The sequence below is a fragment of the Paenibacillus sp. V4I5 genome (genome assembly GCF_030817255.1).
Lineage (GTDB): Bacteria > Bacillota > Bacilli > Paenibacillales > NBRC-103111 > Paenibacillus_E.
The window spans coordinates 3,229,484-3,287,154 of record NZ_JAUSZB010000002.1 but is presented as its reverse complement, the minus strand read 5'-3'; the positions used below and the strand labels follow the sequence as shown (position 1 = coordinate 3,287,154).

45 protein-coding genes, 1 pseudogene, 1 riboswitch and 1 other annotated feature (2 of these 48 running past the window's edge) are annotated in these 57,671 nt (G+C 45.6%); of the genes and pseudogenes, 41 read left to right on the top strand and 5 right to left on the bottom strand.

What is annotated here, in order from left to right:
* The 32 genes from QFZ78_RS16865 to QFZ78_RS16710 form a co-directional block, all read left to right on the top strand.
* Positions 1 to 2,192, top strand: partial view of an endonuclease MutS2 gene (locus tag QFZ78_RS16865; protein ID WP_307549254.1) — the 3' portion only. The gene continues 169 nt to the left of window position 1, outside the view; only the last 2,192 of its 2,361 coding nucleotides appear in the window; its start codon lies beyond the left edge, outside the window; it ends in the stop codon at positions 2,190 to 2,192.
* Between the two features lie 141 nt (positions 2,193 to 2,333).
* On the top strand, positions 2,334 to 3,014 hold the full coding sequence (locus QFZ78_RS16860) for a PspA/IM30 family protein (RefSeq protein ID WP_057304793.1): 681 nt from the start codon (positions 2,334 to 2,336) through the stop codon (positions 3,012 to 3,014).
* A 79-nt stretch (positions 3,015 to 3,093) separates the two neighbouring features.
* Positions 3,094 to 3,513, top strand: a complete 420-nt coding sequence (locus QFZ78_RS16855) for a DUF350 domain-containing protein (protein WP_307549251.1) — start codon at positions 3,094 to 3,096, stop codon at positions 3,511 to 3,513.
* A 138-nt stretch (positions 3,514 to 3,651) separates the two neighbouring features.
* Positions 3,652 to 4,152, top strand: coding sequence for a hypothetical protein (locus tag QFZ78_RS16850; protein WP_307549250.1), 501 nt, complete (start codon positions 3,652 to 3,654; stop codon positions 4,150 to 4,152).
* Positions 4,153 to 4,270: 118 nt separating this feature from the next.
* A complete protein-coding gene (locus QFZ78_RS16845) occupies positions 4,271 to 5,584 on the top strand; it encodes an MFS transporter (protein ID WP_307549247.1) in 1,314 nt (437 codons plus the stop codon).
* Between the two features lie 83 nt (positions 5,585 to 5,667).
* On the top strand, positions 5,668 to 6,579 hold the full coding sequence (cysK, locus tag QFZ78_RS16840) for a cysteine synthase A (protein WP_307555732.1): 912 nt from the start codon (positions 5,668 to 5,670) through the stop codon (positions 6,577 to 6,579).
* Positions 6,580 to 6,746: 167 nt separating this feature from the next.
* Positions 6,747 to 7,043 carry a hypothetical protein gene (locus QFZ78_RS16835; RefSeq protein WP_307549246.1) on the top strand — a complete coding sequence of 99 codons (297 nt, stop codon included), beginning with the start codon at positions 6,747 to 6,749 and terminating at the stop codon, positions 7,041 to 7,043.
* 184 nt (positions 7,044 to 7,227) lie between these two features.
* Complete coding sequence (locus QFZ78_RS16830) at positions 7,228 to 7,719, top strand: Lrp/AsnC family transcriptional regulator (protein WP_171690787.1); 492 nt, start codon at positions 7,228 to 7,230, stop codon at positions 7,717 to 7,719.
* 15 nt (positions 7,720 to 7,734) lie between these two features.
* Positions 7,735 to 8,940 carry an aminotransferase class I/II-fold pyridoxal phosphate-dependent enzyme gene (locus QFZ78_RS16825; RefSeq protein WP_307549243.1) on the top strand — a complete coding sequence of 402 codons (1,206 nt, stop codon included), beginning with the start codon at positions 7,735 to 7,737 and terminating at the stop codon, positions 8,938 to 8,940.
* 68 nt (positions 8,941 to 9,008) lie between these two features.
* A complete protein-coding gene (locus tag QFZ78_RS16820) occupies positions 9,009 to 9,275 on the top strand; it encodes an aspartyl-phosphate phosphatase Spo0E family protein (protein WP_307549242.1) in 267 nt (88 codons plus the stop codon).
* A 61-nt stretch (positions 9,276 to 9,336) separates the two neighbouring features.
* A complete protein-coding gene (locus QFZ78_RS16815; protein ID WP_307549240.1) occupies positions 9,337 to 9,864 on the top strand; it encodes a type 2 periplasmic-binding domain-containing protein in 528 nt (175 codons plus the stop codon).
* A 32-nt stretch (positions 9,865 to 9,896) separates the two neighbouring features.
* A riboswitch (cobalamin riboswitch) is annotated at positions 9,897 to 10,050 on the top strand.
* A gap of 152 nt (positions 10,051 to 10,202) precedes the next feature.
* Complete coding sequence (locus tag QFZ78_RS16810; protein WP_307549239.1) at positions 10,203 to 11,213, top strand: ABC transporter substrate-binding protein; 1,011 nt, start codon at positions 10,203 to 10,205, stop codon at positions 11,211 to 11,213.
* Between the two features lies 1 nt (position 11,214).
* Positions 11,215 to 12,252 (top strand): FecCD family ABC transporter permease, encoded by a 1,038-nt coding sequence (locus QFZ78_RS16805; protein ID WP_307549237.1) that lies wholly within the window; start codon positions 11,215 to 11,217, stop codon positions 12,250 to 12,252.
* A gap of 5 nt (positions 12,253 to 12,257) precedes the next feature.
* The gene (locus QFZ78_RS16800) at positions 12,258 to 13,034 is read left to right on the top strand and encodes an ABC transporter ATP-binding protein (protein ID WP_307549235.1); all 777 of its coding nucleotides are present in this window, start codon (positions 12,258 to 12,260) and stop codon (positions 13,032 to 13,034) included.
* 24 nt (positions 13,035 to 13,058) lie between these two features.
* The gene (cobT, locus tag QFZ78_RS16795) at positions 13,059 to 14,132 is read left to right on the top strand and encodes a nicotinate-nucleotide--dimethylbenzimidazole phosphoribosyltransferase (protein WP_307549233.1); all 1,074 of its coding nucleotides are present in this window, start codon (positions 13,059 to 13,061) and stop codon (positions 14,130 to 14,132) included.
* A 67-nt stretch (positions 14,133 to 14,199) separates the two neighbouring features.
* Positions 14,200 to 14,760, top strand: coding sequence for a bifunctional adenosylcobinamide kinase/adenosylcobinamide-phosphate guanylyltransferase (gene cobU / locus QFZ78_RS16790; RefSeq protein WP_307549232.1), 561 nt, complete (start codon positions 14,200 to 14,202; stop codon positions 14,758 to 14,760).
* Between the two features lie 32 nt (positions 14,761 to 14,792).
* Positions 14,793 to 15,785, top strand: a complete 993-nt coding sequence (cbiB, locus tag QFZ78_RS16785; protein WP_307555730.1) for an adenosylcobinamide-phosphate synthase CbiB — start codon at positions 14,793 to 14,795, stop codon at positions 15,783 to 15,785.
* Positions 15,758 to 16,606, top strand: a complete 849-nt coding sequence (gene cobS, locus QFZ78_RS16780; RefSeq protein WP_307549230.1) for an adenosylcobinamide-GDP ribazoletransferase — start codon at positions 15,758 to 15,760, stop codon at positions 16,604 to 16,606. Before cbiB ends, cobS begins: the two co-directional genes overlap by 28 nt.
* Before the next feature lie 289 nt (positions 16,607 to 16,895).
* Positions 16,896 to 18,005: a threonine-phosphate decarboxylase CobD gene (cobD, locus tag QFZ78_RS16775; protein ID WP_307549229.1), complete on the top strand. Its 1,110-nt coding sequence runs from the start codon at positions 16,896 to 16,898 to the stop codon at positions 18,003 to 18,005.
* On the top strand, positions 17,995 to 19,599 hold the full coding sequence (locus QFZ78_RS16770; RefSeq protein WP_307549227.1) for a cobyric acid synthase: 1,605 nt from the start codon (positions 17,995 to 17,997) through the stop codon (positions 19,597 to 19,599). The genes cobD and QFZ78_RS16770 overlap by 11 nt, the downstream gene beginning before the upstream one ends.
* A 1-nt stretch (position 19,600) precedes the next feature.
* A complete protein-coding gene (locus QFZ78_RS16765) occupies positions 19,601 to 20,170 on the top strand; it encodes a cob(I)yrinic acid a,c-diamide adenosyltransferase (RefSeq protein WP_057304810.1) in 570 nt (189 codons plus the stop codon).
* On the top strand, positions 20,167 to 21,108 hold the full coding sequence (locus tag QFZ78_RS16760; RefSeq protein ID WP_307549225.1) for an RluA family pseudouridine synthase: 942 nt from the start codon (positions 20,167 to 20,169) through the stop codon (positions 21,106 to 21,108). The genes QFZ78_RS16765 and QFZ78_RS16760 overlap by 4 nt, the downstream gene beginning before the upstream one ends.
* A 128-nt stretch (positions 21,109 to 21,236) precedes the next feature.
* A complete protein-coding gene (locus QFZ78_RS16755) occupies positions 21,237 to 21,602 on the top strand; it encodes an arsenate reductase family protein (protein ID WP_373459994.1) in 366 nt (121 codons plus the stop codon).
* Positions 21,577 to 22,707 carry a site-2 protease family protein gene (locus QFZ78_RS16750; RefSeq protein ID WP_307549224.1) on the top strand — a complete coding sequence of 377 codons (1,131 nt, stop codon included), beginning with the start codon at positions 21,577 to 21,579 and terminating at the stop codon, positions 22,705 to 22,707. The genes QFZ78_RS16755 and QFZ78_RS16750 overlap by 26 nt, the downstream gene beginning before the upstream one ends.
* 66 nt (positions 22,708 to 22,773) lie before the next feature.
* Positions 22,774 to 23,949, top strand: a complete 1,176-nt coding sequence (locus QFZ78_RS16745) for an aminotransferase class I/II-fold pyridoxal phosphate-dependent enzyme (protein WP_307549223.1) — start codon at positions 22,774 to 22,776, stop codon at positions 23,947 to 23,949.
* Positions 23,950 to 24,040: 91 nt separating this feature from the next.
* On the top strand, positions 24,041 to 25,195 hold the full coding sequence (locus tag QFZ78_RS16740) for a DNA sulfur modification protein DndB (RefSeq protein WP_307549221.1): 1,155 nt from the start codon (positions 24,041 to 24,043) through the stop codon (positions 25,193 to 25,195).
* Positions 25,195 to 26,379 carry a DNA sulfur modification protein DndB gene (locus QFZ78_RS16735; protein WP_307549219.1) on the top strand — a complete coding sequence of 395 codons (1,185 nt, stop codon included), beginning with the start codon at positions 25,195 to 25,197 and terminating at the stop codon, positions 26,377 to 26,379. The genes QFZ78_RS16740 and QFZ78_RS16735 overlap by 1 nt, the downstream gene beginning before the upstream one ends.
* 121 nt (positions 26,380 to 26,500) lie before the next feature.
* A complete protein-coding gene (locus tag QFZ78_RS16730; protein WP_029194101.1) occupies positions 26,501 to 26,728 on the top strand; it encodes a DUF7667 family protein in 228 nt (75 codons plus the stop codon).
* Between the two features lie 84 nt (positions 26,729 to 26,812).
* On the top strand, positions 26,813 to 29,980 hold the full coding sequence (locus QFZ78_RS16725; RefSeq protein ID WP_307549216.1) for a glycosyltransferase family 39 protein: 3,168 nt from the start codon (positions 26,813 to 26,815) through the stop codon (positions 29,978 to 29,980).
* A 61-nt stretch (positions 29,981 to 30,041) separates the two neighbouring features.
* Positions 30,042 to 30,257, top strand: a complete 216-nt coding sequence (locus QFZ78_RS16720) for an NAD(P)H-dependent oxidoreductase (RefSeq protein WP_373459995.1) — start codon at positions 30,042 to 30,044, stop codon at positions 30,255 to 30,257.
* Positions 30,258 to 30,471: 214 nt separating this feature from the next.
* A complete protein-coding gene (locus QFZ78_RS16715; RefSeq protein ID WP_307549214.1) occupies positions 30,472 to 31,374 on the top strand; it encodes a 5'-3' exonuclease in 903 nt (300 codons plus the stop codon).
* 247 nt (positions 31,375 to 31,621) lie between these two features.
* On the top strand, positions 31,622 to 36,616 hold the full coding sequence (locus QFZ78_RS16710; protein WP_307549212.1) for an S-layer homology domain-containing protein: 4,995 nt from the start codon (positions 31,622 to 31,624) through the stop codon (positions 36,614 to 36,616).
* 189 nt (positions 36,617 to 36,805) lie between these two features.
* On the opposite strand, the gene QFZ78_RS16705 is transcribed toward QFZ78_RS16710, so the two are convergent.
* Complete coding sequence (locus QFZ78_RS16705) at positions 36,806 to 37,642, bottom strand: helix-turn-helix domain-containing protein (protein ID WP_307549210.1); 837 nt, start codon at positions 37,640 to 37,642, stop codon at positions 36,806 to 36,808.
* 176 nt (positions 37,643 to 37,818) lie between these two features.
* Here QFZ78_RS16705 and QFZ78_RS16700 point away from each other — a divergent pair, with 176 nt between their 5' ends.
* The 6 genes from QFZ78_RS16700 to QFZ78_RS16675 all read left to right on the top strand — a co-directional run bounded on the left by QFZ78_RS16700 (position 37,819) and on the right by QFZ78_RS16675 (position 50,037).
* The gene (locus QFZ78_RS16700; protein ID WP_307549208.1) at positions 37,819 to 39,294 is read left to right on the top strand and encodes a tagaturonate epimerase family protein; all 1,476 of its coding nucleotides are present in this window, start codon (positions 37,819 to 37,821) and stop codon (positions 39,292 to 39,294) included.
* A gap of 125 nt (positions 39,295 to 39,419) precedes the next feature.
* Entirely contained in the window at positions 39,420 to 40,829 is a 1,410-nt protein-coding gene (locus QFZ78_RS16695; protein WP_307549206.1) for an extracellular solute-binding protein, read from the top strand.
* Between the two features lie 188 nt (positions 40,830 to 41,017).
* Positions 41,018 to 42,079, top strand: coding sequence for an SGNH/GDSL hydrolase family protein (locus QFZ78_RS16690; RefSeq protein WP_307549204.1), 1,062 nt, complete (start codon positions 41,018 to 41,020; stop codon positions 42,077 to 42,079).
* Between the two features lie 12 nt (positions 42,080 to 42,091).
* Entirely contained in the window at positions 42,092 to 42,652 is a 561-nt protein-coding gene (locus QFZ78_RS16685) for a type 2 periplasmic-binding domain-containing protein (RefSeq protein WP_307549202.1), read from the top strand.
* Between the two features lie 25 nt (positions 42,653 to 42,677).
* A complete protein-coding gene (locus QFZ78_RS16680; protein ID WP_307549200.1) occupies positions 42,678 to 43,652 on the top strand; it encodes an extracellular solute-binding protein in 975 nt (324 codons plus the stop codon).
* A 22-nt stretch (positions 43,653 to 43,674) separates the two neighbouring features.
* Positions 43,675 to 50,037 (top strand): S-layer homology domain-containing protein, encoded by a 6,363-nt coding sequence (locus tag QFZ78_RS16675; protein ID WP_307549197.1) that lies wholly within the window; start codon positions 43,675 to 43,677, stop codon positions 50,035 to 50,037.
* Between the two features lie 124 nt (positions 50,038 to 50,161).
* Here the strand turns inward: QFZ78_RS16675 and QFZ78_RS16670 are convergent, their stop codons facing one another.
* A complete protein-coding gene (locus QFZ78_RS16670) occupies positions 50,162 to 51,064 on the bottom strand; it encodes a helix-turn-helix transcriptional regulator (protein ID WP_307549196.1) in 903 nt (300 codons plus the stop codon).
* A gap of 166 nt (positions 51,065 to 51,230) precedes the next feature.
* On the opposite strand from QFZ78_RS16670, the pseudogene QFZ78_RS16665 reads away from it, so the two are divergent.
* Positions 51,231 to 53,364, top strand: a pseudogene (locus tag QFZ78_RS16665) (glycoside hydrolase family 52 protein).
* A 428-nt stretch (positions 53,365 to 53,792) separates the two neighbouring features.
* Here the strand turns inward: QFZ78_RS16665 and QFZ78_RS16660 are convergent.
* Both QFZ78_RS16660 and QFZ78_RS16655 read right to left on the bottom strand, forming a co-directional pair.
* On the bottom strand, positions 53,793 to 54,098 hold the full coding sequence (locus tag QFZ78_RS16660; RefSeq protein WP_307549194.1) for a hypothetical protein: 306 nt from the start codon (positions 54,096 to 54,098) through the stop codon (positions 53,793 to 53,795).
* A 56-nt stretch (positions 54,099 to 54,154) separates the two neighbouring features.
* On the bottom strand, positions 54,155 to 54,448 hold the full coding sequence (locus tag QFZ78_RS16655; protein WP_171646239.1) for a DUF3055 domain-containing protein: 294 nt from the start codon (positions 54,446 to 54,448) through the stop codon (positions 54,155 to 54,157).
* 200 nt (positions 54,449 to 54,648) lie between these two features.
* Here QFZ78_RS16655 and QFZ78_RS16650 point away from each other — a divergent pair, with 200 nt between their 5' ends.
* Both QFZ78_RS16650 and tyrS read left to right on the top strand, forming a co-directional pair.
* Positions 54,649 to 55,662 carry an HRDC domain-containing protein gene (locus tag QFZ78_RS16650; RefSeq protein WP_307549190.1) on the top strand — a complete coding sequence of 338 codons (1,014 nt, stop codon included), beginning with the start codon at positions 54,649 to 54,651 and terminating at the stop codon, positions 55,660 to 55,662.
* 56 nt (positions 55,663 to 55,718) lie between these two features.
* Positions 55,719 to 55,987 (top strand) — a binding site (T-box leader).
* Between the two features lie 53 nt (positions 55,988 to 56,040).
* On the top strand, positions 56,041 to 57,300 hold the full coding sequence (gene tyrS, locus QFZ78_RS16645) for a tyrosine--tRNA ligase (RefSeq protein ID WP_373461038.1): 1,260 nt from the start codon (positions 56,041 to 56,043) through the stop codon (positions 57,298 to 57,300).
* 75 nt (positions 57,301 to 57,375) lie between these two features.
* On the opposite strand, the gene corA is transcribed toward tyrS, so the two are convergent.
* A protein-coding gene (gene corA / locus QFZ78_RS16640) for a magnesium/cobalt transporter CorA (RefSeq protein ID WP_307549188.1) crosses the window boundary here: on the bottom strand, positions 57,376 to 57,671 show its final stretch. It continues 640 nt past the right edge of the window; only the last 296 of its 936 coding nucleotides appear in the window; its start codon lies off the right edge, out of view; it ends in the stop codon at positions 57,376 to 57,378.

Genomic DNA, 57,671 nt, shown 5'->3' with positions numbered 1-57,671 from the left:
AACGATTGAAAGGGAATGCCCCTTTTGGTGGGATTCGTGATATTAGATCTTCCTTGCACCGGGTTAGAATTGGCGGGATGTTAAACCCTACGGAGCTGCTTGATATTTCGACGACGATGTTCGGTACACGCAGGTTAAAGCGATTTGTTCTCGCGGTTCACGAAGAATACGCGATTCCGATGCTCAAAGGGCAGGTTGAATTACTCACAGAAAATAAGCCATTAGAGGATAAAATTAATAGCTGTATTGATGAAAATGCTGTTGTTGTTGACGGTGCGAGCCCTGAACTGGGACGTGTGCGAAGTGAACTGCGCACAGGTGAAGGAAGAGTCCGCGAGAGGTTAGAACAAATGCTTCGCAATTCATCTGTTCAGAAAATGTTACAGGACGTATTGATCACTATTCGTAACGACCGTTTTGTAATCCCCGTTAAATCGGAATATCGATCCAGCTTTGGCGGAATGATTCATGATCAGTCAGCATCGGGTGCGACGCTATATATTGAGCCAGATGCTATTGTTCAATTAAATAACAAAATTCGTGAGTTAAAGTTTAAGGAAGAAGTTGAGATTGAGAAGATTTTACGCGCACTTACTGAGCTTGTTGCCGAACAAGTGGATTTGCTTGTGCTGGATGTTGATCAATTGGCAGAGCTTGATTTTACTTTTGCTAAAGCTGGTCTAGCTAGGGAACTGAAAGCAACAATGCCTAGATTAAATGATCGAGGCTTTATTAAAATAAAGCGAGGCCGGCATCCGCTTATCGCGGCTGATTCCGTTGTACCGCTTGATTTGGAGTTGGGCAATGATTTCTCACAAATCATTGTGACGGGGCCTAATACAGGTGGTAAAACAGTTTCCCTCAAAACAGTAGGACTCCTTAGCTTAATGGCAATGTCAGGGTTGTTTGTACCAGCTGAGGAAGGCAGTCAGTTATGTGTTTTCGATGCAATTTATGCGGATATTGGCGATGAGCAGAGCATCGAGCAGAATTTAAGTACGTTTTCGAGTCATATGACGAATATTATAAGTATTTTGAGGGATATGACACCAAAAAGTTTGGTTTTGCTTGATGAACTTGGAGCAGGTACCGATCCTGCTGAAGGTTCTGCTTTAGCGATCTCCATTTTGGATTATATTCATCAAATTGGTTGCCGAATCATTGCAACGACACACTATTCGGAGTTAAAGGCTTATGCCTATCAAAAGCAAGGCACCATTAATGCAAGTATGGAATTTGATATACAAACACTAAGTCCGACTTACCGCTTATTAGTAGGTGTTCCTGGTCGAAGTAATGCGTTTGCTATTGCAGAGCGTCTTGGCTTATCAAAGCGCATTATTGAGCATGCACGAACACAGGTTGGCGAGGAGGATAAGCGCGTCGAATCAATGATCGCGTCGCTTGAGGAGAACCGCCTAATTGCAGAAGCTGAGCGCCAAAGTGCTGAAAGGATGCGTCGAGAGGCGGAAGAGATGCGCCTAACGTTAGAGACTCAGCAGGCCAAGTTCGACGAGCAGCGCGATAAGCTGCTCGAGAAGGCCGAGCGCGACGCGCGTGAGGCTGTCGCCAAGGCGCGCCGCGAGGCAGATGAAATCATCGCCGAGCTGCGGCGCATGGCGCAGGAGGAAGCCGGTGGGGTCAAGGATCACCGGTTGGTAGAAGCGAAGCGCCGCCTTGATCAGGCGGCGCCGGAGCTGCGCGAAAAGCAAGTTCGCGCGGCGAAGAAGCGGCCAGAGAGAATTGAGGCCGGGGATGAAGTGCGTGTCGTGACCCTGGGTCAGAAGGGTCACGTCATAGAGATTGTTAGCGCCACAGAAGCAACGGTGCAGTTGGGAATTATGAAGATGAAGGTCGATTTGTCGAATCTCGAAAAGATCGGCAGCACAGCTCAGAAAAAGCCAGCTCATCAGGTGGCTACAACGGTCAAAAGAACACGAGATGATAACATTCGGATGGAACTGGATATGCGCGGTCTCAATATGGAGGATGCCTTGATTGAGGCTGATCGATTCCTGGATGAATCTTTCTTGGGCAATTTGGGTCAAGTGTACTTAATTCATGGTAAAGGAACAGGTGTGCTGCGTACTGGCATGCAGGAATACTTGCGCCGTCATAAGCATGTGAAGAGCTACCGCATGGGGAATTATAATGAAGGCGGAGCAGGAGTTACAATCGTCGAATTGAAATAACTTTTTAAATTTTTCATCTTTTTGAAACTCATTCTATGGGACTGCGTATGAATATGTGTAAGCACCGGTGATTAAAAAATTAGCATTCGCAATACACAAATTTTAAAATACATGTTTATAAACCTTAGGAGGAATTCAAAGATGGGAATTTTTAAAAGACTTCGCGATATGACAATGGCTTCGGTAAATGACTTGCTGGACAAAGCAGAAGATCCTATTAAGATGTTAAATCAGTTTCTTCGTGATATGGAAGAAGATATCATGGAAGCTGAGGCTGCAGTAGCTAAGCAGATCGCAATTGAGAAGAAATTCAAGCTTCAGTTTGAAGAATCCGAAGAGATGGTTACTAAACGTACTGAGCAAGCTATGAAAGCTCTTGAATCAGGCAATGAAGACCTGGCTCGCCGCGCGTTGGAAGACAAGAAAGAGCACCAAGGACGTTACGATGAATTGAAACGCCAATATGATCTTGCGAAAACGAATGCTGACCAACTTCGCAGTCAATTGACCGAAATGAAAGACGAGTTCAACAAAATGAAGAACAAGAAGGATTTGTTGATTGCTCGTGCTGAAACAGCAAAAGCTCAAAAACAAATCAACCAAGCGATGTCTGGTTTTGGTACAGACAATGCAGCTAAAGGTTTTGACCGTATGAGCGAGAAAGTGCTTCAAATGGAAGCTGAAGCGCAAGCAAGCGGTGAAATCCGTGCTAAAAACCGCAGCTTAGATGATGAGCTTGACAAACTTGGTGGAAGCAGCAGCGGAATTGATGACGAATTAGCGGCTATGAGAGCAAAGCTTGCTGAAAAAAAACAATCCTAATGTTATACTAATAGTACCTGCTAGAGACTGAGTCAAACTCAGTCTCTTCTATCTTTCGTGAAGGAAGGCAGGAGACGATATGAATGAAGAGGTGGATGTATTGCTAAGTAACCCGTATTTATCGACGCTTGCCTTTTTTGCAGTTGCTGTGATCGCGCTTGTTGTATTTCTAACGATTTTTGAAATGGTCACCAAATATGATGACTGGGCTGAGATCAAAAAAGGCAACTTATCTGTAGCGATGGCAACAGGCGGGAAGATTTTTGGGATTTGTAATCTGTTCCGATTCGCTATCCTCAACAATGACACGATGATTAATTCCCTCATCTGGGCAGGGTACGGATTCTTACTATTGCTGGTTGCCTATTTCATTTTTGAATTCTTGACACCTTATTTCAAAATCGATGAAGAAATCAAAAAAGATAATCGCGCTGTAGGTTTCTTGTCCTTGACGCTGTCTGTCTCTCTTTCCTACGTGGTCGGAGCTTGTGTAACTTAGAATCATACATAATCTTGGAGGCTTGAACAATGAAATACCTGTGGGGCACTTTGTTTGCCATCGCGTTTGTATTTATGGCGGCAGGGGTTTATTATTTATTGAAATATGCATGAATGCATTAGGTTGGAGGATTACGTAATGAGTACCAATGAAGAAATAGTTTGTCCATGGTGCCAAACAGAAATCGTTTGGGATCCGGAGATTGGACCAGAGGACGAATGTCCACACTGTTTTAATGAACTGAACGATTATAGGAGCATTGATTTAAAGGTAAAACAAACAGGTCAACCGCTCCGCTTTGATGAACAAGAATATGCCGATTCGGATGAAGATTTATCATTGGCTTGGGATGATTCGGATGAACCTCTTGATAAATACGGAGAAAAAGTTCAGCATATTACGGACGAACAAGAAGAGGCACCCGAATGCTCTAGCTGTCATGAGCTGATGTTGTTTGCAGGTACCGAGGTCACGAGTGGCACTTCTTTCACGCCAGTTATTCCCAAAACGTTAGGAAGTGCTTTCCTAACAGGTCCCTTTACTTCGAATGTCTTTGTGTGCCCATCTTGCTTTAAGGTGGAGAAAATCTTATCTGATACAGATCGACTGCTCATGGTGGAACGTATTAAATCGGAGTAGCGGTGAAACCGAGTCCTTTATGGATTCGGTTTTTTTATATGTCCTGCCTCATATTTTTACTCGATTGGGGAAGCTTAACAAGAGCTATTTCGATCTGTGGGGAAAGGTGAGGAGGAGTATGCAAAAGGATCAGAGTAAGTCGTTTGTTAAACAAGGTAGTGCAAAGGAAGGCACTAAAACCAATTATTTTGAAGACCGTGGAAGTGGAGCCGTCGAAGTCAAGAGTTCACAGAAAAAAGGCAGGCTTGATGCTCAGGCGATTCTTTTACTGATCGTTCATTCGTTATTTGGCAGTGCAAATGCCTTGTCGGGAACTTTCGTTGGTGTGTATTTGTGGAAGGCCAAAAATGACTACGCTTTAATCGGTTGGTTTACGTTAACCACGCATTTGACAATGGCGGTTACCTTCTGGTTAGCAGGGAAATGGGTAAAGGAACACAATAAAATGAACTGCTTACGGCTCGGTGTAGCATTTTCCGCGGGCTTTTATATGCTGGTATTATGGCTTGGAGCAAGCAGCATTCACTATTTTGTTTGGTTAGGAATGGTTCAGGGAATTTCAGCTGGGTTATTCTGGGTTGCTTTTAATGTTGTTTATTTTGAAGTGACGGACCCCGATAATCGAGATAGGTTCAATGGCTGGGTTGGGCTATTGGGTTCAGGCGCAGGCATAGTCGCACCATGGATATCCGGTTTACTCATCGTGAGTTTGGGAGATGGTGCTGGGTATCGATTAATCTTTTCCATCTCGTTAGGTATCTTTTTGCTAGGCGTGGTTATCAGTTTCTTTTTGAAAAAAAGAAAAGTACAAGGTACTTACGAATGGTTGTTTCCCTTTCGTTGTCTAAGGCAAGCTGAAACACCTTGGAAGCGCGTATGCTTAGCCTTGGTATTTCAAGGAGTTCGAGAAGGTGTCTTTGGTTTCATGATTGGACTTCTCGTCTATATATCCACATCAAGTGAAGCGAGCTTAGGGAGTTTCGTATTGATTACTTCTGCGGTATCCTTAGTGAGTTTCTGGGCGGTGGGACGATTTATAAAGCCACGTTTTCGTAAAATCAGTATGCTGATTGGTGCAACTATGATCGTAGCCGTTATTATTCCTTTTTTCTGGAAAATGGGGTATAGCACTTTACTTATTTTCGGCATAGGAGCTTCGCTCTTCTTTCCGATGTATTCGGTACCTATGGTGTCGGCAGTATTCGATCTTATTGGTTCAAATGAAGCCAGTGCTAAGCAGCGGGAGGAGTACATTGTACTTCGTGAGCTTTCCCTCAATATGGGGCGTGTGTGCGGTGTGCTCTTATTCATTTGTGTCATTTCGTGGAGTAAGGCGCCGCTTGTGATAAATGTACTGCTATTGCTCATTGGCAGCTCATCGTTGGTCAGTTGGTACTTTATGAGGAAGCAGTTAACGGTAATAAGAACTTGACATCTTTCGCGCTTCCCGATAAAAATGTGGGTATAGATTGTTTTATTGGGAAGAGGAGGGGGTAACCCTTGACACATAAAAAAATGGTGAATAGCATCACAGAGCTGATTGGTGATACACCGGCCGTGCGGATTAAACGATTGGTAGGTCCGAATGATGCGGAGCTCTACGTGAAGCTTGAATACTTTAATCCAAGCGGCAGTGTAAAAGACCGCGCTGCGTTTAATTTAATCGAACAGGCGGAGAAAGATGGACTGCTTCGTCCTGGCGCTACGATTATCGAGCCGACTAGCGGTAATACTGGCATTGGACTTGCCATGAATGCGGCTGCCAGAGGCTACAAGGCCATTCTAATCATGCCGGACAACATGACCAAAGAACGGATTACACTGCTCAAGGCCTATGGCGCAGAGGTCGTACTCACTCCCGCCGCGCTGCGGATGCCGGGTGCGATTGAGAAAGCCAAGGAACTGCGGGATCAGATACCTGGCAGTTATATCCCGCAGCAGTTCGAGAATCCGGCGAATCCAAGTATTCATCGGACGACAACAGCTCCGGAAATTCTGGAGCAAATGGATGGGCGTCTGGATGCTTTCGTAGCAACTTCAGGCACGGGAGGAACGATCACTGGAACGGGCGAGGTGCTCCGGGAGAAGCTGCCGGATATCCAGATCTATGTGGTGGAGCCGAAGGGTTCACCGGTTCTGTCGGGAGGAAGTCCAGGTCCGCATAAACTCGTTGGTACGAGTCCAGGCTTCGTACCGGCTATTCTGAACACAAACGTGTACGATGAGATCGTGCAGGTAACTGACGAAGATGCGATTCGAACCATGAAAGATCTGGCCAGCAAGGAAGGCATACTTGTAGGACCTTCGGCCGGAGCCTCGGTGTGGACAGGTATACAGGTAGCTAGTAAGCTAGGAGCGGGCAAGAGAGTGCTCTGTATTGCACCGGATACAGGCGAAAGATATTTGAGTATGGACATTTTTGATTGATTCATGAATAAGTTAGCACATATAAAATCGGCCCACCGGATCCAAATGATTCGGATGGGCCATTCTTCATTGTTTTATTAAAAAATAATGAAAGTATGTTGAATAAAAATGCAAAATTGAGTATAATTATAAGTGTGATAAGGTTTGAAATGAAGGGTGGAAATACTGTGAAACTAGCCTATATTAATGCGCTTCCTGAAGAAGGTCAATTCCAGGAATTTATACAGACATATACAGAAGAATGCATAACATTTGGAACTCAAGCGATTGTGAATTGGAACGATTTTCAATCGGAGCACGTTATCTCAGTTTATGATGAGAATAAGCTTGTCGGAATCGGTTGTATGGCGGGAGAATGTCATGTCCATGTGCGTCCAACGTATGAGCATCGTGAAATTGAAAGCATGATGAACAAATTGCTGCAATCCGAATCGAAGGTTAGTTTGGTTCACGGGCAATCCTGATGATGACTGGTAGGCAGAGGGCTACTCGGGAGATCCCGGTGGCCTTTTTCTTATTTGTGGGGCGGAAATTTCGATTATACAAAAATATTCCGCACTAAAACAAGCTCAGTAATTGAATTAGGACAGCAATTCATTGTAAGATTAAAGGATGAACGAATCAGATTTCAGAAAGGTAGGTTTAACCATGGATGCTTTGAAGCTTAATATTCTCGAACTACTGAAAGAAGATGCCCGCAGGAGTGCGGACCTGATCGCCACAATGCTTGGTACGGCGGAGGCCGAGGTTGCACGAGCGATAAGCGAGATGGAAGCGGATAAGGTCATCGTCAAATACGCAACAGTAGTCAACTGGAGCAAAGTGGATGACGAAAAGGTTACCGCCCTGATTGAAGTGCAAATTACGCCGGAACGCGGACACGGGTTCGATGCCATCGCGGAACGGATCTATTTATATCCAGAAGTCAAATCGGTTTATCTCATGTCTGGCGCCTATGATTTGCTTGTCGAAATTGAGGGCAGTTCCCTCAAACAAGTCGCTTCTTTCGTGTCCAACAAGCTTTCGCCGATTGATCGCGTGCTTTCAACAAAGACGAATTTTATATTAAAAAAATACAAACAAGACGGCATTATATTCGAGGATCAGGAAGACGATCACCGGATGCTCGTTTCGCCGTAAAGAAGAGGGAACGCCATGATCAAAGATGAGATAACGATCCAGCAGAACAAAGTAAAATCGATGCAGGACTACCTCGCTCCTGCCGTACGTGAAATGAAGCCTTCAGGTATTCGGAAGTTTTTTGATTTGGTTAGTAACAGCAAGGAAGATATTATTTCTCTTGGTGTAGGGGAACCGGATTTCTCAACACCTTGGCATGTTCGTGAAGCAGCTGTTCATTCCTTGGAACGCGGTAGAACGAAATACACGCCAAACTCAGGTATTCCTGAGCTTCGTGAAGCGATTGCCGATTACCTTCATACGTCCTTTAAAGTGAAATATGAGCCATCGAATGAAGTCCTTGTTACGGTTGGCGGCAGTGAAGCGATTGACTTAGCTCTCCGAGCTTTGATAACGCCGGGCGACGAGATTCTTATACCGGAACCTTGTTATATTTCGTATTCCCCAATCACGAGCATAAGCGGCGGCGTAGCTGTTGGGATCGAGACCTTCGCGAAGGACCAGTTCAAGCTGACTGAGAAAGCGCTTCGCGATGCGATTACGCCACGCTCCAAAATATTAATTCTCTGCTATCCTAGCAATCCAACAGGCGGTATTATGACCTATGAGGATTGGCTTCCGATAGCCAAAGTCATTGAAGAGAACGATCTTATTGTCATTTCCGATGAAATATATGCAGAGCTGACTTATGGTCAGAAGCACGTGAGCTTCGCAGCAATTCCTGGCATGAAAGACCGGACAATCTTGGTTAGCGGTTTCTCCAAAGCTTTTGCCATGACAGGCTGGCGGATGGGATATGCCTGCGGTCACCAGGAGCTGATTTCCGCGATGACCAAAATTCATCAATATACTGTGATGTGCGCACCCGTCATGGGGCAGGTAGCCGCTCACGAGGCGTTGACGAATGGCTTGGAAGAGAAGGATCGGATGATCGAGTCCTATAACCAGCGCAGACGTCTGATCGTAAAAGGGTTCCGAGATATTGGTCTCGAATGCCATGAGCCGCAAGGCGCTTTCTATGCATTTCCAAGTATTGTTGCTACAGGATTAACATCAGAAGAGTTTGCACAGCGGCTTTTATTTGAGTCAAAGGTTGCTGCCGTGCCTGGAGATGTGTTTGGTTTAGGTGGAGAAGGCTTCTTACGTTGTTCATACGCCTATAGTGTTTCTCAACTAAATGAAGCATTAGAGAGAATTGGAAATTTTATGAGAAAACTGTAATGAATAACGTAAATAAATATGTTCATTATTGATGAAAACTGGTATTCTTATAGTAAGGAGGGATGAGCATGGCTTTTATGGAATATCAACTATCAACCTATCAAAAACATTTTCAAATTCGTGAACAGGATTTCGGACAAAGTTGGTTGACCAAGCGTGCAAAGAAGCAAAACTCCCTTACCTTATTAGAAGAAGAGATTCATTCTCTACGACGCAGGTTAGAAAAGATGGTTTTTGATGGCGAAGAAATGACATCGGATTCCGTCGTTGAATTGAGCACAATCCTAGACCAAAAAATAAATGAATATATGCATAATGGGAAAAAAAGTCGGTGAAAACCGACTTTTCTCGCGACTATCGATGGATGCAGATAACAAACGGAGGTACGCTTACAACATGAAAGTGAAATGGCTGTTAGTTATGATGATGGGGCTTATGGTGATTCTAACGGGTTGCGGCGGGCCGAAGCCGGATGTATCTATATTTATAATGGGCTCTAATGGTTTTCCAAGTGAAGCGGGGGACAAGCTGGAGAGTTCCTTGAAGTCCAAGGTGGGCGAAGTTCCTACAGTCAAAATTAATACGTCGCCTATATTCTCGATGGAAAAAATGATTGTAGAGCTGGCTGCAGGAGGCAATGGCATCTTCATTCTTGCGGAAGATCAATTCAAATCACTTAGTAATCAAGCGGGTTTCGTTTCTTTGGATGATACGATCAATCCGGAAGATTATCCGGATGGTGTTATTCAAATAGCTGAAGAAGGCAAGCCTGCAGAAAAGCATCTTTATGGTATTCCTCTTGCAGGAAACAAATGGATGAAAGAACAAGGTTTTGAAGGAAAAGGCTTGGTGGCTTTTATTCCTCAAAATGCTCCAAAGTTGAACGAGTCGAAACAAGTGCTCAAAGTAATTGCACAAAAGTAACAAGAAGTCTATAATCGACAAATAGATTGATAGTAAAATATGCAGCCATAGGTGTTGGTTAAGCTCATTAAGAAGAGATTGCCACTTAAAAGGGAAGCCGGTTAAAGTCCGGCACGGTCCCGCCACTGTAATCCAGGCATGAGTTGCCGGGAGAGTCAGGATACCTGCCCATGGTGCCGTTTACGACATCCTTCGAGGAAAAGGATCGCGTTAAATCAGGAAGCAACCTTAGGGTTGCTGAGCACCGCGATTTATCGTCCCCTTTGTTCCTTCGAGAACAAAGGGGCTTTTTTGTTAGGGTCAATCGAAATAAATAGTTCAGAAAGAGGTTTTGTCAGATGAAAAGGAATTCAGTAAAAAAAGCACTTATTCTTACGTTAGCTCTAGTAACAGCAATCAGTCTCGCAGCTTGCGGCAAAAAGGAAACGGAAATGTCTGATCCATCTAAGCTTGGCGGGGAGGGAACGAAAGCTCCTGCTGCAACTTCGGCACCAGCAGCAGCCAAAAAGACGGTCTATCCATTGAAGATAAAGGATGCTACGGGTAAGGAGTTTACTTTTGATAAGGCGCCTGAACGTATTGCATCCGTGTCTCCGGCAGAGACTGAAGCCCTTTTTGCAATTGGGCTTGAGGCTAATATTGTTGGTGTATCTGATTTCGATGATTATCCAGAAGCGGCCAAAACGAAACCGAAGCTTGGCAGTATAACGAAGCCTAACCAAGAAGCAGTTATTGCAGCCAATGCGAATGTCTTGTTCACAGGAGTTTCAATGAAACCCGATACGGTAGAAAAGTTGCGCGCTTTAAATATTAACGTGTTTAAAGTGGAGCCGAAAACCTTGGATGATGCCATTGCGAACATTCAAACCTACGGATTGATTACAGATCATCAGGAGCAAGCGGAAAAAGTGGTTGCTAAGATGAAATCGGATCGTCAAAAGGTTGTTAATGCAGTGAAAGACGTCAAGCAAGAGAACAAGAAAAAGGTATACATTGAATTTGCCCCGGGATGGACAGTGGGCAGTGGCGAATACATGGATGAATTGATCAAGCTTTCTGGCGGGATTAACGTCGCAGGAGACGGAAAAGGCTGGTATCAAATCAGCGAAGAGAAAATCATTCAACAAAACCCAGGTGTAATTTTGTTCGCCAATGGGGTCGTCGATAGTAAAAGCAAGAAACCACTTGATGAAATTATCCGTACGCGAAGCGGTTGGGATGCCATTGATGCCGTGAAGAACAAACAGGTGATTGGCCTCGACCAGAACATGTTGAGCCGTCCAGGTCCAAGACTGACCGATGGATTGCTTGAAATGGCGAAAGGCATTTATCCCGAACTGGTGAAATAAAATGAAAAGAAAATTAATGCTATGGGGAGGAGTAGGGGTTATACTCCTTCTTCTTTCTATTATGGCGAGCTTGTCGCTGGGAACCGCTAATCTCCCGGTTTTGCAAATTGCCAGTATTCTCGCCAAGCACATTCCTTGGCTGGGAGATCACATCGATGCAACCTGGCCGCAGTCGTCGGAACAAATCATTAATAAAGTGCGATTTCCCCGTGTATTACTGGGGATTCTTGTAGGGGCCTCACTTTCCATTGCAGGGGCAGCTTTTCAAGGTGTGCTGCGTAATCCACTTGCTGATCCTTATGCACTCGGTGTATCCTCGGGTGCTTCTGTTGGAGCCGCATTTTTAATCTATTTTGGACTGCAAGTAGCGTGGTTTGGGCAGTGGTCGATTCCTATTGTTGCCTTTGTGACGGGACTTATTTCTTTATTTCTGGTTCTTAAGCTTGCCCAGATCGAAGGGAAGCTGAAGATGGAGACGCTTATTTTATCAGGCGTGGTCATGCAGGCCTTTCTAGGGGCAATCGTATCATTCATGGTGTCTATTTCCAATCAAGTCATTAATGAAATTATTTTCTGGCTAATGGGCAGCTTGGCCATGCGAGGTTGGTCGTATACCTATATCATCTCACCCTATTTAATTATCGGTTTTGTCGTGCTGCTTAGCTATGCAAGGTCGTTAAATTTACTGGCTCTTGGTGAGCGGCAGGCGTCACATCTTGGTGTGAATGTGGAGCGGACGAAGCTGATTGTGCTTATAGTAGCAACTTTCATAACGGCTGCAGCGGTATCTGTTGCTGGTGTTATTGGCTTTGTAGGACTCATCGTACCGCATTTGGTGCGACTATTGGTAGGTCCGGATTATCGGTTGATTATTCCTTTATCCGCCATTGGCGGGGGGATTTATGTCCTCTGGGCAGATACACTTGCCCGTACCCTGCTGAGTCCAACTGAAATTCCACTTGGGGTCATCACGGCATTTCTGGGCGCACCATTTTTTGCTTATTTGCTCCACAAGGATAAGAAAACGTTAAGAGGTTGATCAAGATGATTAAAGTGGAGCACCTTTCCCAAAGCTTTAAGGAACAGCAAGTGCTTGAGAACATCAGCTTTGAGATCAAGCAGGGTGAATTTTTTGGTATTATTGGGCCAAACGGCAGCGGTAAGTCAACGTTACTTCGTCTAATATCAGGGATTGATCCTGTTAAAAACGGAAGTGTTGACCTGGGTGGCCGGTTAGTATCCTCCTATTCACGAAAAGAGCTGGCTAGATGGCTTGCTGTCCTCCAGCAGGATGCACTGCCTCCAGTAGGCTTCACGGTCCGTGAAGTGGTGGAAATGGGCCGATATCCTTTTCAGAATTGGCTTGGTGAGGAGTCTGCTGATGCAGAAGGTTTAATTGATAGGATTGTCCGGAAGCTGCACTTGGAACCGCTGATTGATCGAACAATCGAGCGCCTCAGCGGCGGTGAACGTCAGCGGGTCGCTCTTGCTAAAGTGATGGCGCAGCAGCCGCAGCTGCTTATGCTGGATGAACCAACAACGTTCTTGGATATCGGATATCAAGTACAGATGATGGACTACATCAAGGAATGGCAGCGAGAATCCGAGTTGACGGTTGTAGCTGTCCTGCATGACTTGAATTTGGCTGCACAGTACTGCACGCGATTAATGGTTATACATAATGGCGAACTTTCAGCGATAGGAACACCTGATGAAATCATTACCAGCGAATTAATCAGCGAAGTGTATGGAACTGAACCGATTGTCCTGCAACACCCCGTTAACGATGCGCCGCAAATTTTATTACAGCCAGGAAAATAGATGAGCTATCGGAGGGTCACAATCATGAATAAGATGCAAGAGATTATAGATAGCATTAAGCCTGTTTACCAAGATGTAATGAACCAAGCGAATGAGCATTTAAATCAGTTGACGAAACCACAGGGAAGCCTCGGGAAACTGGAAGATATTGCACGTCAGGTTGCCGGAATTACGGGCGAAGTGATGCCGATTTTCGATAAAAAAGCGGTCATCGTAATGGCCGGGGATCACGGCGTATGTGAAGAAGGGATTAGTGCATATCCGGCGGAAGTAACGCCTCAAATGGTGCTTAATTTCCTTTATGGCGGGGCTGCAGTCAATGTACTTGCAAGACATGCCGACGCTGAAGTTGTCTGTGTCGATATGGGGGTAAATGCTGATCTGGAGCATCCTAATCTCGTCTCTCGCAAAGTAAGAAAAGGGACGCGTAATATGTCGCGTGAAGCAGCATTAACGCTGGATGAGACTGTCCAAGCCATACAAGCTGGTATAGAAGTTGTGGACGAGTTGGTGGAAAAGGGCTACCGGCTCTTTGCTATGGGAGAGATGGGGATTGGTAATACAACGGCCAGCGCCGCGATTCTGTGTGCTTTGACGGGCTTGGATGCGAGTATAGCTGTTGGCCGCGGAACAGGCATTGACGATAGCAAATGGTTGCATAAAGTGTCCGTTGTGAATAAGGCGCTGGATGTGAATGGGCTTCGTGTGAATGAGGTGAACAGATCAAGCGCTGAGTATGCGCTCGATGTGTTAATGAAGGTCGGCGGATTGGAGATCGCCGGACTTGTTGGTGTGATTCTCGGCGCAGCGAAGAATCGCTGTCCGGTCGTCGTCGACGGATTCATCTCGTCGGCAGCTGCGCTTGTGGCGAGCCGATTAGCACCGCTAACCGCGTCCTACATGCTCGCCTCGCACTTATCGCAGGAGCAGGGGCATGCGAAGCTGCTCGAAGCGGTTGGCCTCGCAGCGATGCTGCAGATGGATATGCGGCTGGGCGAAGGAACAGGCGCGGTGCTTGTCTTTAACTTGATCGATGCCGCAGGCAAGATCATGAAAGAAATGGCGACATTCGAAAGCGCAGGCGTGTCGCGGGGTTAGCCGTATAGGGGCATGCCGTTAAAAGGTAAGCTTATACAGTAAGCATCGATAAGGAGGCGAAGGCGCCATGGCAGTTTTGGTTACGGGCGGCGCGCGCAGCGGTAAGAGTTCCTTCGCGGAGAAGCTTGCCATGCATGGCAGCGAGCGAGGGATTTATATCGCTACTTCCCACATCTACGATGAGGAAATGAAGGAGCGGGTTGAGCTGCATCAGCAGATGAGGCTTGCCTCCGGGTATCCATGGGATACCCGGGAGGAGCCTTTCCAACTGCGGGAATTACTGCTCCGTTTGCAGGAGAGCGGGGAGGATGCTGTGGTCTTGGTCGACTGTTTGACTCTTTGGCTGTCCAACTGGTTGCTCCATCATGAGGGAGAAGTAGATGCTTCTGCTCAGGTAATGAAACACATAGACGAGCTTGTAGAAGCAGTGTCCTCCTACCGTGGACACCTCATCTTGGTTACGAATGAAGTAGGTGACGGCATTGTGCCGGAATACCCGCTTGGCCGTAGTTTTCGTGATCTGGCAGGACGAATGAATCAACGACTAGCTGAGGTGTGTGAGCAGGTATTCCTTGTCACGGTGGGTATCCCCATGGAGCTAAAAAGCAGAGCTTATCGACTGGAATAGAATAAGTCTTTAGGCATGGAACGGTGATCAATATGTGGATATATTCTTGGCAGGAAATCGTTAGTATGACGGCTGCTTCCATTGCGCTGGACTGGCTGATTGGTGATCCGAAGTGGCCGACACATCCGGTTATTCTCATTGGACGCTTCATTCGCTGGGTAGAAGGCAAGTTACATAAAGGAAAAGAGACGTCGGTTAAATCATCGTCTGGATGGCTGCGAACTAAGGGTGTCATGCTTACTGTTTCTACTGTAGTGCTTAGCTTTAGCGTGATGCTGCTGCTTATTCTTGCTGCTCGCTCGATACATGAGTGGCTCGGATACTTGCTCTCTACGTGGTTCATTTCCACAACGATAGCTATTAAAGGATTAAAGGATGCCGCTTATCTAGTTTACAATCCGCTGCGTACAGGGAATCTCACAGATGCTCGCAAGTACACGGGCTACATCGTAGGCCGCGATACGGATGAGCTCGGCGAGGAAGAACTGACGCGCGCGGTCGTGGAGACCGTGGCGGAGAACATCGTCGACGCGGTCATCGCGCCCTTGTTCTATGCGCTGATCGGCGGTGCACCGCTCGCGATGCTGTACCGGGCATCGAATACGCTGGATTCGATGGTCGGTTACCGAAATGACAGATACCGTCATTTCGGCTGGGCGTCGGCCCGCTGGGACGACGTGATGAACTGGATCCCGGCTCGGCTGACCGGCCTCCTGTTAATCCTCGTCGCCCTGCTGCAGCCGGGCCTCTCGGCGAAGCGCGCAGCGGCAGCGATTCGCCGCTTCGCGCACCTGCACCCCAGCCCGAATAGCGGAATTCCGGAGTCGGCGGTAGCCGGGGCACTCGGAATTGAGCTGGGCGGGCTGAACGTCTATGGCGGCGCTGCGAGTGAGCGCGCTCGCCTGGGCTGGCCGCTGCGGGAGCTAGCGCAGCAGGATATTGTCTACGCCGTGAGAATGCTCTACGGCGTCAGCTTTGTAGTGATGGGAGGATTGCTGTGCATACTACTCGTACTGTTTTACTAGACTGGCTGCGTGCTTGCATAGCAGCCTTTCAGTTTCTAACCCGTTTGCCGATTCCTGTGCAAATTGACTATACAGACCGAGTATTCCAAAGAAGCGTGATATTTTATCCGCTAGCGGGATTCGTCATCGGTCTTCTTTTACTCCTAGCAGGCGAAGGGTTAAGCCTCGTCCTTCCTGCGATGCCCGCAGGCGTACTGCTGCTTGGGTTCTGGGTTGTCTTAACAGGCGGCCTGCACTTAGACGGACTAATGGATACCGCGGATGGTATTCTTAGTCACAGACCCCGTGAGCAAATGCTAGAAATCATGAAAGACAGCCGCGTAGGCGCCATGGGTGTCATCGTTTGTGTTCTCCACCTGCTCCTCAAATTTTCGCTTCTTTACACCTTACTAGGTACTGGTGGAATGGGTCGTGTATGCTTCTTACTTGCCATCGTTCCCATCTGGAGTCGTTGGTTTATGGTTGCAGCAATTCAAGGGTGGCTCTATGCACGGCGAGACTCAGGATTAGGGAGTTTTTTTCGCGGAGTTACCAAATGGCATGTGATTATGTCTGCATTAGTAGCCCTCTTTACTACTACGCTTATAGTCGCTTTGTTTTCAACATGGCTAGCTGATTCTCATGTGATAACTTTCTCTTTAACCTATGGTATAACTATCATTTTTAGCTTTGCTATAGGCACGATTTTAACAGGTTGGATTTTGGCCACGTATATAAGCCGTAAATTAGGCGGTTTAACCGGAGATACATATGGTGCTTTGAATGAACTCCTCGAAACGCTACTTTTGTTGGGCATAACCATTTTCGTAACAGATTTGTGAGTGTAAATAGTCTAAAGTGGTGGTTACCAATGTTGTACTTTCTACAACAATTCACACGCCTAAAGGCTATTTTCCAAGGTGAAGTTGCAGTTTGTACAACAATTCGAACCCATTTGTCGCGAAATGGCCTGTATAGGGCCAGATTGTTGTACACTATGCAACAACGAAGGGAGAAAGGTGCGATCTAGACCGCAATTGTTGCACTTTCTACAACATATTCAACCAAGAATAGGATTCATTTATTCAGTGTTTGTCCAATGTTTCCAACTCAGAGAAAGGAGTGAATATCATGCTAGAACGCTATGGACATGGAGGCGACCTTTGGACGGCAGAAGAAGCCTTTGGCCGTCCAAAGGAGCAATTCTTGGATTTCAGCTCGAATATGAATCCGTTAGGTCCTCCTTCGGTTGTTAAGCATATTCTCAGAGACGAGTGGCGTGATATGGTCAAATATCCCGACCCCGCCGTGCGTGAACTTAGAAACAAGCTATCGTTGAAATATGATATCGGAGTGGAATGCATACTAGTTGGCAACGGAGCAGCGGAGCTGATTGACCTGATCGCGCGAGTGTTAAAGCCCTCTGTAACAGGATTAGCGAGGCCCTCTTTTAGCGAGTATGAAGAAGCGATCCATAAATCAGGTGGCGGTATTTACAACATCTCTCTGTCGCACATGCACAATTTTGAATTGCAGCAGCAAGATATCGAAGCCTCTTATTCGGCTGTGGATTTGTTCTTTCTAGGGCATCCGAATAATCCAACAGGAAAGCTGGTCCCTCGTCAAGTGTTGGACATGCTTATGCAGAGTAACCGTAGATTGGTGCTTGATGAAGCCTTCATGGATTTTGTACCGAATGAACAGGAACACACTTTACTCAAGCTTGCTTCCACGAGTCAGCAGCTTTTCGTCATCCGCTCGATGACGAAATTTTATTCCATCCCGGGTATACGCTTAGGCTTTATGGTGGCTCACCCTGATCTGATTCGGCAAATTCAACATCTTCAGGTGCAGTGGAGCGTAAACTATTTAGCGCAGCGCATCGGAACTGCTGTGCTTGATGATTTGGATTTTGAGCAGTCCAGCTGGCAGTGGCTGCAAGAAGAGAAGCCATGGCTCACTCAGCAGCTCGAGCAATTGGGTCTTGAGGTCGTGGCTAGTGATGTGAATTTTTTGCTTTTTTCGTTTCCTGAGCGGATGGGTATCGATGTGAAGATGGCGCAGAAGCATTTGGGGCACCAAGGGATATTAATCCGAGATGCGTCTTTATTTGAAGGTCTCAATAAACGCTATTGCCGGGTTGCGGTACGTCTTCGCGAAGACAACGAACGGTTAATATCTGGGTTACGTCACATGTTGGCAGAATTCATGCAGAACCGGGGGCAAGCTGATGACGAATAAGACTATGCAAGCTGCAACATTGATGGTCCAGGGCACAGCTTCCGACGTGGGGAAAAGCATTTTAACAGCAGCACTGTGCCGCATTCTAGTTCAAGACGGCTGGCAAACGGCACCATTTAAGTCGCAAAATATGTCTCTTAATTCTTATGTTACCTTTGATGGCAAAGAGATTGGCCGAGCACAAGGAGTTCAGGCGGATGCCTGTCGTATTTTAGCCACAACGGATATGAATCCGATCCTGCTTAAGCCGAAGCAAGACATGGTTGCTCAGGTTGTTGTTCACGGTAAACCGTACTCTGATTTAGATGCAAGGACGTATAGAGAGTCCTATTTGCCGCAGGCTGAAGTGATCGTGAAGGAAGCTTTAATCCGGCTGCGCAGTCAATATGATGTAGTGGTGCTAGAGGGGGCGGGAAGTCCAGCTGAGGTTAATCTGAAGGACCGCGATATTGTAAATATGCGGCTGGCGGGTTGGGCGGACGCTCCTGTGCTTCTTGTTGCTGATATTGATCGTGGAGGCGTATTTGCATCCATCGTAGGCACTTTGGAGATCTTGACACCGGAGGAAAGAGACCGTGTTAAGGGCTTTATTATTAATAAGTTTCGTGGAGATGTTAGTCTGCTGAAACCGGGCTTGGATTGGCTAGAGGAGAGGACGGGGAAACCGGTTCTTGGGGTTATTCCTTATCTGCCGCAGTTAGGCATTGAGGATGAGGACTCAGCGTCACTAGATTCTAAGCGCATGCAGAGTAAACGGAATGAGAGCTCTCAAGGGAAACAGGCAGATCAGCTGGATATCGCGGTTATTCGCTTGCCTCGTCTCTCAAATTTTACGGATTTCGATCCCCTGCAAGAGGAGAAAGATGTCTATTTCCGCTATATTACCCACCTATCCGAATGGGGTGAACCGGATGTCGTTTTGCTCCCAGGCAGCAAGAATACCATGGACGATTTACGGTATTTGAACGAATCTGGTCTGGCAGAGCGAGTGAAGGTTTTCGCGCAATCAGAGAATGGTTGGGTCGCTGGTATTTGTGCAGGCTATCAGATGCTAGGCGCCAAGCTGCTTGATCCAAATGGCTACGAATCAGATCATCCTGAGCTAGAGGGACTAGGGCTTTTACCAACGGAGACTGTCTTTACTTCCGATAAACGGACCGTTCAAGTTCAGGGAAGCAGCACACTTTTTGCTGAAAATAGCTCTGGAATTGCCATTGATGGCTATGAAATCCACATGGGGCGGACGCGTTATTTGCAAGAAATGGCAACGCCTTTCCAGATTAAGGCTCTTACCAGCTTCGATGATGAAAGCTCTGATAATGTGCTGCACGGAGACGGGGCAGCTGCGGATCATGGGCGTGTTTGGGGGACGTATTTACACGGGATTTTACATAATGATGACTTCCGCAGTGCCTGGTTAAATCGTATTCGCAAGCATAAAGGATTATCCCTAATCGAGGGTGGCCTTCGTTTTAAAGAACGTCGAGAAGCTGCTTTCGATAGATTGGCTGACCACGTTAGATGTCACTTGGATATGAATCGTGTTTATGAGATGATGGATATATCAAAGCCTTGGAAAAGGGAGGATGTTTAAAATGAAAATTTATACTCGAACTGGCGATGCGGGGCAAACAGGCGTAATCGGTGGCCGTGTGGATAAAGATGATGATCGTGTTGAGGCTTATGGCACAACGGATGAACTGAATTGTTATGTGGGTCAGGCGATGAGCTTTATGGATCCTGAGAAGTACCCCGATTTACTCCCGGATTTGCTGCAGGTGCAGCATGAGTTGTTTGATTGCGGTTCAGACCTCGCTCTCTTGAAGCAAGAGCTGCGCCCTTATAAAGTAACCGCAGAAATGGTCGATATGCTGGAGACTTGGATTGATAAATACGATGCCGAAACACCGGATATTACACGATTCATTTTGCCGGGCGGAGGTACTGTATCATCCACACTTCATGTTTGCCGTACCGTATGCCGTAGAGCAGAACGCAGGGTGGTAACGCTTGCGCGAACACAAGCAATTAATCCAGAAGTGCGCAGATACTTGAACCGACTGTCCGATTTGTTCTTCACCATTGCCCGCACTGCGAATCACCGTGAAGGTATTACAGATGTGGAGTATGTGCGCAGCGCTGAGGTGTTTAGACGCAAATCATGAGTTATTATGAACCGTTAGTATACATCGTACCGCCGGAGGAAGAGGGCTTCATTCTCAAAACGGTGCTGCAAAAAAGGTTGATGGTCTCTCGCAAATTGCTATCCCGCATTAAATTAACCGAGAAGGGCATAACGGTGAATGGGGTTAGACAATATATCAATATTAAGGTGAAGGCTGGCGATCGTGTAGAGATTCGTATGGAAGAAGAGCAGTCTGAGGATATCTTGCCGCAGGATATCCCTCTGCACATTCTGCATGAGGATGAGCATCTATTGATACTAGCTAAAGATGCCGGTATCATCGTACATCCGACGCATGGGCATTATTTGAACACGATCGCCAATGGCGTCGTGTATCACTGGCAGCAAGCGGGTATTACGTGCCGTTTCCGTCCCGTGCATAGGCTTGACCAAGAAACCTCAGGTGTTTTGGCAATCGCAAAGACACCCTATGTGCACCAGCAAATATCAGAGCAGATGATTCAGCATCAGGTGAAAAAAGAATACCTGGCCTTTGTGTGGGGCTTCGTCACAGCGAAAAGCGGAACGATCAATGAACCCATTGATCGCGATCCTGAACTTCCGCATGTTCGTATCGTTACCCCGGGCGGTTATTCGGCAGTAACTCATTATGAGGTCGTGGAACAATTCGCGCATGCCGCTTTAGTTCGAATATGGCTTGAAACCGGTCGGACACATCAAATTCGTGTGCATATGCGCCATTTGGGACATCCGCTGCTCGGAGATAAAATGTATACACTTCCAGAGTTTGAGCAGAGTTTATCAGCAGTAGAAGTCAATGAACGACTGGGTCGTCAGGCTTTGCACGCTTATAAACTGGGCTTTGTGCATCCAGGAACAAGGGAGTGGACGGAGTTTAATGCTCCACTGCCTGCAGATTTATCTGTTTTACAGGCATGGCTGAAAGAAAGCAACTAGATAAACAGAAACCATCCCTTGTGTAGGATGGTTTTTCTTTGTTATAACTTGACTTTCCTTATCAATTCGATCAGAATTTTAAGTAGTTCGTTTCATATCAACTTAGACTTAAAGGAGCTTTAAACATCATGGGAGTAAAAGTATTTTGTTACGATAAATGCGGGACATGCCGTAGTGCCGTAAAGTGGTTGAAAGATCATCATGTAGATATTACAGAAAATGTCGCTTTATTCGATACGCCGCCCTCTGCCAAGGAATTGGCTAAGCTGCTTAGTGATAGCGGTCTGGAAATCAAAAAGTTTTTTAATACGTCCGGAGAAGTATATAAAGAGATGAGTCTGAAAGACAAACTTCCAAACATGTCGCAAGAGCAAATGCTCGCATTGCTTGCCTCGAACGGCAGGTTGATTAAGCGTCCAATCGTAACCGATGGCCATAAAGTAACAGTAGGCTTCAAGGAAGCAGTGTATGACGAAGTATGGGCGAAGGGGTGATCTTAGGTTGGAAGAGAAGAAGAAACGGTCAGGTAAAAAGTCACCACTAGCCATTGGTGGTTTCATAGCTGTTCTATTATCCCAAGGGAAGCTGCTCTTAGGCTTACTAAAGCTTGGTAAAGCTGGCGGAGCCATCATCTCGATGTTCATTACAATTTGGGCCTATGCCTATCTCGCCCCATTGCCCTTTGCGATTGGTATTGTTCTGATGATTCTGATTCATGAGCTCGGTCATGTTTTCGCTGCCAAGATGAAGGGGCTTCCAGTGTCAGCGCCAGTATTTATTCCTTTTCTTGGAGCACTGATTACAATGAAAAAGAATCCTACCGATGCAGCAACAGAAGCGTTTATTGGCATAGGAGGCCCTATTCTTGGGACCGTTGGTGGCGTGGCCGCTTTTGGTTTGGGTGTATATACCGATTCTCCTGTCATTGTTTCGGTTGCCTATGCCGCATTCTATTTAAACTTAATTAATTTACTCCCTATTCATCCTTTAGATGGTGGGCGAATTTCTACAGCAGTAACTCGTTGGTTATGGATTCTAGGTTTAATCGGCGGTTTGGTATTTATTTTCTATATAAATAGCCGTGTAAGTCAACTTATTTTCTTTGCCATATGGGCCATGTTTGCTTGGGATTTGTATAAAAAATACGTGAAATTCAGAAATCGAGAAGAGCTTCTTTCAGTTTCGACTCGGTTTGATTTTGCGGCTGATCATCTGCTCCAGCAGGGATATATCATTCCAGGTGAAAATCACACACGAGATTTAGAATATACGACTTACTCGGATTTGCAGGGCCCGGGGGAAAGTAGACAAACCATAGTGATGTACTGGCAGGGGATCGGGTTCGAGGGCCATGCTTTATTGCCTCAGCAATCCATCATTAAAAGAGTGCAGTTAATCAAAGTGGAACGTATGCAGAAAGAAAATGGGTTTAATTTAGGGTTACAAATTAAAGTGGATTATTCACCTCTAGGGATACAGGAGCGTTACTATGATGTTCCTGCGAAAACACGCTGGAAATTCGGGATCGCTTATCTTGCGCTCGTTTTATTTTTGCTTTATATGATAAGACTTGTTCATCAAGTGGGAATTATCGACTAAAGTTTCAAGTTCTACCCCTATTAATTACTGATATGAAGTGAATTCATCATAAAGAGGATATAAACCATGAAAATTACAGGATCGAAGAGACTTGGTCAACTAGGATCAGCTATTTTTTCAGAAGTAGCAGATTGGAAGAGAGAGGTTATGAACCAAGGGGTAGACGTCATAGATTTAGGTATAGGAAGCCCTGATCTACCTCCTTCTGATCGAATTATTGAAGCGATTACTGAAGCCGTTCGTAACCCCGCGCATTACGGTTATCCAACATCGGAAGGAAGTTTAGCGTTTCGAGAAACGGTTGCCAGATGGTACCGCTATAGATTCGGTGTGGAGCTGAGTCCGGAAAGTGAAATATTGACTCTGATGGGCTCACAAGATGGTCTTGCTCACTTAGCGCTTTCACTCTGTGATCCTGGGGACATTGCTATTGTCCCTGATCCAGGTTACCCCATATATTCGGCAAGTCTCGTGCTGGCGGGAGTCGAACCTTACTTGTTGCCGCTGCGCGCAGAACAAAACTTTTTACCCCAGTTAGAGGACATTCCAGTAGACGTGGCTGCTAAGGCTAAATTCATCCTGCTTAACTATCCAAGCAACCCATTGTCTGCTGTTGCAGATCGCGCTTTCTTTGAGCATTTGATTACCTATGCCAAGAAGCATGACTTGCTTGTCGTACACGATCTTGCCTACTCCGAAATGGCTTTTGACGGCTACCGGCCTATCAGCATTTTGGAGATTGAAGGCGCTAAGGAGGTTGCTGTCGAGTTTCATTCACTGTCAAAAAGTTTTAATATGGCAGGTTGTCGAATCGCTTTCCTAACCGGAAATGCAGGCGCAGTGAATGCTCTTAAAACACTGAAATCCAACATCGATTACGGTGTATTCAGTGCCATTCAAGCGGCTGGAATTGCAGCATTAGAGGAAGACATGGAGCATAATCACTCCGTTGCCCATGTATATGAAAGAAGACGAAATGTGTTGATCTCGGCACTAGCGGAAGCGGGTTGGATCATACCACCACCCAAGGCAACCATGTTCATCTGGGCTCCGATTCCAAAAGGATGGACATCTCGACAAATTTCCCGGGAAATGTTATATCATGCTGGTGTTGTCGTTATTCCTGGAGATGCTTTCGGGGCCGAGGGAGAAGGCTTTGTACGAATCGCATTGGTACAAGAAGAGGGTCGATTACTTGAGGCGGCAAAGCGAATAAGAGATTGGCTTCGTACATTAGAATGAAAATTAGAGATTTTGGTAAAAATAGGAGAATGAGAGACATATAGATGTTTACGTAATGAAATAAAACTTATTTGTTGAAAGGGGTAAGCATATGGATGCCATTTCCTCATTATCGGAGCTTTTAGCTGAGCAGAAGCCTTCATCGTTCGTAGAAATTCCCGGAATTTTGGGGCAAACTTTTGGGCAAGCGACAATTGCAGCTACACTGCCTATGAGCAAACTATTTTCAATCTATGAAGTTGATTTAGAAGTTCAACGTGCGATTATTCCGCGTAATCTTTCTAAACTAATTGATTACGTTAATTTGTATTTAGAAGATCGCCAACCTATTTATTTCCCGGGAATCATTTTCTCAGCAAGAGGTGCAGGTCATTATGACGAAGATCAACAATCGCTTCGTTTGCAGCCTATTGAGAAATTGTATGTTGTGGATGGTCAGCATCGTTTGGCCGCTTTCCAACGCATTATGGAGACGTTACAAAGTCAAATGGCTCGTGCCAAGGATCGTCGTGAGTACGACAAGATGGAAGAGATCACAGAGAAGCTGCGCCGTTTGTACGCTTTCCCTATCTCAACCATGACCTATTTGGACATTAATGCTCGTCAAGAGCGTCAGTTGTTCTCCGACATCAATAAGCTTCCGCGCAAGCTTGGCGGCAACCTGGCGGTACTTCGCGATCAGCGCAGATTCTATCACGTGGCTGCGTCGGAGCTTGCAGCCAAAGCGCCAGCTATGCAGAAGTTGACCGTAGATATGTTCTCTGAACGCGGGAAGTCACCTGAGTATTTGTTCTCCTATCACTTGCTGATCGAAATATTGATTGCTTTGTTTGAAGGCAGAATGAAATCAGCAGCGCGTAATAATGGCTATCAATATGAGGATAAAGAGCTGCAAGATCTTGTATCCTTGGCGGGAACCTATTTCAATGGTTTACTGAATTACTTGCCTGAACCAGCTAAGGGTGAAATTGTATGGTCTGAGAACATCCAAATTGCACTAGCCATGTTTATGCATGAAGAAGCTACGAAACCAGGTAAATTTAATCGTTATGCACTTGAGCACGTATTGAAAATACTTCCTCATGTGAATTTTAACAACATTTACGCGGGTGAAGAGAAGGATCGGTTGCCGAGACGGACTCGCATTATGAAAGCCTACAACCATATCAAAAACTTTTATCAAGATCAGAATGCATTTCTAATCAGCGATGCCGATTCTTACAATTCCAAGGAGGACGTGAGCTAATGGAAGGATTACGCCTTAAGATGACCATTCATCCTTTTTGCGATAAGTTCGGACTTTCAACTGTAGCTTTACGCGTTCAGGATCTGTTGAATTATACGATGATTGACCCTATGGTTCAGCGTAAGCTGAGCAATATGCAAAGACGCAAAATCTCTACCTATTTGCAGGAGCGCGAACTCGATCATGTGTTCTTCGGACCTGTTACGCTGTCATTGCGTGAAGTGAATCAACTGTCCAAGGGTGAGAAGGAATTCCTTCTGAAGCATGGATCCAAGCTGTCTATTTTAGACGGCCAGCATCGTATCCTAGCCCTAGGCTATGTGAATGATCAGATGCAAAAGGAAGTTAGACGGTATGAGAAGAAATTAGTGGTGCTAAAGATCAAACAACGGAAGTTTCCAGAGGATGCTGAAATTAGGCAAGAGGTTGAGGAAACTGAAGGTACAATTAATCAGCTTGAGGGAAGACGTCTAGATTTGATGGAAACACAGCTTGCTGTGCAAATCTATATAGGCTTAACTGAAGAAGAAGAGCAGCAGTTGTTCGGCGATATTAACTCCAAAGTACAGCTGGTGAGTAAAGAGCTTGGTCATTCCTTCGATTCCATTGATCCGTTAAATCTGGTTATTCAACAGGTTGTCGATCATAATGTGTATCTTAAAGCAGCGGGTGTTGAGCGTCGCAACAATTTGACTTCGTTTAATCGTAACTTTACGTGTTTTAGTTGGTTATATGCGACAGCAACGATGCTTTTTTCAGGCAGAATGCAGCCATCGTATGAGCTTCAGCGTAAAATTCGCCACGATCCATCGACGTATGTAGAAATATTGCACCAATTTTTTAATACGGTCCTTCCGATGATGCCAGAGCAGCCGGGCTTGGCGCAGTATACATCTGCAAATCGTGTGATTCAAGAAAGTATTGCGCTGTATGCCAATCGCTTCTTATTCCCGAATGGAGAGTATAACGAGGAGTGGACGAATTCTTTGCAGCTTCTGGAAGGCTTCGATTGGTCGCATGACAATGAAGAATTGATCTACGTTTTTGGTGCGTTGGATAATGGTAAGATCAATCTTATCCACGAGAAATCGCTGAAAAAGCATGTGAAGCTTGTTCAATTCTTCCTTGAAGGCACGGATAGCGGAAGTACGGATGAGGAAGATGTGGCTTCGTCAGCTTCATAAAAACCAACAAAAGACAAATGAGAGATGGATCTCATTTGTCTTTTTGCTGTGTTTCATTCCTTCCATTTTTGACCATACTGCTTAATGTAGCTACTTAACTAGCAGGAGGGTATCCCAGACCATGTTGGCCGTTCATCAACGTATGGCGGAGTTATGGACATTACGCAGAGCGCGAGAGTTAACACGAGCAGAGCAAGATGAATTACTGCTGTGTATGGAAGCTAACGCGACATATGTATGGAACCGTTTGAAGCTGGAAAATTTATCGCTCTGTGCTTCGCTCACTGGAGACTATGATTGGCTGCATGAAATTTGCGAGCGCATCGAAAAGCTTGAACCCAAGCACTGACCTATCCGGGTCGGTGCTTTTTTCCTTTTCTGCAAGAGAGTGGACGGGTATAATGGTAGTAGTCTAAATCTAAGGAGATGTGACATGGTAAGCTGGTTCAAGCAATTGTGGGGGGCTCCCCATAATAAATTCTTTCTTCTGGGTTTACTGCTATTAACCGCGTTATTACTAAGATTATATCTAGCTCCCCTCTGGGTGGGCTATGATACTGACGTACGGACGTTCCTAGCGTGGTCGGATCGCGCATATTCAGTAGGTTTATCCGGATTGTACACGAACGCCAAAGACTACTTTCTCGATTATCCTCCTGGGTATATGTATGTGCTATATCTCGTTGGCTTATTGCACCACAAGCTGTCGATTCCCTGGGAGAGTGCAGGGTCATTGATCATTCTGAAGCTTCCTGCCATACTGGCTGACCTAGTCACGGCTTACCTCTTGTTTCAGCTAGCGGTTAGTCGCTCGGGCGGGGCACGAACATGGATACATGCCATTCTAATTGCTGCTTTATTTGCCTTCAATCCAGCGATTTGGTCGAACTCCGCGATATGGGGACAGGTTGACTCCTTTTTTATGTTATTTATTCTTGCAACTTTGTTACTACAACAGCGGGGGAAACTCCCACAAGCCGCGGTTTTTATAGCACTAGCGCTTCTTCTTAAGCCACAGGCACTTCTTTTCGGTATTTTTCTACTTATCGACGTTTTACGAAAGCGCAGCATGATGGTATTGTTGTTGAGTGTTCTAAGTGGAGCTGCAACGATGGCCGTGATTTCACTCCCTTTTGCCATTGGCAGAGGGTATGGCTGGTTGATTGCACTATACTCAGGCACCTTAGCTTCATATCCGTATGCCTCTTTGAACGCGTTCAATCTTATGGCACTATTAGGTGGCAATTTTATCGATATGAATAGCAGTATCCTGCACATCTCTTACCAATTGATTGGGTGGGTGCTGATGGTGTTATCCATCGTCTATGTGTGCTATTTATATGTTCGCAGCAAAGGACGTCGTGGCGCCTTACTGTATGTGGCTTTCTTATTTATCACGGCCGTTTTCATATGTATGACCAAAATGCACGAGCGCTATTTGCACTATGGGTTATTACTCGCGCTGACCAGCTTCATATACTTAAAGGATCGCCGGATTCTGTGGCTTTTTATTGGTTTTAGCATCACTCATTTTATAAATATAGCCGATGTGCTTTTACGCAGTTTTCATCAGGATTATCACATTCCGCGATATGATCCTTTGATGTTGGCTGTTTCGGCCATCAATGTTATGATGTTTGCTTATGCATGTTTATTGGGATGGAGGCTTTTCGTGGTATCACAACAAGCACAGAAGGTGGAGGAGCCAGTTCCGCTGCCAACAGAGCAAGAAATTCACACAGAGTCCGAACGGTGGAATGCGATTTTCAAACCAAGTAGGGATGAGGTGGAAAGAAGCACAAGGGGACGTTTTTTCACGAAAAAGGATGCGCTTTATCTTGGCGCTTTAGTATTGGTCTATACGATAATTGCTTTGTTCCATCTAGGTGGGCATAAGGCTCCTACAACGTTCTGGAAGCCAACAAGCGCAGGAGAAACGGTCATTGCTGACCTTGGAGGCTCGCACAACATTACGAGAATTAACACCTTTGCAGGCGTAGGTGAAGGGTCTTATTCATTCTGGTTTTCACAGGACGGTACGCAGTGGCAGGATCAACTAGCGGTGAAATCCGACCACACCAAGGTATTCACTTGGAACACAGTCGAGCCTAAGAAAGATGCGCGTTACGTTAAAATGGTTATTGATGCCCAGGAAGGGGCGGCGCTGCATCTTCATGAAATTGGTATTTTTGGAGATGGCAGCCCAGCTATCTTACCGATTGCTAAGGTATCCGAACAAGATGTAAACGCGGCTGATGAAGGTAAGACAGCTAATTTGTTCGATGAGTCTACCATAGTACCGTACACGCCTACATATATGAATGGGTCCTACTTTGATGAGATCTATCATGCAAGAACCGCCTATGAGCATCTTCACCAAATAGAGCCGTATGAAAGCACGCATCCACCACTTGGTAAAATACTAATGTCTATTGGCATTTATGTGTTTGGATTGAATCCGTTTGGTTGGAGAATCATCGGAACGCTGTTCGGCGTCGGCATGATTCCAATTATGTATGTGTTCGCTAAGCGAATGTTCGGCCGTTCGGAATACGCCTTTATTGCTGCTTTCTTGCTTACCTTTGATTTCATGCACTTTGCGCAGACACGAATCGCGACGATAGATGTTTACGGCGTATTCTTCATCATGCTGATGTTCTATTTCATGCATCGTTACACAACGCTTAGCTTTTTCAGGGAAAAGCTTTGGACTACGTTAATCCCTTTAGGGCTATCAGGTCTTTTCTTCGGAATTGGAGCTGCATCCAAGTGGATTGTTATCTATGGCGGTGCAGGACTTGCGGTACTGCTGCTATTATCCTTATTAGAGCGATTCAACGAATATCGATTCGCACGAAGATTGCTGCGTGAGGCGGAGAATGAGCCACCACTTACAGAACCGGAGCGCAGCCGACTGCAGCTTGTAGAGAAGCTTTTCATACGAAACACGCTGTTTACTTTACTCTGGTGCGTACTCATGTTCGTCATTGTACCTCTAGGTGTTTATACGTTATCCTATATTCCGTTCATGATGGTTCCCGGGCCAGGGCACAATCTGAAGGATGTGGTCACTTATCAGGTCCACATGTACAAATATCATAAAGATTTGGTCGCAACGCATCCTTTCTCTTCCCCATGGTGGGAGTGGCCGATGATGCTCCGCCCGATCTGGTATTATCAAGCTAAACTGATGCCGCAAGGCATGCTTTCGAGCATCGTCTCGTTCGGGAATCCGCTAGTTTGGTGGCCGGGCTTCATTGCCGTCATCCTTTCGTTTTATGTGGCAATTACACGTAAAGATAAGTTGCTGCGGATGCTGCTAATCGCTTACTGCTCACAATATTTACCATGGATATTAGTGCCAAGGCTCACATTTATTTATCACTATTTTGCGATGGTGCCATTCCTTGTGCTGATCTTGACCTATTACATCAAAGAGTATTTAGAAGAAGGACCACTTCAAAAGAGAAGATGGGTTTACGGATATTTAATTGCCGTATTCGTTCTATTTGTTCTCTTTTATCCGATTCTTTCGGGGATGATCATCCCATCTAAATTTTCCTTCTTCCTCCGGTGGCTGCCGGGTTGGAATTTCTTTTAAACAAAAAGTATTGACGTTCATAGTCTTTTTTTCATCCCAACCCTAATGGAGAGTGATTCAAATGGCTAAAGTGGAAGCCTCATATACAGGCGTTTTAAAAGCTTTCCTCGACCTGCTCCCGCAAAAAGGCCTTGAGTGCAAAGTCGTGCTTCCATTAGCTGTTGGAGGGACGATTTCTCACTTGCTTGCGATAGATTACGCGCTCAAACCAGTACTTTCTGCATTAGGTGCGCGGAACATTCTGCAAGGTGTATATGTGTACTTGATAAGCAAGTGACGTGGGGTGATCGAGGACAGGCCATCTTGGGCGATGAAATTGCAGATCGATTGCAAGAATCCGTGACTGAATTTATTCAAGAAATTAAATGGCATACGAGCCGATAAAAACAAATAAATAATGGAAAACTGCTGCTGGTACCTTTTACTAGTAGTGGTTTTTTGTGTTCGGACCAACCCTTCCCATGCTATACTAGTCGTAGAACTTATACGTTATGATTTATAGAATAGGAGCGATTATTTTGTCCGAAACATCATCTGAATCTGTGCTGCTTGTCGATGGCATGGCTTTATTATTTCGTGGTTATTACGCCACTTCTTCCAGTGGTTACATTATGAGAACAAGTGCCGGCATGCCGGTTAACGGGGTTTATGGTTTTCTTAAATATTTCCTAGATGCGATTCAGACGTTCAAACCTACACATGTTGTTTGCTGCTGGGATATGGGAAGTAAGACGTTTCGTACCGAGAAATTTGATAATTACAAAGCGAATCGCGGACCTGCTCCTGAGGAGTTGATTCCTCAGTTTGATTTAGTGAAGGAAGTAACGGCCAGCTTCAACATTCCAAACGTGGGTGTTATCGGATACGAAGCGGATGATTGCATAGGCACATTGGCAAGTACATATAGTCCATCTACGAAGGTACAGATTCTAACAGGCGATCACGATATGCTTCAGCTTGTAAATGAGAATACGGAAGTTATTATTATGAAAAAAGGTCAATCCAACTATATGGTGTATACACTCGAGACCTTGATGGAAGAGAAAAGTTTAACACCTGCTCAAATTATCGATCTAAAGGGTTTAACAGGAGATACGGCGGATAACTATCCAGGGGTAAAAGGAATTGGTGAGAAAACAGCGACCAAACTGCTCATGGAATATCAGGACATCGCCGGGATTTTGGAAAATTTAGCGCTACTGCCGAAAGGTGTTCGCGCCAAAATTGAAGCCGAGATCGACATGCTGCATTTATCACGTGATTTGGCTACGATTCGTTTGGATGCGCCTGTCGCTTGTGCGCTGGAAGAATGCGGCTGGTCGATGGAGCGGGAGAAGGTTATTAGCAAGTTCGAGGAATTGGAATTCAAAGGTTTGATGAGATTAATTGGTTAAACAAATAGAGCAGGGACAGGGCATAAGAATGAGCCGTTGTCCCTGTTTTTTTTACGTTCAGGTTAGTCACTCCTTCATATGTAAAAACCCAAAAATGATGATCCATTTTGGAAAATGCAGGTTGTTAGTTGCCAATTTAATGATGATTTTAATTTTTAATGATTTATTTTTTGAAAGGGCTTCCATACGATAGGAGGAGGATTCACTCTACAGCAGAATAAAGCAGCGAACTTGGTGGGAGTGACAATTGAGAAGAGGTGTTGTTGTTGTGACGAGAGCGTTTGGTAAAAAAAACAGTTTACGATTAATTCGCGTACTTAACATCGTACTCGCGATGACTTTGATCATCGCCTGGGTACCGCTATGGTCCCCAGTACATGCTGAAGAAGACGGTGCTGGTGCAGATGCAGCAGCAACAGGAACGCCAGGTGGGGTGGATGCCAGTGCATTAAGATTATGGCTTAAAGCTAATCCGGACAGCGTAACTCATAATGCCAATGGCGATGTTACAGAATGGAGAGACAGCAGTTCGAACGGAAATAAATTTATAAATGACGGTACAATCGTCGGAACCGCGATTCGTCCTAAACCAAAGTTTGTAAGCTCTATTGACCCTAAAGCCATAAATTTTCAACCCACAATTAAATTTGGCCGTAGCGGGTCAAGTATTTTACAAGATGTTGACGGCCTGTTCGCAGACAATGAAATAGTTAATAATGCGAGTGTTTACGCCGTAACGGGGGGATTGTCTAGGTCAGACCAGAGCTCTCTTGTTTTTTATCAAACCTTAAAAAATAACATGAAATTAGGGGCGTTTATCCCGAATTATTCCACAAATACCAAATTGAGTACGTCTTATTTTGATGCGGGTGCTACTGCATCGGGAACTGGAGATCCGAGAATAAGTGCAGCTTATCAAATTCCCTTATTGAATTATAACGTATGGGGATTCAATTTTGATGCGAATAGGGCGGTCGGGAACGCGGTCTATCAGTCTATTTCCCTCGATGGTAAGGTGGTAGCTGAGTCGACTAGCCCCCGTCTTCCGATTGTTGGAGCGATTACTCCTATGGTTCTCGGTTCCAATGGCTCAGGAGCTGGAGGTTTTGGCTACGATGGACAAGTCGGTGAAATGATCATTTTCACCAATCCACTCACGACGACGCAGAGGCGTCAGGTAGAATCGTATTTGGCCATCAAGTTCGGTACTCCTCTTAAAGAGGGTAATTACTTGTCCGCTGGTTTCTCACCGCAGGTTGTTTGGGATGCAGCCGTTAATGCTGAATTCGGAAACAATGTAGCTGGCATAGGGCTTGATCAAATAGGAGCGCTGGACCAAAAGCAAAGCCGAAGCAGTGATGGTCCTGCTGCATCTCAAGTATTAATCAGCGCGAAGCAAGCGTTAACGGATAAGCAATATCTGCTCTGGGGCGATAATGAAAGTGCAAGCCCATCAACATCCTATGGGCAGGGCTTTAAGAAGTTGGCACGTACATGGAAGGTACAGAATACTGGAAATGTCGGGCAAGTGCAAATAGCCATTCCCAAAAGTGTAATTCCACTAGGAGGTGTGCTGTTAAAAAGTGATAGCAGCGGTTTCGCGAATACGACGCCAATTCCAATGAGTTTGGCTCAAGTTGGGGGAGCAGATTATTACGTTGCCGAAGCAACTTTATCCAATGGCACCTATTTCACCTTCGCTGAGAAGTTACCGGAAATTCAACTTTCCTCACTCGAACTATGGGTTGGAACCCAACAAATTACAATGAACACACCATTCGTTCCATTCAAGTCAAACGGGTACGAGGCTGTTGTTTCGCAAAACACGGAGAACATCCGAGTAACTGCACAAGCGGAAGCTGGAGCCGCAGTGAAGATAACTTTGAACAATTATGTAAACTCTGGGATGTCGGTGACGGATCCCACCCAAATACCGTTAGTGCCGGGAGTAAACAAACTAACCATCAGTCTGTCAAAGGATGATGCAATAAATGAGTATCATGTTGACTTGATCCGCCGTTTGTCTAAAGGGGAGAACGGCAAAATCGATCTTTATGCAGGAACTGTCACGGCTAGTTCGTATCAGCCGAATACGACTAATATCCCTACCAATGTAGTGGATGGTATTTTGACAGATGATAACCGTTGGTCGGCCTCCGGTCAAGGAGAATGGCTACAATTCGACTTGGGACAACCTGAGACAGTTACGTACTTAGATATTGCTTACTTAAGCGCAAGAGAACGGCAGTCCAATTTCGAAATATTAGGCTCAAATGATCCTGAATTTGCGACGAGCGAAATTTTATTACCAAAAAGAAAGAGTCGAGCTCTTCTACCTACGGATGCAGCTATGCAATCCTATGTTTTGACAAACCCAATTTCTGCACGTTATTTGCGAATTGTTGGATATGGTAACACCGCCAGTGGGAGTTCGGGTAACTGGAATAGTATTATAGAAACTGCACTATTTACGGGAATAGCCCCTAATATTGTTGAACCTGTGGAACCAAGTGGACCTCTGCAAGCAGGCGATAAACCTGTGGGCGATTTGCCACCGCTGAAAGTTGTGAAAGTGAGTACTGCTGAGCAACTGCAGAATGGGCTTGAACAAGCTGCCAAAGGAACGGTAATCGAGCTTCAAAACGGGATTTATGAACAGAACGGACCGTTTGTAGTGAAAGATAAGCAGGGTACGGCTGTACTTCCGATTCGTATTATTGCGGCGGAGCAGGGTAAGGCAGTTATTACAGGTAATAGCTATATGCACATTGAAAATTCTAACTATATTGAAGTATCGGGACTTACATTCCGAAATGGAATTGGGACAACCGTGAAAGACCAGACGCTGAATTACAGAGGAGTGGACCCTGACCTTGTTTCTACTTTGACGGGTGTACACCCGGGTGTTGAACTGCATAACTCTAGCAATGTGACTATTCTGCGCAACACCTTTGCACTTGACGAGACTGGTCAGCCTTTCCGATTTACCATTACTGAAAATACGATAAGCAAAACAGTTTGGTGTTTAATTGGGGTTGAATATAGCTGTCGATATGGCGGCGGAAGCACATACACGCCTGACGGAGCTGTATATGTCGGAGATACCCCTCATACAAATCCCACTCTGGAGACCGACAACGGAACCAACCGACATTATATCCGTGTTGAGGGCATAAGCAGCCATAACCGGATTGCTTACAATGATATTGGTCCTAAGAAAGGGTTCGGCGCAGTGATCACATATAACGGAGAGCCGGGGTATACGGTTTCGGAGTACGATGTGATCGAGTACAATCATTTCCACGACATTGGTCCACGCGTGTCAAATGGCTTGGAAGCAATTCGCCTCGGATTATCCGGGTTGTCTCTGGCTTCTGGTCATATGATCATTCAGTATAATTTGTTCGACGGGCTCAATGCTGAAGATGAGATTATCTCCGTGAAGAGCAGTGATAATATAATCCGCTACAATACGGTTCGAAATTCGTTCGGAGGTATCGTCGCACGACACGGGCATCGCAACAGCTTTTATGGCAATTTCATTATCGGCGATGGTAAGAAGGCTGGAATGAGCGGATTTCGTATTTATGGTAATGATCATAAAATTTATAACAACTATATGGAAGGACTTACCAACAGAATTATTCAGCTTGACGGGGGCACCGTAGACGCAGGTTTGGACGGCGGCATCAATCCAACTGTTAAATGGGGAGAAGGACCGGATCAGTCAGCGTTGTTAAGAACGCTGTCGGAAGAGCGCCAGACAGAGCTTTTACGTGGGCACTGGCGCCAGTACAACGTACAAATATTTAACAATACAATGGTAAATGTCGGAAACAACACGAACGGCTTCTATATTGGCGGAAGAACCTTCCAGCCAGTTGGAACGAAGATCTACAACAATCTGGTCTTTAGCAACGCAGGCACGATATTTAATGAAACATCCTTAATAAAGGATATAGATCGACCGACTTATGTCGGCAACATGGTGGACGGAATTGCAGCGGTATCCGCTAATGCAACCGTTATCGGCTCGACATATAAAGGAGATCTAAAGCTGGTTCGCAATAGCGATGGTTTAATCCGACTATCAGGGCTCAGTCCGGCCATCGATGCGTCGCAGAGCATGTATGTTGCCCTGGAGGACATGGACGGACAAACGAGACGTATGATTTCCGATGCAGGAGCTGACGAATATGCACCTGGAATCACGCCAACCAATAGACCGCTGACAGCGTCTGCTGTCGGACCGAATGTAGGTTTGACGGGTCCAATTGAAGAAACCGAGCCAGGTTTGAGCGATCTCCAGCTGAAGCCGGATCTCACGCTGAGTCCAAATTTCACTTCAAATGTAACCTACTACACGGTAACAGTTCCTTCAGGAACAAACAGCCTGAAGCTCATCCCTGCCACGCTAACAAATGATTCAGTTGTGATGGTAAGTGTGGATGGCAATGCACGTCAATCTGTCTCTAACGGGGAAGAAAGCAATTCGTTGGACATTGGTCAAAATGGGAGCGTTATCCTGATTGAAGTAGCGCTGACTTCTGGGAAAAGCAAAGTGTACACTATTTTTGCAAGACGCCAGATGGATAATTCATCTTCATCGTCAGGGTCAACAGGATCATCAACGTTGCCAACGATACCAGCTCCTGTGCCGATACAAGTACCTGCACCGCAGCCAATACCTCCGTCTCCGCCGAGGATAGGGGAAACCTTTGTCGATGTTGTCTCCCATTGGTCGTCAGAAGCAGTTTCCAAAGCTACTGCAAGGGGTATTGTGCACGGTTATGAAGATGGCAGTTTCAAGCCGGACGAACCAACGACAAGAATGCAATTTGCTACAATGCTGGTTCGCGCATTGGGCTTGAATATTAAATCTTCAGGACGAGAGTTCACTGACCAGGCAGATATCCCGGATTGGGCAACGGGTGAAGTGGCTGCAGCGCTTGATGCGGGAATTCTTCAAGGGTATGGAGATAATTCCTTGCGTCCCAATGTACCAATTAACCGGGCTGAGATGGTCATCATGCTTTTAAGAGCGTATCCACAAAGGGAAGATATGTCTGTTGCCCCATCCTTCAGCGATAGATCGCAAATTCCATCTTGGGCGGTTTCAGATGTATCTCATGCAGTAGCACTGGGTCTCGTCGATGGACGGGAGAACAACCGGTTTGCACCGATGGAAACGGCAACCAGATCTGAAGCCGTAACGGTAATCATACGTATGCTAGAGAAATAGAAACAGCAGGTTGAAATAAGACTACAGGAACCGCTTTTCCGAAGGAGGGCGGTCTTGTTGTTTTTATTGCCTGATCTGTGCGGCAGTTTGCCCAAAGAATGGATCGATAATAGTGCACCTTTTTTGGAAATTAGTTAGCCGCGTTTATTGGTAATGCTTAGATTAAGGTGAAACTGAACTCTTGCGATTTCATTCCTTCCGATAGCGAAGAGGTGTCGTTTTGGTCATTTGACGGAAGACGCGTCCGAACTGCACAAGTGACCCGAACCCTACCTGCTCAGCGATCAAAATCACTTTAAGTTTCGTAGTTGTCAATAGTCGCTGCGCTTCTTGCACACGAACGAGATTCACATATTCAACAAGCGAAAATCCGGTGATTTCCTTGAACATCCGGCTTAAATAGGCCGGGCTGATTTCGAATCGCTCAGCTAGCTCTTCCAGACGGATAGGTTCAGGATAATGAATATTGATAAATCTCACGATGGTGGAAATTTTCCGATGCAGAGGTGAAACGTGTTCAGGAGATGTGGACGGATGCATAAGGACGAAGCGTGCTGTGAATAGCAGAAGCTCGGTCAAATATTGCCGCAATGCGAAATTTTGCCCAAGCTGAGCCTCCTTCGATTCATGAATCAATTTACCAAGAATGTCTTCGACCAAGCGCCGAGTAGGCAGATCCAATCGCAGAACGGGTGTAGCATACGTGAAAGCATCGAGAAGAAATGGAGCCTCCTCTTTGATATTTGCTAAAAAGCTATCATCAAAATTAATCACTACACGCGCATGTCCTAAGTTGTCCGAGTCTGATGTCGCATGAAGCTCACGCCGATTTATAAGCACAAGGTCCCCAGGAAGAATGAGATACGAACGATCACGAATGAAGTACATACGCTCACCTTCGTACAGATAGTAAAGCTCGTACATGTCATGCATGTGTTGAGTCCTCTCGAAGGAACCAGAACGATGAATATGTTGGATATAAAATGGACCTTCATCTTCATTGCCGAAGGTGACAGTTCGTGACATAGGTAGGACTCCTTTGGTTCTCTATGATTATTTGAAGTATAGCATGATTTTAGTGAAAAATATGAATAGTTTTAATGGAAAATAAGAAGAGATGATGAGAAAATTTTCGTACCTTGCGATATGATTAAGCTATGAGAAATGAGTAAACGCTTGCAAAACAAGGGAGGATTTACACAATGAAACAGCTTATCGAAGCTATAAAATCAGGAAATATAACGGCATTTTCTTCACCGGATGTGAAAGTGTATGCATCATCCTACACGCAAGTAGGTAATACGTCCCTTCTAATGGTGCGAACAACGGCAGGAAAGAAGCTTATCGCTGCCGGCGAGGGCGAACTATACGACCAACTTATTGGTGAAAACGTGGACGGCGGCAAAGTGGCATCTCTATCTCACGAAAATCGTCTGATACTTAACCAGTTTCTTCCATATACGGCTCCGCAAGCATTTGGTACACAAGTAGCTACAATGGGTTTAGGGGATCGACTTGGGATTGCAAGCCCAGGACATATTCAAACGATTCGCGGCAGAGACATTCGCCCTGTCCTAGCACAGCAAAGTATTCGTGAGCTCGCGCTAACAGGCCGAACCTATGAGGATGTTTTGGATGCGGCTGCTTATGCTGTATTTCAAGAAGGCTACAAAGATGGGTATGGTGCAGACGGCGACCATTTGAAGAAAGAAGAAGACATCAAGTATGCGCTGCGTCTTGGTTTTACAATGCTGACACTGGATTGCTCGGAAAATATCGACAATACCATTGAATCCATGTCTGAAGCGGATATCGCTGCAAAATACGAGCAGCTACCAGCTAGTTTGCGCAATCATTATGAAAAGCGATACTTAGAGACTGCAGCTAATGTTCCTGGAGCAACGCTCCACTATACACGTCAAGCTCTACAGAAAGATGTCCTGATCTATGATGCAGCGATTAATTTCATGGAAGCTATCTTCCGTAAGTATATCGCGACGCTTGATCGCGCAGTTGATTTTGAAATCTCTATCGATGAAACGGCTACGCCGACATCTCCTGAAGCGCACTACTTGGTAGCTAACGAACTTCGTGATCGCGGGGTTACAATTTTCAGTATGGCGCCGCGCTTCTGTGGTGAATTCCAGAAAGGAATTGACTATATCGGCGATATCGCTCAGTTTGAACGTGAATTAGCTAGCCATGCCGCGATTGCTGTGCATTTCGAATACAAGCTTAGCATTCATTCCGGCAGCGATAAATTCAGCGTATTCCCGCTCATCGGGCAGTACACGAACGGCCTGTTCCATATCAAAACAGCTGGAACGAACTGGCTCGAAGCCGTACGTGTCGTAGCGAAGGTAAATCCTTCCCTATACCGCCGCATGCATCAGTATGCGCTTGATCATTTCAGTGAGGCTACAGCTTACTATCATGTAACAACTGACATTAACGCTATCGTCACACTGGGTGAAGTGAGCGATGCCGATCTGCCGGATTATATGGAAGAAAATAATGCTCGCCAACTGCTGCACATCACCTATGGTTTGCTCCTGCAAGCCGATGGCGGCAAACAATTTGCCAACGAATTTTTCCAAACGCTAGCTGAGCAGGAAGACACCTTCGCAGAAGGTCTCCGCTATCATATTGGCAGACATTTAGAACTGTTAGGTAAATAAATAATCATAGCGCTGACCTCCTGATATAGGGAGGTCAGCTTTTTGTTTAATCGCTTGTAGACCCGTAAGGATTTAAGTATGATTAAACAAGTTAGAGAAAGACAGTAAGATTGCGAGGTACCTGGATGCAAAAGAGATTAAGCCGTAAACATTTTCGGGTTCGGCTGGAAGATATGATTGTTACACTGCGACAAGAAATCCTGTCTGGTAAAGCGGCTATTGGCAGCTACTTACCTTCCGAAAGTGATCTGGAAAAGCGATTCGAGCTCAGTAATGCATCCGTTCGCAACGGTCTCAAGATTCTCGTAGAGGAAGGATTTATAGAGAAAATTGCCAGGGTAGGAAATAGGGTAATAAGTCCCTCCTCCGAACAAAAGACGGTTATTAAATTTGGATATGTCCAAACATTTGCCGGACTTGTCGAGATGGAAGAGCTGCTGGTTGAGTTTGCTAAGCAATATCCGCATATTGTTGTACATCCAATAGAACTGCCTTCGGGCAGCTATTCCAAGTCATTGAAGCAATATATGGAAGCGGAGCTCCTCGATTGCGTAATGATTAATAATAATAATTTTCAGGATTTCGTGGAAAATGACTGTACCCATTTATTGGAGCCGATTACGCAAATGGATGATTTGTATCCGTTTTTGACGGAACCGTTTCAACAAGGAGGTCACACGCTCGTTCGGCCGTTTAATTATTCGCCTGTCGTTTTGTGCTATAACAAAAAGCATTTCGAACAGTCTCAAGTTCCACTGCCGGATAGCAGTTGGGGATGGCGTGATCTTTTTACATATGGTCAGCAATTATCTGTGAAGAATGAACGGTTCGGCTTTTATTTTTATTTGCCCTCCCGTAACCGCTGGCCGATCTTTATGCTGCAGAGTGGAACCAGCTTTCAAACCGATGACAGCGGAAATTACCGATTGCACGGAAGCAAGATCATAGAAAGCCTAGAAGCATGCAGAGATCTGCTGGCAATGACAGATGTATTTCCAAGAATTCTTTCGGAAAGCAATGCTGATGCGGAAGCGCTTTTTCTGGAAGAAAAAGTTTCGGTTATTATGACAACCTATTTTTTCTTAAATCAGCTGCGAACGTCTAACATTTCCTTTGAGGTCTCCCCATTGCCAGGTTTGCAGGATTCGAGTACGCTGCTCATAATTAATGGACTAGCTGTTAACAGCCGGTCTTCTAACAAAGAGGCAGCAAAGCTGTTAATCGACTTTTTGACCTCATATGAGATTCAATTAATGCTTCGACGCAAAACGTTGAATATTACCGCTCACCGACGTGCCATGGAGTGGGAGGGGGAGGAGTCGGGGTATCGTCCATCTAAATTTTTTTCATACAGAGAAATGGTCCCGACGTTTCGGCTAATTACGGAATTGGGCCTCAGCAATTACCAATTAAAAAGCATCCAGCGTGATATTATGCTATTTTTGTCTGGTCTGCAAAATAGTGCAGCGCTTAGCACTAGATTGGAACAATTGTTGATTGAAGCTAAAGAAAGTAACATCATTCATTCCTCCTAACGGTTTTTCATAGGTAAACACAGGTGCAGGCTCTTCCAAAAGAGCCTGTACTTTTTTGTTTCTACCCCATAAAATCACAAGTCGAACTAAAGAAAACCACATTGGCTGCGCTTACATTGATGATATCATAAATATACGAGTTAGATACGAGTCAGAAATAATGTGGAATGATTGGTGGGGTAACTAACATGCAGCATAATGGTGTTTATTTTCACAATGTCACGGAACTTGAACAGCTGCCATACCTGCCAGGACTTCGGTTACACCGGTTTCCGAAGCAGGTTCGTCACAGTTTAACGGAGAAGGGCAGAACGAAGGCGGTGCAGTCGAACGGCTGCGAGCTTCGATTTGTTACAGAAGCAAAGTATGTCCAAGTGGTGCTGGCTTCGCAGGATATGAACGGTTCAGTGCTGGTGTTCAAAGGCGACTTCTTCCATTCTTCTCATCAGTTAGAGGCGGGGGTTGCAACAACCATCCAGTTGGAAGAGCCTGAAAGGTTTGCTCAAGTGATCCCGGAGAAACTGAACAATAGGGCGTTCTCTTCTAATGTTTGGCGTATTTTCTTCGAACGGTTTAGCGCAGTATTCTATGATATCGATGCGTTCGGGTTTGAAGTGAGGCCTCCTCATAAGCATGAGATGCCTCAGTTGACACTTCTAGCTTACGGCTCATCGATAACGCAAGGGGCAGGGGCCTTAAGCCATTACAACGGTTATGTGCAGCAAGCGGCCCGACGTCTAGAAATTGATGCGCTTAACTTGGGTCTTAGCGGATCCTGCTTTTGTGAAAAGGAACTGTCAGATCATATTGCGGAGCGCAATGACTGGGATATGATCTATCTTGAGATCGGTGTCAACATGCGAGCGGTAGTTTCTACGGAGGAATTTGAACGACGCTCCTCCTATTTGCTGGACTACATCATTGAACGGCACCCGGAGAAGCCTGTATTTCTAACCTATATTTATCCAAATCGGGCTACGTATTTCAGTGATTATAACCATGCTTACAGCGAATCTGAAAGACGCTATAACGAAATTTTAGCGCAATATACAGCCAATAGAAGCCACCCTTTCCTACACTTGTTGGACGGGAGCAAGATCATGGATGACTTTACTTCGTTGACAAGTGACCTCATTCATCCTTCTGATTATGGCCATATTCGAATGGGGGAAAAGTTGGCAGGTTTCATGCTTCCAACTGTAAATAAGCTGCGAGAATCGCAATTGAAACATAGCGTTATTTCCAAATAGGAGGAGATTGATATGAGAAAGAAATGGCTTTTATCCATAATTAGTGCATCTTTGCTTGCAGCAACCGCAGCAGGATGCTCGCAGGCAGGGAAGCAGGAAACAGCAGGCAAGCCTGAGGGTGGGAAGGCGGCCTTTTCGATATCCTTCCGGTCCGGAAATATTTCGTACGCGGAAAATCATCCGAACATTAACGAAGAGAAATGGGTAAAAAGGCTGGAGGAGCTAACGAATACGGATTTGGACATCCGCTTAATGTCACACAAAGAATTCGATCAGAAGATGATTCAGATGTTCGCCATCCATGATATTCCCGATGTTGTTCAGGCGAGCTCGGGCTTGACGAATCCGCAATTGGCGGGGTCGGTGCAGGCTGGTGTATTTCTGCCTTTAAACGATTTATTGGAAAAGCACGGCAAGAACCTTTTGAAAAAAATACCGAAAGAAGCATGGGAGAAAGAAACGGACGCCAAAGGGAATATATATGCTATACCAGAGTGGTTATCGAATCCGTCCAGAAGAGCGACCTGGATCCGTACAGATTTATTAGAAAAAAACGGGCCTGCCCGAGCCTAAAACAGTTGAAGATTATCTCAACGTTATGCGTGCGTTCAAGAAACTTGGTGTTGAGAATCCCTATATGGGACGAGAAGATTTCGTGTACGCGGATGCTTTCTTCGGGGCTTATGATGTTTTCGGTAACTTCTTTATGAAGCAGGGCGATCAAATCGTTCCTAAGTTTTTTAACGTAGAAAATATGCAAAAAGCCATTCAAACCTATAAAACGATGGTGGATGAAGGCTTGATGAATAAAGAGTTTGAAACCACCAATCCGACCAAGTTCAAAAACGATATTTTAGCCGGAAAAGCAGGAATATGGAACATGAATGCCAACTTGTTGATTCAATGGGATCAGCAGTTGAGAGAAAGTGTGGCAACCGGGAAGATGAAATTGATTTCATCTCCAACTGGACCTGACGGCAAGGGCGGATTGAGGCTTGTCGGTAACGTGACTAGAGCTTATTTGATTAATAAAAGTGCAAAGGATCCAGCGGCTATCATTACATTTTTCGATTGGATGGTTAGTGACGAGGCTGAGAAATTTTTTACCTTTGGTATTAAAGGGGAGAATTACACGGAAGAGAATGGAAAACTTACTTATAAAGCGCCAACGAACGCAAAGGATGTTGATGAGGAGACTTATAGACAAGTTTTACTCTGGTTAGTTCAAGATACAACTTATAACAAAGGAACTTTGAGTCTTACGCCTGAGGGGCAAGGTTTGATGAAGCTGTATGATACGGTATTGGCCAAAGAAGGACGTGACGGTATCCAGTTCGATCCGCAGCTGAAGGGATATTTGAAAAATCCTGATATCGCGCCAACGGGAGATAAGCTTCCACCTGTTATTCTTACTCATGTTTTGAAAATGGTTTATGGAAAGGAACCGATCTCGGACTATCCGAAAGTTTTAGAAGAGTGGAAGCAAAAAGGCGGCAATGATGTCATCAAAGAAGCTACGGAGAGATTTAACAAAAATGATGGCGTTAACTTATCGAGAACGAAGAATAAGTAACAAGGTAAAGCGAGGAGATAAAATGAAGTACTTACTGCGAAGTATTGAGATACGGATAGTTGTATGCATCATGCTGCTGCTGAGCGTTATTTCACCAATGGTTGAAATGGAAACGCTTTCGGCTGAGGCGACAGACACACAGCTCTTTTATGATAGTTTTGAATATGGTAATGGCGTTGCAGTCCCGACAACATCGCCATCGCTATGGACGCAAGACGGTCTGAATGGAAGTCTGGTGAAGACGACAACCAGCGGCATGCATACGGGTACCTATGGCATAAAAATAGATGCGACCGATTCGCTAAGCCTACATCTAAGTACGGTTGGATATCAACATATTCAGTTGAGTTATTGGTACAAATCAAGTGTCACAGCAGGTAGCGTAAAGGTGGAGTATTCCGCAAACGGAGGTTCCACTTGGTTTGCTTTGGATCCCATTAATAGTGCGCAAGGCTCCTTTGAACAAAGAACGTATACCATTACGGCAGCAACGTACACACCTATTGATAATCTTCCGGATGTCAGAGTGAGATTCAGCGTGGACTCAACGCTAACAGGCAACATCTATATTGATGATGTGGTAGTTAGAGGCACAGCCATTTCTGCACCGGATGAGCCCTCAACCCCACAGCCTGAAGGACCGGAGATCGAATTCTTCTCCGACAATTTCGATGATCCTGACAATTACGGTTCAGCCGGGAGTGTAACCATACCGTCACCATGGGTACAGGAAGGTGCTGGGGGGAGCGTCGCCAAAACGTCAACTTCAACGAGCGCTCCATCGCTGCCCAATTTTGTCAAAATTGATGCTAATGATGCGCTAGCCTTACCGCTCAATACGACTGGTTACGGAAACATCAAGCTGAGTTACTTTACAAGGGCGTCATCTTATATTAGCGGAAGTATGATCGTGGAGTGGTCGGGGAACGGAGGGAGCAGTTGGTCTACTTTAGAAGAATTCAAGCTGGCCCCAGGCACTTCTGAGCAAAAGAACAGCGAATCCAACAAACTGAAAACGTGGGTATTAGGGGGGGCTGCCAACAACAACGCTAATCTGAAGATAAGATTCAGAGTGGGGGATCCCATGCAGGCGAATATGTACATGGACAGTGTGTCAATTAAAGGGCAAGCTATTCCAGGAATCCCGCCTGCTGTAACACCGGTGCCCACACCTCCGCCATCCACGGACCCGGTACCTTTCCCTGTACCAAAAGGTGTAACTTTGTATGAAGATGTTGAAATAGGAACAGCCGGCAGCCGCCCCTTGTATACCTCGATTGCCGTGCCAGATACACTGCCTGCTGCTCCATTGCCAGTCGTTGTTTATATCCATGGCGGAGGCTGGAATCACGGGGACAGGAAACAAGCGTTAGCTAACATATGCGGATATGTGACCAAGCGAGGATATATCGGCGTTTCGCTTGACTACCGCCTTACGCCTGAAGCGCAATTCCCGGCTCAGATCCAGGATGTGAAGCTGGCCATTCGCTATTTGCGGGCAAATGCTTCTCAATATCATATTGATCCTGACCGTATCGGTGTTTGGGGTTCATCGGCGGGCGGCCATCTTGCGTCGCTGCTCGGAACTTCGGGGGATCTCTTAACGAGTGATCAGGTGGTTCTCGATAATGGAAATACGGTACATGTGCCAGATTTGGAAGGCTCAGGAGGCTGGCAGGAATATTCAGATAAAGTGCAGGCAGTGGCTGACTGGTTTGGGCCTGCTGATTTCACGACTGCTTTTGCGAATAACTATAGCTCAGTAACGGCGCTTCTAGGCGGGAACAAAGCCTTCACTGTGCCAGATCAAGCGAGACTTGCGATGCCCGGTACGTATGCATCTCCGGATGATCCGCCATTCTGGATCCGGCATGGGGACGCGGATTCTACGATTCCCTATACGGACAGTGTTACGTTTGCTAATCAACTAACAGCAGCGGGTGTTCCTGTTGTTGACTTCAAAGTTGTTCCTGGGCAAGGCCACGGATTTACAGGAACAGCGTCAGAAACAGCCAATGCGGAGGCATGGGCATTTATGGATCAGCATGTTAAGAACAGGACCGTGACAGAACATATCTTATATAAAGACGGCCATACACCCAGCAATCCAACAGATCCTAATCCTCCTGCTCCGACTGGACCAAATGTTTCAGCTGTTTTGGATCCTTCCATTTTCACAATGGAGGTTAACGGGTCAAAGGAATTGACTGTATCGCTTACGCCTAATGATGCCGTAACACAAACGGTGACATGGATAACGTATGACAGTAGTGTTGCAACCGTATCCTCGTCAGGATTGACAAGCGCATTGGTGTCAGCTGTAGGTCCGGGTACAACGAAAATACGGGCAAACGTGACAACCTCCGTCAATCAGCAGGTATATGCGGATAGTGAAATAACAGTGGTACCACAGCGACCTTCTGGACCTGGAACGGTGGTTGAAAATGAAATAGGCAGTCCACTACCAACGGATGATGCACTCATTGACAGCAGCAAAGCAGGTATGAATTTTAATTCAGCCACGGGCACAAGCGCCGGACTATTCAGTGTTTCCTCAGGAAGCACAAATAAAAAATACGTTTATTTTAAATATGATTTGTCCGGCTTGAGCGATCCTGATTACAAATATATATTTCAAGTCGCCGGGAAAAGAGGCAGCTCCAACACCAATGTGGAGCTTTCACTTTATGGGATCGAGAATACGGAATGGATGGAAACAGGTCTAACATGGGGCAACTCGCCGGTCAATAATCTGGCTGATGCCGCTTTTATTGGCAAATTCACGGTGTCGACCGATAAAGGATCCAGCCCGGAATTGTACAGTGTGGATGTATCCGATTATGTCAGAAGCCATTTGACCCAAGGCAAGGTTGCCTTTGTAGTGGGAGATGCGGAAAACACGGGTATTTCCTTAAACCTCTATTCGAAGGAAGCTAACGGCACGAGTAATCCAAGACCTCGATTAGTTGTTAAGGAGGTCGTCGATATCTCGAACGATAACACACCGCCCTCATGGCTGAGCGCCAGTCATTTAGCAGTGTCTAACCTTGGGACTGATTTCATCAACTTGTATTGGCCTGCTGCAGTAGATAATACGAAAGTTATTGAATATCGGATTTACCAAAATAATACGTTGCTGGCAGCGGTAAATGGAAGCACTTCTTATAACGCTGTTGGGTTGAGTCCAGGAGCAGTGTATACGTTCAAAGTTGAAGCAGTAGACGCAGCAGGGAATATCAGTACGTCTCCGCTGACTTTTAGCAGAACAACGCTTTCGGCACCGCTGACACCCCTAACGGTTATCGGTGTAACCGCGAGCGGCAGCGATGGAAACATCGAGATTAACACGATAGACAGCAATTCGTACACACGCTGGTCTTCATCGGGTGATGGGCAATGGATTATGTACGACTTGGACGACATCAAACGCGTCGGATATGTTGGTATTGGATTTTATAAGGGGGATGTGCGATCAACGAATTTCGAAATCGAGACCTCTGAAGACGGAACAACTTGGACACAGCGATTCAGCGGCTCCAGTAAGGGCACTACTACGACTATGCAAGCCTTTGATATTCCTGATACGGATGCCAGATACGTGCGAATTTCAGGCCATGGCAATTCGGATGGCAGCACATTCACAAGCATAACGGACGTTCATGTGTATCCTCCATTCGCTAACGGGGATACGCCGGTTGCCCATATTCCTTATGTGGTACCCGGACCTCCACCGGGGGCTGTGCCCTTTACCGAGCCGGGGATGACAAATGCGGATGGCACGAACCATCCTATTCATATGCCCCATGTAACATCAGGCAGGGTTATAAATGTGCTGGATTATGGTGCGGATCCTGCAGACAACGCTGCTGACGACCGTTCTGCCATTCAGGCGGCTATCAACGCAGCTGTTGAAGGTGACGAAGTCTATCTGCCGAATGGAACGTACAATTTGAATACAGCTCCTGACGGAACTACAAATCTATTATTGAAAACGGGGGTCAACCTCCGTGGTGAAAGTGAATCCGGTGCAGTGTTGAAAACGGCTCTTAACAAAGTTAAAAACAGCACGGTATTAAAAGCAGCCAATCAGCATGAGCTGGTTATTTCCAATCTGACACTAACCTCCACTTGGGCGGGCGCTTATACAACAGATCATACGGTAAATAATCCGGCAAATGGCGGACCGGACAGCATGATCGCTATTTCGAACTATGGCGAATATCCTTCCTACAACATCACCATAGATCACGTAACGGTTGAAAAATTTACTCGTATGGGAATTCGCATTGATAACAGTCATGATGTCGTTGTAAGAAACAGCACCTTCCGCAATGCCACTGATGTAGGGCCAGGCGGGTCAGGGTATGGAGTCGCAATCCAAGGTATGGCGAAGGTAAATCGGCTAGGGTATGACAATGATACAAAATGGAACTTGGTGGAAAATTCGTCTTTTGAGGGGCCTTACTTAAGACATGGAGCGCTCGTTCAATTTGTCGCGCATAACAACACCATACGCAACAATCAGTTTACTAGGACCAAGCTGGATGCGATTGATCTTCATGGAGAACTGGAATATTTAAATGATATATACGGAAATTTGATTACCGATATTATCACGGGTGGAGCTGTTGGTCTTGGTAATACAGGGGGTACAGCGCCAAGTAATCATAGTAAGTCCGGTCCCAAAAACCATATCCATGATAATATCATCCGAAACTCTCGAGAAGGTATTGTGGTTACGATGGGTACACCGGATACGATCATTGCGAACAATATCATTGAAAACACGACGAATATAGATGGGGCTTCTGGTATTAATGTATTGAACGGGCCAGGAACGATGATTAGAAATAACATAATTCGCAATAATACGGCGACCAATTATTGGGCTATCCTCTTAGAGCATGACAAAGGGGATGAAAAAGCGAACTATATCGGTGAAGGCGATCCGCTGAACGTGCAGATTTTGAATAATACGATTACTGGGAACGCAAATGGCATTCATCTTCAAGCGGGGACTAATATTGTGCTCAGAGGAAATATACTGGAAAACAGCGGTACGAACTACTTGAAGGCTCCGGGTGTGACAACCGTGGAGGAAGTGGATCCGCCAATTGGAGATGAACCTTCCTCCAATACTGACCTGAGCGATCTTACGCTCAGTACGGGAACACAAGAAAGCAATGCTGATATAGGCGTTACGGAAATCAAAACGGTGGGTGACAAGCAGGTAGCGTTTACATTTGTAAATGAAAAACAGATTGACAAGGCATTGCAAAACACAGACTCAAGTTTGCTTGCCATCTCGGTAGAAAGCGGAGACGCCGAACAGGTAAATGTAAAGCTGAGCAGTAAAGCGCTTCAAAAAATGATTGACGCTAAATCGATTCAGACGATTTCGGTTGATACCAAGCTAGGGACGTATCTGCTGCCGATTCAGCAAATTGACATCATCCAGTGGGCTGCACAATTGAACGTCTATCTGGAGAACATGCAGCTTGAGATCATTATTAGTCGGAATGATAGCGCTAAGCAGCATGCTGAATCATCTGGATTTAAGGTGCTTGCTGCCATCGATTTTACAATACAAGTGTATATGGCGGATGGGAAAATGATGGATATTGATTCATTTACCCATTATGTAGCTAGGGCAATCAAAACGGAGATCCCAGTCATGGAAGGGAATCTGGCTGCCGTCCGCGTTTCTACTGATAGCAGTGGAAGTGTTAGTTACGAACCGGTTCCCTTTTCTGTAAAGGGCAATGAAGTGATTATTTACAGTAGAACGAACAGTACTTACTTGCTGCTTAAAAATCATCTTTCATTCAAGGATACCCAGAGGCATTGGGCCAAGGATGACATTGAGAAAATGGCCAATAGACGAATTGTTCAAGGAGTGTCTTCGGAGGAATTTCATCCGGATGTACCTGTTACACGTGCTGAATTCGCTGTGCTCCTTACCCGTTTTCTAGGTTTGGAGAAAACCGCAGGATTATCAGGCAAGATCAGCTTTGAAGATGTCCCGAGCGATGCTTGGTATCGTGATTCCCTTGCAGCGGCTGTAGGATCGGGAATTGTGAGCGGTTATGAAAATAACGCATTCCGTCCTGATGGAACCATTAGTCGGCAGGAGATGGCGCTTATGATCTATCGAGCCATACAATTCGCAGGCAGCAAAGATCAAGAGCCAGCCAACCAACAGCCCATATTTATGGATCAAGACATAATTGCGGACTGGGCGCAAGAGGCAGTAAACCGATTGACTGGAATGAAGCTGATGGAAGGCGTTTCGAACGGCAGCTTTGCTCCTTCGGACGTTTCGACCCGTGCACAAAGTGCGGTTATGTTATCCAGAATGCTTCCTGTACTTTCTTTTACACGGTAGGGAGGTTGTGGTTGACGGTATTGGTGCGGATTTGAATGAGAGTTGGCAAATGCTAGATAAATAAACGGTAAAGCCGACATCCTGTTATACGGAGGTCGGCTTTTTTGGCTCTCTAGAGCCTGCACTAATAGGAGAGCTGCCGATAAGCAGTGGGAGACATATTCGTCCACCGTTTGAATTGTTTGCTAAACTGGGATAAGTCTCTATATCCGAGCTGTTCGGATATTTGCTCGATGGTGAGTGTAGGATCCATGAGCAGCAGTTTCGCCTTTCGAAGTTTGATCATACTGACATACTGACGCGGAGAGATGCCGTATGCTTTGTGAAATACGCGATTACAGTAAGTGGAGCTGTAACCCAATTGTTCAGCGAGCCGCTCAATCCGGAGCGGTTCCTGAACTTCCTTATTGTCCTCATCTGATTGCGCACACTCACGTTCAATATAGGCCGCAATTTGTTTAGCCAGCTCTGTGGTTGCAGTAAGAGAGGAGATGTGCTGCTCTTCTTGAAGCAGAAGCTCAATCAAAACGCCAAACAAACGGAAAGAAGCCTGCAAGGTCAACAACTTCAGTTGTGTTCCTTCACTCTCCTTGGCAGCTAACCCAACATCCTGTATGACAGGGCGAAGTGCTTGCTCTAGTGTACTGCCGACTGGATATCGCACAAGGGTTAGCTGGTTTAACCGCTGGCGCAACCAAGGGTCGTCCACTTCGAAATGGATGCATACATATTCCATCGTAGCTCCATCCAGTGCACCTAAGCTGCTATGGCGTTGGTTGGGCGTCAGCCATAACAGTTCCCCTTCAGTCTGTTGATAGTCTTTACCTTCTACACGCATATGCTGACTGCCTTCGAGTACAACATTAATTTCATATTGGCTATGCTTATGTTCAGGGAAAGACCAATGAGCATTCACTTTTCTGCGATGTGCAGCAAAAACGCGAAACGAAACTTGCAAATCGGGAAGCATACTGCCGCTAATGCTATGTTCATGCCCAGAAGGCAATGCTGAACGGAATGGCTGCATCTGGAAATTCTCTCCTTCATGGTAACAGCGAATTGCTCTTTATTGTACCATATGATGCCTTGGAATGAGGTGTTTTTTGCACAAATGAAAGAAAGTTTTGCCCATGGGATAAAGATTTAACTGAATGTATGATTAGGGCATATGAAGTTTGAAGGGAGCGTCATTTATGCCGAAAAATCTATTTTTTAATGCCCATCATTCACCTATGGGAGCGTTCGCAAGTTTCACACTTGGATTCCCAGGGAAAAAAGGGGGCTTCGACCTCGAACAAGGCCGTCCGCCTGAACAAAACATCTATATAGGTTTGGAAACCAATCAGGGAGGTACTTACGAGGCTCTACCTTTTTTTGAATATAGTGCGGATGGCGAAACTGAAAGTCAACGTTATGACATTGAGAATCCCGACCCGAATCCGAATAAGCCTAAAATTGTATTTCCTTTCGCACAAAGTGGGATCACCAGACAATTTGAAGTGGGGACAGATACGTGGTCAGCGGGAGATCTGGCTTTTCGACTATACTCTCAAGCACAATCTATACCGGATCCTACTGCTAGTTCCGAAGAGGAGCTACGTCTTGCCTTAGTTCCGGCTGTGCTGGCTGAGATTACTGTGGACAATACGAAAGGAACCTCTTCCAGAAGAATGTTCTTTGGTTATCAAGGGACAGATCCATACAGCTCGATGCGCCGACTAGACGATACGATGGATCAGGTGGCTGGCATTGGGCAAGGTCGGATTACCGCAATCGTTTCTAAGGATCCTGATGTGCGCTCGGCACTGCATTTTAGTATCGAGGACATTTTGACTGTATATCCCATCGAAAATTTGACTTTCGGTCTGGGGGCCGTAGGCGCACTTTTTGCCGACACAGCTGCTGGCGAGAAACGGACTTATCGCTTCGCGATATGTTTCCACCGTTCTGGCATTGTGACAGCCGGTCATGATGCTTCGTATATGTATGCACGTTTATTTAAGGACATTGAAGCGGTAGGACGCTATGCATTAGATCACTTCGATGAGCTAGCTGCACGAGCGGATCAAAGTAATGATCGCATCGGGGCATCCAAAACTTTCAAATGACCAGAAGTTCATGCTATCGCATGCGATTCGCAGCTATTATGGCAGCACGCAGCTGCTGGATATGGACGGTGAGCCGTTCTGGGTCGTGAACGAAGGGGAATATCGCATGATGAACACCTTTGATCTCACCGTTGACCAATTGTTTTATGAGCTTGAATTGAATCCGTGGACTGTAAAAAATGAACTGGATATGTTCGTTAAGCGCTACAGCTATGAAGATAGAGTACGATTCCCTGGAGATTCTACAGAATATCCGGGTGGCCTTAGTTTTACACATGATATGGGTGTTGCCAATACCCTCTCAAGACCCAATTATTCTTCGTATGAGCTGTACGGACTGCAAGGCTGTTTCTCACATATGACCCATGAACAGCTTGTGAATTGGGTTTTATGCGCAGCTACTTATGCAGAACAGACCGGTGACCAACTATGGTTGGAGCAAAATATAGCTATTCTCGAACAATGCCTGCAAAGCATGTTGAATAGGGATAACCCTGATCCTAGTCTGCGTAACGGCATCATGGCGCTGGATAGCACGCGTACGATGGGGGGAGCGGAGATTACCACGTATGATAGTTTGGACGTATCCTTGGGGCAAGCTCGTAACAACATTTATTTGGCTGGTAAGTGTTGGGCGTCTTACTTGGCTATGGAGCGTATTTTCAACCGTTATGGCCGTGATAAAATCGCGCGAATTGCCGGAGACCAAGCGCTGAAGTGCGCAACCACGCTTGTTGGTTATGTGACCGAGGATGGGTACATTCCGGCTGTTGTTGGTGAAGGTAATGATTCTCGCATCATCCCGGCTATTGAAGGTCTTGTCTTCCCTTACTTTACTGGCTGTAAAGAAGCACTCGATGAAAATGGCCGCTATGGCTTTTACATTCAAGCGCTGAAGAAGCATCTCACAACGGTGCTCGTAGCTGATGTGTGCTTGTTCCCTGATGGCGGTTGGAAACTTTCATCCACAAGCAACAACTCATGGCTGAGTAAAATATATTTGTGTCAATTTGTAGCACGGCAAATTCTGGGGCTTCCCTGGGAAGCGCAAGGAACTGCAGCTGATGCTGCGCATGTCACCTGGCTCACGCATCCGCAGTTGTCGTTTTGGAGCTGGAGTGATCAAATCATATCCGGGGAAATTCAAGGAAGTAAATATTACCCACGCGGTGTAACTAATATCCTCTGGCTGCTAGAGGATAATTATCACACAGTCTAGAAAACTGGGAAGAAGAAGGAAGTGCAGGAACAGAAGAACAGAAGAACCCAAGATCAAGAGATTAAACCTCTTGGTCACTAGGAGTTTAGGAGTCTATAAGAATAAGAATCTCCATTTGGATCAAAACTTCCCTTCTTATAAGTAAATAGGTATGATTGTTGTAGTAAATACAACAATAACCCCCTTCAGAAGGATAGAAGGTGAAAGATGTTGTACGCCATACAACAATTTCCATTAAATCGAGTGAAATAAGCCCCATTTAAGCAAATCTGTTGCACTTTCTACAACTCTGGATCGCTTTAAACACGAACGTGAAGAAAATTGTTGTACGTTTTGCAACTTGATGGGTTCTATTCACATCTACAAAAACAATAAGCGAGCCAAACGTTTGTAATATCAAACGTTTGGCTCGCTCAATTTTATACGATTTATTCTTGATTCGTCGGTTCGTTCCGATAATCGTCTTCACCTGGGTAGTCCCGCTTAATACCTTCATGCAGCTCCCGATTCTCGTAAGAAAATTGGTTAGGCGGACGTTGATCTTCTCGCCAGGGTTTACTTTTTCCGAGTGATTCTGTGTTTAGGCTTGTGCCATATGGACCCTCGGGAAATTCTTCGGGAATTAAGTCATTGCGCTGGGACTCGACTGTCTCCAAATCGGTGAAAGCGTCACGGTACTCAGGAATAAAGCCTTTAGTGTGACTGTACTTGTCGTTAGGGAACTTATCACTCATGGATAAAGCCTCCTTATCAGGTTGCTATGCTTTTTCCAGTGTCCCCCGCAGACAGCTTAAATATCCGTAAAATGAATGGAACCTATAATTTGCGACAAGAATTCATTAAGTTCTAGTGCTTGTTCCTCATTCAGTTTATACACATGTTCCAAATATCCTTCTTCAGCCAGATCATCTGGACCAATAACAGCGCTGCGTCCGGATTGCAAATCAATAACAAGCTTTTTGCCGAAATAACGGGATGTAGTCATAATTGCGAGATCAAATCGGTGCAGTGCGTTGCCAACGAAACAAACGAAACGCGTTGTTGTTTCTTCCTGATGGTCGTATAAAAAGTCATAATCAGACATGAGGGCCCTCCATTCTCTTTCTAGTATGCAACTCATTATAACCGAAAAATGCTCGTCAACAAAACATATCTTGCGCCCATCTGACAAACATGGTATGATTTGGATATTAGAAAAAGGGAAGCACCTTTTCAGCTAACAAGCTGAAGAGGTGCTTTTTCGTTTTTCTGAACCATTTTTAGTTATCGTTTGGAGGAGAAGGTATGAACATTGTATTTCTGAACACTTTGGAGAAAGAAGCGGGGGATCATCGCGTTACATCGGCCCAAGTGTCGATTGGGGAAGAACAAGGCATTTGGAATGTCTATTGGAATGAGCCTGATAGCGCTGGAAAAATTCAGCAAGATCAGTGGTATCAAGGGGTAAGCTGGGATGAGATGCTGAGTGCTTTCCGTCAGGGACTGCGGGATAAAGTACGTACCGGTTACCGTCCGCTTGTTAGTACGGATTTGGAATCAGCGCAGGGACTGTCAGGCAAAGCCAGAATGACTCAGATGCTGACTTACTACTGCGAAGAAAATCCAAGTGAGGAAGTGTACGAAACGCTCCGCGCATGGAGGCGTGAACAAGCTGCTCGTGAGGGGAAAGCACCGTATATTCTCGCCACGAACCGTGTGCTTCGCATGATCTCCGTCTTTCTACCCCAGAGCAAGGAAGAGCTGCAGCAAATTCCTGGCTTCGGTGAGCAGAAGACGACCATGTACGCGGCAGATGTGCTCAATCTCACCGCTGAGTATACACGTTCGAATGGCTTTCCTTTAGATTGGGTAGCTAAAAGCGTAGATACAGTAAAGTTTGAGGCTTGGCTCCACGCACAGAAGGAGCAAAAGCTGCGTACAGAGCTTGACCGTGAAGTTAGCAAGCGCAAGCTTCTTGAGATTGTTGCTGGCGGAGGAAGCTTGGCGGATTTGCAAGCAGTGCTAACCATGCCGCGCAGGGAACTGCTGCTTTGGGTAGAGGATTTGGAGCGAGAGGGATATGATATGGATCCGCTTGTGGAAGCAGAGCTTGCTTCGATCCCGGAAGAAGAGCAAATCAAAGCCTGGAACGCCTTTGAATCGGAAGGTGACCGCTACTTGAAGCCGGTGCTGCAACGCATTATCGGCACGGAGGAGCTCAAAGGCAAAGAACTTGACCGTGCCTATGAGTGGCTGCGCTTGCTTCGTTTGCGCTTCCGCAGGGAGAAGGAAAGGTTTGCTTCTCAAGCTGCAAGCTAGCTAGTATTGACATTGATTAGGATTATATGATTAAATGGTCAATAATCTAAATATCAATTAAAGCGATGACGAACATGGGCTATGCCCGAAGTAGGAGTAATGCCGCTGCTGCAGAGAGTCGGTGTAGGGTGCAAACCGATGCAAGTATGGCTCCGAATTACAGTTCTGAGTTGGTTAAGGGAACATGCTCGTCAGGGCATCAGTAGCTTTTACCCGGCATTCATTTGTCGTTATGTATCTAAGTGAAAGAGAATTTTGCGATTGAGACCGCGAACCCTTCTCTTTAATTAGGGTGGTACCGCGAGACAACCTTCTCGTCCCTTTGTGGACGTGCAGGTTGTCTTTTTTGTATTTATCATGATGAGGAGGATTAATACGATGTTGATATGGGATCAGCTTACTGAAGAACAGCAGCAGGAAGTGGAACGCCAACTGTTTATCATTAAACGAGGTGCTGCCGAAATTGTGCCCGAGGAAGCTCTCAAGCAAAAGATCATGCACGCAGTGGTTATAGGAAAGCCGTTAAAAGTGAAGCTTGGCTTAGATCCATCTGCACCGGATATTCATATTGGTCACACCGTTGTTTTGCAGAAGCTGCGTCAATTTCAAGATTTAGGACATGAGGTTCAACTCATTATCGGAGATTTCACAGGACGTATCGGGGATCCGACCGGAAAGTCAGAGACACGCAAGCAGCTGTCAGAGGAAGATGTTAAGCACAATGCGCAAACGTATCAGACGCAATTATCCAAAATATTGGATTTGACCAAGACGACCTTTTACTACAACTCATCTTGGCTTGGAGCGCTTAAATTCGATGATGTGCTGAAGCTAGCAGGTAAAGTAACGGTTGCACGCATGCTAGAGCGGGATGATTTTGCAAAAAGATACGCGGCTAACCAGCCGATTCATGTTCATGAGTTTTTCTACCCTTTAATGCAGGGCTATGACTCAGTTTCTCTTGAAAGTGACATTGAGCTGGGCGGAACGGATCAAACCTTCAATATTTTGATGGGCCGAACGCTCCAAAGTGCTTATGAGATGAAAGATAGTCAGGTAGCGATTCTGATGCCGCTGCTCGAAGGATTGGATGGTGTTCAAAAAATGAGCAAAAGCTTGCGAAATTACATTGGCATCGATGAGCTTCCTAGCGAAATTTTCGGCAAGACGATGTCGATTCCGGATTCGCTCATGACCAAATACTACGAGTTAACAACGACCATCTCAAATGAATCGCTGATTGATCTAAAACAAGGGCTAGAAGCAGGTGCCATCCATCCAAGAGATGCCAAGATGACTCTGGCCAAGGAATATGTGCAAATGTATCATGGTGTGCAGGCGGCAGAAGAAGCAGAACAGCATTTTATAACCGTGTTCCAAAAGCGAGCTTTGCCCGAAGACATCGAAGAAATGACTCTAAGCATCAGCCAACTGGAAGATGGTCAAATCTCCATCATTAAGCTTCTCGTTTTACTAGAACTGCAAGCTTCCAACGGGGAAGCAAGACGAAGTGTGGAACAAGGGGCAGTGAAAATCAATGAACAGAAAATCTCGCATATTCATGAACAAATAACCCCAAAGGATGGGGATATTATTCAGGTGGGAAAACGGAAATTCGTTAAAATTAAGCTGATTTAAACAGGACAAAAAGGGCTCCTTGATAGCAGCGTACTGCTTCAAGAAGCCCTCACTCTTTCTGCGTTCATAAGGTATCTACAGCCATTCTTTCTTACGAAATAGCACATACATGCCAATGCCTAATGCCGCCATAAAGACCAGCACGATCGAATCACCGTGTGCGATTTGCATGCCGAGAACATTATCAAAGTTCATCCCGAAAACACCGGTAATGAACGTCAAGGGCATGAATATCGTCGAGGTTGCCGTGAAGACGCGCATGATCTCATTCGCACGGTTAGCGACGCTAGACTGATAGGCTTCTCGTAAGTTGCCCATGAGATCGCGAAGCGTATCAAACGTATCCACGATCTTTACGGCATTTTCATAAA

Coding starts and splice junctions, on each gene's coding strand:
- QFZ78_RS16860 (WP_057304793.1), top strand. CDS start 2,334: ATGGGAATTTTTAAAAGACTTCGCGATATGACAATGGCTTCGGTAAAT.
- QFZ78_RS16855 (WP_307549251.1), top strand. CDS start 3,094: ATGAATGAAGAGGTGGATGTATTGCTAAGTAACCCGTATTTATCGACG.
- QFZ78_RS16850 (WP_307549250.1), top strand. CDS start 3,652: ATGAGTACCAATGAAGAAATAGTTTGTCCATGGTGCCAAACAGAAATC.
- QFZ78_RS16845 (WP_307549247.1), top strand. CDS start 4,271: ATGCAAAAGGATCAGAGTAAGTCGTTTGTTAAACAAGGTAGTGCAAAG.
- cysK (WP_307555732.1), top strand. CDS start 5,668: ATGGTGAATAGCATCACAGAGCTGATTGGTGATACACCGGCCGTGCGG.
- QFZ78_RS16830 (WP_171690787.1), top strand. CDS start 7,228: ATGGATGCTTTGAAGCTTAATATTCTCGAACTACTGAAAGAAGATGCC.
- QFZ78_RS16825 (WP_307549243.1), top strand. CDS start 7,735: ATGATCAAAGATGAGATAACGATCCAGCAGAACAAAGTAAAATCGATG.
- QFZ78_RS16820 (WP_307549242.1), top strand. CDS start 9,009: ATGGCTTTTATGGAATATCAACTATCAACCTATCAAAAACATTTTCAA.
- QFZ78_RS16815 (WP_307549240.1), top strand. CDS start 9,337: ATGAAAGTGAAATGGCTGTTAGTTATGATGATGGGGCTTATGGTGATT.
- QFZ78_RS16810 (WP_307549239.1), top strand. CDS start 10,203: ATGAAAAGGAATTCAGTAAAAAAAGCACTTATTCTTACGTTAGCTCTA.
- QFZ78_RS16805 (WP_307549237.1), top strand. CDS start 11,215: ATGAAAAGAAAATTAATGCTATGGGGAGGAGTAGGGGTTATACTCCTT.
- QFZ78_RS16800 (WP_307549235.1), top strand. CDS start 12,258: ATGATTAAAGTGGAGCACCTTTCCCAAAGCTTTAAGGAACAGCAAGTG.
- cobT (WP_307549233.1), top strand. CDS start 13,059: ATGAATAAGATGCAAGAGATTATAGATAGCATTAAGCCTGTTTACCAA.
- cobU (WP_307549232.1), top strand. CDS start 14,200: ATGGCAGTTTTGGTTACGGGCGGCGCGCGCAGCGGTAAGAGTTCCTTC.
- cbiB (WP_307555730.1), top strand. CDS start 14,793: ATGTGGATATATTCTTGGCAGGAAATCGTTAGTATGACGGCTGCTTCC.
- cobD (WP_307549229.1), top strand. CDS start 16,896: ATGCTAGAACGCTATGGACATGGAGGCGACCTTTGGACGGCAGAAGAA.
- QFZ78_RS16770 (WP_307549227.1), top strand. CDS start 17,995: ATGACGAATAAGACTATGCAAGCTGCAACATTGATGGTCCAGGGCACA.
- QFZ78_RS16765 (WP_057304810.1), top strand. CDS start 19,601: ATGAAAATTTATACTCGAACTGGCGATGCGGGGCAAACAGGCGTAATC.
- QFZ78_RS16760 (WP_307549225.1), top strand. CDS start 20,167: ATGAGTTATTATGAACCGTTAGTATACATCGTACCGCCGGAGGAAGAG.
- QFZ78_RS16755 (WP_373459994.1), top strand. CDS start 21,237: ATGGGAGTAAAAGTATTTTGTTACGATAAATGCGGGACATGCCGTAGT.
- QFZ78_RS16750 (WP_307549224.1), top strand. CDS start 21,577: ATGACGAAGTATGGGCGAAGGGGTGATCTTAGGTTGGAAGAGAAGAAG.
- QFZ78_RS16745 (WP_307549223.1), top strand. CDS start 22,774: ATGAAAATTACAGGATCGAAGAGACTTGGTCAACTAGGATCAGCTATT.
- QFZ78_RS16740 (WP_307549221.1), top strand. CDS start 24,041: ATGGATGCCATTTCCTCATTATCGGAGCTTTTAGCTGAGCAGAAGCCT.
- QFZ78_RS16735 (WP_307549219.1), top strand. CDS start 25,195: ATGGAAGGATTACGCCTTAAGATGACCATTCATCCTTTTTGCGATAAG.
- QFZ78_RS16730 (WP_029194101.1), top strand. CDS start 26,501: ATGTTGGCCGTTCATCAACGTATGGCGGAGTTATGGACATTACGCAGA.
- QFZ78_RS16725 (WP_307549216.1), top strand. CDS start 26,813: ATGGTAAGCTGGTTCAAGCAATTGTGGGGGGCTCCCCATAATAAATTC.
- QFZ78_RS16720 (WP_373459995.1), top strand. CDS start 30,042: ATGGCTAAAGTGGAAGCCTCATATACAGGCGTTTTAAAAGCTTTCCTC.
- QFZ78_RS16715 (WP_307549214.1), top strand. CDS start 30,472: ATGATTTATAGAATAGGAGCGATTATTTTGTCCGAAACATCATCTGAA.
- QFZ78_RS16705 (WP_307549210.1), bottom strand. CDS start 37,642: ATGTCACGAACTGTCACCTTCGGCAATGAAGATGAAGGTCCATTTTAT.
- QFZ78_RS16700 (WP_307549208.1), top strand. CDS start 37,819: ATGAAACAGCTTATCGAAGCTATAAAATCAGGAAATATAACGGCATTT.
- QFZ78_RS16695 (WP_307549206.1), top strand. CDS start 39,420: ATGCAAAAGAGATTAAGCCGTAAACATTTTCGGGTTCGGCTGGAAGAT.
- QFZ78_RS16690 (WP_307549204.1), top strand. CDS start 41,018: ATGCAGCATAATGGTGTTTATTTTCACAATGTCACGGAACTTGAACAG.
- QFZ78_RS16685 (WP_307549202.1), top strand. CDS start 42,092: ATGAGAAAGAAATGGCTTTTATCCATAATTAGTGCATCTTTGCTTGCA.
- QFZ78_RS16680 (WP_307549200.1), top strand. CDS start 42,678: ATGCGTGCGTTCAAGAAACTTGGTGTTGAGAATCCCTATATGGGACGA.
- QFZ78_RS16675 (WP_307549197.1), top strand. CDS start 43,675: ATGAAGTACTTACTGCGAAGTATTGAGATACGGATAGTTGTATGCATC.
- QFZ78_RS16670 (WP_307549196.1), bottom strand. CDS start 51,064: ATGCAGCCATTCCGTTCAGCATTGCCTTCTGGGCATGAACATAGCATT.
- QFZ78_RS16660 (WP_307549194.1), bottom strand. CDS start 54,098: ATGAGTGATAAGTTCCCTAACGACAAGTACAGTCACACTAAAGGCTTT.
- QFZ78_RS16655 (WP_171646239.1), bottom strand. CDS start 54,448: ATGTCTGATTATGACTTTTTATACGACCATCAGGAAGAAACAACAACG.
- QFZ78_RS16650 (WP_307549190.1), top strand. CDS start 54,649: ATGAACATTGTATTTCTGAACACTTTGGAGAAAGAAGCGGGGGATCAT.
- tyrS (WP_373461038.1), top strand. CDS start 56,041: ATGTTGATATGGGATCAGCTTACTGAAGAACAGCAGCAGGAAGTGGAA.